Raw genomic sequence first — 46,007 nt, 5'->3', positions numbered from 1 at the left:
CCGCCTCACACCCCTCGAATTTGAGACAATCGAAACCGGCCTTCAAGCCGCTTAGAAACCATCAACCCCGAGAGTCAACGAAACCCGGGGCAGTCCCGATGCCGAAGCGGGCCATTCCATAGGTTGCGGCGATCAACAGTATCCCGGACACCGCCACCCCGAGGCCAGGCCGGGTTGTGCGACCGATGGTTTCCCTGCTCATCCCGCCTCCGACTGCATAACGACCGTTACGGTGTAACGAGCGTTATACTAGACCGGTGGCCGACCTCTTGAACACCCGGGACCGCATCCTGAACGCAGCCGAGGAGCTTTTCTTCCAGCAAGGCATCGCCGTGACCGGCGTGGACCGGGTTGCGGCAACGGCCGGAGTGGCGATCGTGACGCTCTACAAACACTTCGGCTCCAAGGACAATCTGCTACGCGATGTGCTCGCGCGACGGCTGGAGAGCTGGACCCAGCACTGGGATGAAGCGATCGCGCAGGCCACCACCCCGGAGGAGCGGCTGCTGGCCGTCTTCGACGCCATCGAGACTTTCCGGGCTTCGGCCAATCCGACCCAGTGGTGCAGCTTTCTGGCCACTGCCTCGGAGCGCCCCGCGCCGACCGAGGGCCAGGAAGACCCGGTGTTCGAGCTGATCCGCCAGGACACGGAGATGGTCACCGAGCGGCTGACGAGGCTGGCGAAGGAGGCAGGCTGCCCGGATCCGGCCACGGTTTCCGCGGTCCTACTGCTCCTCTACAACGGAGTGCTCAGCAGCCTGCTCCGCGGCGAACCCAGCAACCCGGTGGCGCACGCGCGCACTGCGGCGCGCTCCATCATCCGAGCAGGCGTCGGGCAGCCCCACGCGGTCCGGTCCTAGCCCGACGCTCGAAAATCAGCGCAGAAGGCCCCAAACGCCAGGACGCTCCTCCTTTTCAAGTCCGCCTGAGTATAGGGTCGGGCGGTATGGCGCTGCGACTTGTTCAGGTGAATTTCACAGCCCGTGACGACTCGGCTCTCGGCCGGTTCTCGGCGGAGGCACTGGGCTGGGGCGTTTCCAGCGAGGGGCCCGGCGTGACCAACGTTGAACCAGTGGGCTTCGACTGGCCGGACGCCGCCGCCGTCTGCGTCGACGTGGTCAGCGTCCCCGACCCGGAGACGGTGCGGTATCGCGCACATCTCGATCTCGCCACCACGTCTGCGGCCCATCAGGCGGAGCTGTTCGCGCGCCTGCAGGAGCTCGGCGCGGCGCCCGCCGACATCGGCCAAGGTGATGCGCCGTGGACCGTGATGGCAGACCCGGAGGGCAACCTGTTCTGCGTGCTGGAGCCGCGACCGATCTACAGGGACACCGGGCCGATAGCCGCGGTGATGGTCAGCTGCTCGGATCCGCGCGCCATGGCCCGGTTTTGGGGCGAGGCGACGGATTGGACCCTGCACAAGGTGACCGACAATCATGCGCGGCTTCGCTCGGCCGAGGGGGTCGGGCCGTACCTAGAGTTCCTCCGCACTCCGGACACGGAGTACGTGTGCGGCCGGGTCCATCTCGACCTGAAGCCGTACCCCGGGGGCGACCAGGCGGCCGAGGTGGCCCGGCTGCGCGCTCCGGGCGCCACGGACGCCGACGTCGGACAGGGCGACGTGCCGTGGGTTTGCCTCGCCGACGCCGAGGGCAACGAGTTCTGCGTCCTCACCCCCGGCTGAGCCAGGGTGAGGCTGCCCGCTACTTCCGGGACTTCGCCAGCGCGCGCAGCGTCACCGCGACGGCGCCTCCGGCGAGCGCCCATGGCGCCGCGACAATCACAGGGTCCAGCCACTGGTGCTTCACGTCGGCGCGGTTGCGGCCGAAGCGCGAGCTGAAGCCCTTGTTCCCGACTTCGCCCAGGACGCCGGTCTCCGTGACCGGGTTGTCCGGACGCAAGGTGGCTAGGGAACGGAGATGGCTCTCCCAAGCATCAACCCGGTCGGCCGCGATCAACATCAGCCAGTGGGCGGCGCGGGCTTCGCTGTACCGGCGGTAGGCGTACTTGCGCATGGCCCCGGAGAGCAGCTTCGGGGGAGCGGAGGTGCCGAACACCGGCGTCAACTGCTGGTGTTCGATGGACCGCTCGCGCGGGAACTTCTCCGGCTGCCGGTCCGGGAAATCCCAGTGGGCGCCGGACGCGCCGGGGTTGAATTGTTCCCGCGGCACGGCCGGCCGGTCCTTGGGGTCCAGGTCGGCACCCCAGCCGGGAATGCGGGCCTGAAGCTCTTCGCGGCTGGGCCGGGTACCGGGTTTTTCGGCGCGGTAGGGCATCGCGTCTTCCTTTCCTCAGTTCCCGTTCGGGACGATGACGGGTTTGATGCAGTTATCCAGCTTCGCGGAGAAGATGTGGTACCCCTCGGCGATGTGTTCCAGCGGGATGCGGTGGGTGATGATGTCACTGGGCTTCAGGTAGCCGTTCCTGATGTGTTCGAACAGCCGTGGCCACTGGCGTTTGACCGGCGCCTGGTTCATCCGCAGCGTCAGGCCCTTGTTGAAGGCGTCGCCGAATTTCACTGCGCTGAACATGGGGCCGTAGACGCCCATGACGGAAACAGTGCCGCCCTTCCGCACCGAGTCGATCGCCCAGTTCAAAGCGATGGGCGAGCCGCCCTGGAGCTTCAGCTTGGCCGACGTGACGTGCTGGAGGAAGTTGCCGTCAGCCTCCGCGCCGACGGCGTCGATCACCACATCGGCGCCGAGGTAATCGGTGATCTTCTTCAGGTGTACGACGACGTCATCGTGTTCGGCAAAGTTGACCGTTTCGGCCTGGGCAAAAGTTTTCGCTTTCTCCAGCCGGTAGTCCAGATGGTCGATCACGATGACCCGCCCGGCGCCCATCAGCCAGGCCGACTTGGCTGCAAAGAGCCCCACCGGTCCGGCGCCGAAGACCGCCACGGTGTCGCCCTCGGCGATGTCGCCGAGCTGCGCCCCGAAGTACCCGGTGGCCAGGGCATCGGTCATCATCAGGGCGTCTTCCTCGTCAATCCCTTCGGGGATGATGGAGGGTCCGACGTCGGCGAAGGGGACGCGCACAAACTCGGCCTGACCGCCGTCGTATCCGCCGCAGGTGTGGGAGTAGCCGTAGATTCCGCCCGCTGCCGTGGCATTCGGATTGACGTTGTGGCAGTTGGAGTACAGGCCCCTGGCGCAGAAAAAGCAGGAGCCGCAGTACACGTTGAAGGGCACCATCACCCGGTCCCCGACCTTGAGGTTCTGCACCGACGGGCCAACCTGCTCCACCACGCCAATGAACTCGTGCCCGAAGGTTGTCCCCACCCGCGTGTCCGGCACCATCCCGTGATAAAGATGCAGGTCCGATCCGCAGATGGCCGCCGTCTGCACCTTCACGATCGCATCATTCGGATGCTCGATCGGCGGCATATCCTTCTCTTCGACGCGGACCTTGTACGGACCGCGGTACACCATTGCTTTCACTATCGCCGCCTCAGAAGTCGGTTGCCGGTGATGGCCGTGAGCTGCGGCAGATTCCCGCGTCCGGCAAGCATGCTCCTAAATACTAAGCATGCTTTCCTCTCGTCGTCGAGGCTTGCAGGTCCGGGGGAGGCGGGTGCAGCCGCAATCGAGTGAGGGGCTGGCCAGGCGGCGACCCCGCGAGGACGGGCCGGCAGCCGTCAGCCGGCGGCAGACCCGGCGAGGGCGGGGGCTGGGTTGGCCAGGCGGCGCAGCTTGGGGATGGGGATGCGGTAGTTGAGCGCGACGGCGGTGCCGGAACCGCCGGGGTGTGTCCAGCGCATGAGCGCGGGGTCGCCGTCCGGACCGCCTTCGAGGAATTCGGGAGGGCCCTCAAGCGGGAGGAAGCCGCTGGCCTTGAGGCTCAGGCCGAACTGCTCGGTCCAGAAGTAGGGGGTGAAGTCGAGTTCCGGGGCGTCGTCGCCGTGCAGCAGGGCGAGGGCGGCGGCCTTGCTTTGCTCGATGGCGCTGGTCCAGAGCGGGATCCGGGTGATGCCGCGGGCAGTGGGGAAGGCGGCCACGTCGCCGGCGGCAACGATGTCCGGGCGAATGCGGCCGCGGCTGTCCACTTCCAATCGGCCAGTGGACAGGAGTCCGCTGTCGGCCAACCACTCGGTGTTCGGGATGTCGCCGATGGCGCTGACCACCAGATCGGCGGCAAGGGTGGAACCGTCCGCCAGCTCCACCAAGGGATGTCCGTCCGCTTCGCGCAGGCCAACAGCTCGGGAGGGGGCGAACCTGAGGCCGCGGCTCAGGCCTGCGGCGAGGAAGACCTCGGATAGATGCGGGCCCAGCTGCTGGGCCATCGGCCGGTGGTGCGAGGCGAGCGTGACGTCGCAGCCCGCGGCCAGGCAGCCGGAGGCGATCTCCATGCCGAGCGCGCCGCCGCCCACCACCACTACGGAGGGCTTGTCTGCGATCCGGCGCCGCAGTTCCAGTGCGTCCGCCAGAGTGCGCAGGGTCAGCTCATGCCTGCGGGCGGTCGGGTCGGCGCTGGCCAAGCGGCGTGCCCTTGAGCCACTCGCGATGACCAGGCCGTCGTACGGAAGGATGCTGCCGTCGTCGAGCACTACCGTCTTGACGTCCGGGTCCAGTTGCAGTGCCCGGAGGCCCAGGAGCTCGCGGGCCTCGTGGGTGGAAGGCGGCAGCTGGTGGGAGGTCATCTCCTCCGCGTCCAGCAGCGCTGCCTTGGAGAGCGCGGGCCGACTGTAGGGCGAATGGTGCTCGTCGCCGACAATGGTCAGCTCGCCGTCGAACCCCGCAGCGCGCAGGGAGTCACTGGCCGTCAGGCCGGCAATACCGTTGCCGACGACGACGATGCGTTCCAGCCGCACGGTCAGGCCAGGCGGAGCGCGGCGACGGGGCAGACCCGGGCGGCTTGCTTCGCCGCATCGAGCTGGTCCTCGTTGACGTGCACCACGTCCAGCACCAGTTCGCCTTCATCGTCCAGGTGCATCAGCTGCGGTGCGACTTCTTCGCACAGGCCGTGCCCTTCGCAGCGCGGCCGGTCCAGGATGATTTCCATTGTGTCCTCCACTCGAATCTGTGTGTGGCTTGCTTCACAAACCGGGTTATTGAAAGCTTGGCAGGGCCGCTGGTGTTCGGCAAATGAATAGTTTTCATCCGTGGTGTGCATCCGGTGCATAGATGGCTAGACTGGTGCGACCAGCGCCGGATGTGCCCGTGCTCACCCCAAACGGAGGTTGCCATGTCGTCACTTGATCCGCTGGCGGATGCCCGGCCGGAGACCGCGATGGATGCGGATCTGGCGCGGCTGGCCTCCATCGACCTGAACCTGCTGGTGCCGCTGCTGGCGTTGCTGGAGGAGCGGTCCGTGACCAAGGCTGCCGGCAAGGTAGGGCTGTCCCAGCCAGCGATGAGCCACGGGTTGAACCGGACCCGGCGCTTGCTGAACGACGAGCTCCTGGTGCGCCAAGGCCGGGGGATGGTGCTCACGCCGCGCGCCGCGGAACTGATCGCACCGCTGCGGCAGGCGCTGCACCAGGCCGCGCGAATTGTCAGCGCCTCGTCCTTCGACCCCGCCGTGGACACCCGGCTGATCACGGTGGCGATGACCAACAGCACCGCGTTCGTGATCGGCAGCGAGCTCAGCCGGCTCTTGGCGGAGCGGGCGCCGAACACGGTGCTGCAGCTGCGCACCACCAGCGTTGCCACCAGTGCGCCGTTCGTGGAGGACGCGGCGGACGTGGTGCTGTTGCCCGAGGCGTTTCCCACGCCTCATCCCCGCGAGCGGCTGTATGACGACCGCTGGGTGGTGGTGGCGTCGTGGAACGAGCCTCGGGACGCCGACGCCCTGCAGCTGCTCGAACAGGTGCCGCACGTGTTTCCCGACCAGCCGTCCGAGCGGCTGCGCCCGTACGAAATCCTGGACGAGAAGAGCATCCCGTACCGGGTGCGCCAGCGGGTGTCCGACCACCTGTTCGTGCCGCACCTGATTGCACAGTCCGGCAGGGGCGTGGCGATCCACCGGTACCAGGTGGGGCTGGAGTTCGAGGGCCGGTTCGACCTGCGGGTGGAGGAGTTCCCGTTCCCGGTGGAGCCGCTGGGCATCGACATGGTCTGGAATCCGTGGCTTGCCGACGGTGCCTTCAAGACCTGGCTGCGGGAAATCCTGCTCGAGGCGGCCGAGCCGCTGCAGGCCCGGTACAAGTTACCTAGCTAGAGCCTTCCTTCCCCCGGGCGCACTGACAACGACGACGGCGGTGCTCACCCAGGTGCGCAGAAATGTCGACGGCGATGCTCGCCAAGGCGAGCACCGCCGTCGTTGTCCCTACGGGTTTAGCGCGTGGTGAAGGGCAGCACCAGCCGGGACTGGTGCTCGGCGTCGCGATAGATCTTGTGCGTGACCGGGCGGCCCACCGGCAGGTGGAAGGCATCCGGCGGGAGCAGCGCGTTGTGCTCGTCGGCCAGCGGCTCCGCGTTGGACAGCTCCACGGTCAGCTTGTGGCCCGGCTTGAACGTGTTGGCGAACGGGTAGAGGCGCACCACGTACTCCTCGATCTTGCCCGGTTCCACCGGCACGGAGCGAGTGTGCGGGTGGTACGGGTTGCCCTCGGTGGTGCGCTCGTCGAGCTCGCGGTGCGAGGCCTTGAGGTAGCCGCTGGTGATCAGCTGGCGCTTGCCGTTGGGTGCGTAGTCCCAGAGGCGCAGGATGAAGTTGGTGTCCGGCTGGTCGATCTCGGCGAAGATGTGCGCGGCACCGGTGCCGATCATCTCCGTGGCCTCTTCGAAGGTGTCCGTGCTCCAGTTGATGATCTGGACCTTGTCCGTCACAGTCAGCGGGGCCTGGTAGAAACCGTCCGGGGCCGCGTACTCGGCGCCCATCAGCTCCGGCTCGGTGGAGAGCTTGTGGCGCGGACGCAGGTAGAGGGACTTGTATTCGATCTCCTTCGGCGGCCACGCCTCGGCGGTCACCACCTCGCGGGAGCCCTCGACGAACACGCTGACGGCGGGCTCGTCCATCACGCCGTTGTCGATGCCCTTGATCCAGTAGTCGTACCAGCGGAACATCTTGTCGTGTTCCTCGATGAAGGGGCGCGACTGCATGGGCGGGTAGGGGCCGATGTCCAGCTTCTTGGGGCCCTTGAGCGCGTTGTAGAGCTCGATGGTGCCGTCCAGCGTCCAGCCGCGGCCCTGGTCCAGCTGCAGCCAGACCGGAATGTCGATATTCGGGGCCAGCGTGATCGGGTTGCGCTCCTCGTACCACTCGCCGTCGAGGTCGTTCATCACGATGTCGAACCAGGCCTCGTGGTTCTTGGGGTAGTTCAGCACGTGCACCAGGTTGGGCCAGGCGGCGACGTCGGGATCGGCCAGGCGCTCGGCGACGAGCTTTTTCAGCTCCTCCGGGGAGTACTTCTCGATCATGCGCGACTTGACGCCGTCGGTGAAGGCCCAGCCGGAGTCGCCGCCGCGGCCTTCGCGGGCGGCCCGCGGCATGAACCACATAACGCCGCCGTGGTAGGTGGTCTCGTAGAAGTCGTAGTGGCCGCCGGAGACGAAGATGGCCCTCAGGTGCGGCGGGCGTTCGGCCGCGGCCAGGACCTGCATGGAGCCGAAGTAGGAGATGCCGACCATGCCGACGTTACCGTCGCACCAGGGCTGCGCGGCGACCCATTCGATGAAGTCGTAGGCGTCCTGGCCGAGGGAGACGCCGCCGGCGTTGTAGTTGCCGATGTGCTCGCCGCCCGAGTCGCCGGAACCGCGCAGGTCGCCGATGACGTGGACGTAGTCTTCCTGCACGATGCGGGCGATGTCGCCGGCCTCGATGCAGCCGTCCCACATCGGGCTGGGGCGGCGCTGCGGCGGCATGGTCAGCGCGAGTGCCTGCAGTTCCTTGCCGTAGGGGCTCAGGGCCACCAGCGCCGGCCGCGGCTTCTCGTCGATGCCCTGGTAGGCGTCCGCGGCGAGCTCAACGCCGTCGCGCATCGGGACCCGGAGGTCTTTGCGGATGGCGATCTTTTCCCCACCGGCATTCCACGTCGTGAAATCAGTCATGTGTGCAACTCCTTGTCAACGGCCGAACGCCCAAGCCGCTCCGGGCGGGCATTCGCTCCCATCATATTATTATAATAAAGTGGCTGTGGGTAAGGCCACAGGTTCACGGGCCCACAATGGTTGTGGACCACGCAGCCCGGTTTCGGAGTTGAGGAGATCAAGTTGACGCACGAAGTGAAAGTCCATCCGCTGGTGTCGCCGTGGGGCCGGTTTGGCCTCTACAGTTTCTTCATCGACGCCCCCGAACCGGCCATCGTGGATACCGGGATCGCCTCGTCGCCGGTGGAGGGCATGATCCCCGAACTGGAGAAGCTGGGCCGCCGCATCGAAGACGTGCGCTGGATCCTGCTGACCCACGGCCACATTGACCACCTGGGCGGGGCCCAGGCCCTGTGGGAGCTCACCGGCCGCAAGGCGCAGGTGGTGATCCACGAGGGCGACGCTCCGCTGTTGCGCTCCCGGCGCGCACACGTGGACAACTATGTCCAGGTGCGCCAGCAGTACCTGGACAATCCGAACGCCATCGAGGAGCAGATCCAGGCGGCCGAAAAGGTGATCTCCGGTGAGATGGAGCCCACCCTGCTGGTCAAGGGCGGCGAGAAGCTGGACCTCGGCGGCGGCGTGACCGTCTCCGTGCACCATATTCCCGGCCACACCGCCGGCTCCGTGGCCTACGTCATCGACGGGCAGAACGACGTCTTCGTGGGCGACGCGGTGCAGGCCCACGGTGCCGCCAACGGCTTCCCCGGCTACGAGGATCCGGCCGCCTACCGGAAGAGCCTGGAGTACCTGCGCGACGAGGTCCGGCCCAACCGCCTGTTCCTGGGCCATCCGTACCGCGACGCGAACGGGGTTTCCTTCGAGATTGGCCTCGACGCCGAGCGCGCCCGGGAGGCCCTGCAGTTCAGCCTTGACCTCGAGTCCCGCATCGCCGGCGCCGCCCGGGAATGCCTGCGGCACGGGCTGCAGGCCACCGACTCCGCGTACTCCCCGTTCGAGCCGGTCGCCGAAGCGATCGGCTATACCGGGAACCCGGCGCTGGAGCCCTCCCCGTTCTTCACCACGCTGCACGGCTACCGCCAGGAGTTTGAGGCGGCCCGCTGACGGCTGAGGTGGGGGCATCAGCGCTCCCACCTCCCGCAGCCCCATTTCCTCAAGCACTGTACGGATATGGCCCCTTTCCGCGCCGGAGAGGGGCCATATCCGTACAGTCGTCGAGGGGAGCGGGGCAAAACAAAAGAACGACGGCGGCGCGCACCCTTCGCGGGGTGGGCGCCGCCGCGGCGGGCTGGGAAATCCGCGCCCCGCTTACCGGGGCCACCCCGAGAAGGCGGGCACCGCCGTCGTGCTCTGTGGGATCAGGAAGCGGAGGCCTTGCTTTCCTCCGGCGCGGCTTCGGTGCTACCCGCTTCGGAGCGCTTCTTGGCGGCCAGCGGGACGAACAGGAAGGCCAGCGCCGCGATGACGCCCGGGATGGCGAAGAACAGGAAGTTCATCTGCACCGGCAGGCTGAGCGTGAGCAGGATGCCGCCGAACGTCGGGCCGACGATGGCGCCCATCCGGCCGACGCCCGAGGCCAGGCCGATGGCCGTGGAGCGCATGAACGACGGGTAGTACTGGGACACGAAAGCGTAGGAGATGTTCTGCGCTCCCATGGTGGTGGCGCCGGTGATGGCGACCAGCACCAGCAGGATGGCCATGTTGTTGCCGAAGCCCAGCAGGGTTAGCGAGACAGCGGAGACCACGAACATGGGAACCAGTACCCGCTTCACGCCCCACTTGTCGGACAGCTTGCCCAAAACCAGCGTGCCGATGATGGCGCCCACGTTGAGCACGATCATGAAGGTCAGGCTGGAGCCCAGCGGGTAGCCGGCCTCCACCATGAGTTTGGGGAGCCAGATGGTCAGGCCGTTGATCATCAGCAGGCACATGAAGAAGGCCACCCAGATCATCAGCGTGCCGAGCGCCCGGCGGTTCGTGAACAGGGCGCCGACAGGGCTGCCCGCTGCCTGCTCCTGAATCCCGGTGAATTGGGTGCCGGCGGGAATGTCCGCGGTGCCGTTCACCTTGGCCAGTACCGAGCGCAGGGCGTCGAACCGCTCCTTTTCCAGCAGCGAGTCCGGAGAGTCCACGAAGTACTTCACCATCAACGGCAGGAACAGCAGCGGCAGCACGGCCACCACGTAGACGCTTTGCCAGCCGAACGCCGGCAGCAGGATCATGGCGACGAAGGCGGCCAGGATGCCGCCGACCGAATAGAAGCACATCACCACGGCCACCAGGGTGTTGGCCCGGTTCTTCGGTGCGTAGTCGGTCAGCATGGCGATGACGCTGGGCAGGATGCCGCCGATGCCCAGGCCGGCCAGTCCGCGGAGGACGGAGAAGACCACCGGCCCGGGGTCGACGGCGCAGAGCGCAGTGGCCGCGCTGAAAAGGACGATGCTGATGATGAGCATCCGCTTGCGGCCGAACCGGTCGGCGAGGATGCCGAACAGGACGGCGCCGACCATCATGCCGACCAGGCCGTAGCTGCCGATGGCTCCGGCCTCGACGGGCCCCAGCGACCATTCCTGCATGAGGACCGGGAGGACGGAGCCGTAGACCACGAGGTCGTACATGTCGAAGGTGATGATGAAGCAAGCCCAGAACAACATCCCGGCGTGGAAGCGGCTAAAGCCGGACTCGCTGATGAAGTCCCTGATGTTGATGGTTGGCATAGCGATCGTTCCTGTATGGCCCATGGGGCATGTGCAGATAAAGTGCCCGGACACAAAGCGGCGGCATCGCGTCCGAAGTCGCGTGCCGCCGCTTGGTGTGCCGGAGGAATCCTGAGTAGGGGTCAGCCCTTGTTCAGGAACTCCGCCGTCTCCTGGAAGGCCCGGTAGAACTCCGGGATCCAGAAGAAGTTCTGGACGAAGCCGTGGTTGGCCCCCGCGTAGCGGCTGACCGTCACGTCCACGCCGGCGTCCTTCAGGCGCTGGCCGTAGAGTTCGCCCTCGTCGCGCAGCGGGTCGTACTCGGCGGTGATGACCAGGGCCTTCGGCAGGCCGGAGAGGTCCGCGCGCTTGATCGGGGAGACCAGTGGATCGGCAGGATCCGCCCCGCTCTCGATGTAGAACGAGTTCCACGGCTTCAGGGCCGGCGTCTCCAGGCCATAGCCGGTGGCGTTCTCCCGCAGCGAGGCGTAGCGGTCCTCGTCGAAGTCCAAATCCACGGACGGGTAGTACAGGACCTGGTGCGTGATCCGGTCGAAGCTTTCGTCATGCGCCATCGCGGTCACCGCTGCCACGAAGTTGGCGCCGGAGCTGTCGCCCGCGAGGGCCAGGTTCTTGCCGTCCCAGGCCAGCCTTTCGCCCTGTTCGGTGGCCCAGCGGACCACGCCGTAGCACTCCTGCAGGCTGGTGGGGAAGAGCGCCTCCGGTGCCAGCTGGTAGCCGACGGAGATGACCTTGTGGCCGGTCTCCTTGGCCAGCGCGCGCGCCACGTGGTCGTGTGTCTCCAGGCTTCCGGAGAAGAACGCGCCGCCATGGAAGTACACCAGCAGGCCGTAGGACTCGGCCTCGGCCGGGGTGTAGATCCGCACCGGGACCGCGCCCACGGAGGTGGCAGCAACGCCGTCCTCAACCGAGTGCAGCGGCAGCCGGTCCTCCAGCGGGGCGACGAACTGCAGGTCTCCCGCACGCTTGCCCTCGGGATCCGGCCGGGTGCCGTGGTCGAACGGCGGCAGCGTGGCGAGGAGCTTGGCGATCTCGGGGTGGATGGTCACTCGACACCAGCTCCCTTCTCGAAGGACGTGGTCTCCGGGAAGGAGTCACCGATGTCGAACGGCTTGCGGGAGATGTCCTGCAGCACGTCGGTGATCGGCTTGCGCTTGGCCTGGTAGGTGCGCAGGGCATCCTGCAGGTCGGCGCCGTCCTTGATGGCGTCGGCCAGCCAGGCGGCGTCCTGCATGGCGGAGTTGGCGCCCTGGCCCTGGTGGTGCAGCATGGCGTGCGCGGCATCGCCCACGAGGGCCACGCTGTTGGTGTGCCAGTTGGGCTGCTTCTCTATGTCGTAGACGCCGCGGTTGGTCATCGAGGCGATGTCCAGCTCCTGGCCGATCTTCTGCAGGCGCTCGTCGAAGCCCTCCAGCAGCTGGCCGATGTACTCGTGCGTGACCTCCGGCGCCCAGGCGGTGTCGTCGCTCGGGGCGGTGATGTCGAAGGACACCTGGTTCCGGTGGCGCAGCGGCAGGAAGTACACGGTGGTGCCGTTCTGGCCCACGTACACGCGGAAATTGTCGTTCTCCACCAACCCGTAGGCATCGTCGGCGGAGATCACGGCGCGCATGGCGATGGTGTGGGAGAACACCGGCTGGACCTCGCCGAAGATCTGGTTGCGGACGCTGGAGCGGATGCCGTCGGCACCCAGGACCAGGTCGGCAGTGACCTCCACACCGTTCTCGAACTTCACGGTGGCGGAGGCGCCGTTGTCGGTGACGGTGATCATCTTGTGGCCGATGTGCACGCGCTCGGCCGGCAGCAGGCGCAGCAGGGTCTCGATGACGTCGCCGCGGTGGACCATCCGGCAGTGGTTGGTCTCGGCGTATTCGTTAATGCCGGGCCACGGGTCGCGGGCGATCAGCTCGCCGTTGGCCTGGTAGACCTCGATGGCATCGGACGGGGCGGAGACCTTGGCGAACTCTTCGAACACGCCCCACTTGCGCAGCACCTCGACTGTCGGCGGGCGCAGGCCGATGCCCGCTCCAACTTCGCCCAGTTCGGGGGCCTGCTCGTAGACGTGGACGTCGGCGCCGAGCTGGAGCAGGGCCAGGGCGGCGGATGCGCCGGCGTAGCCGCCGCCAACGACGGCAACCTTGAGGTTCTGGATGTCGGAAGTCTTCATGATTCTGTGTTCCTTCACTGGACGCCGCGGGGGCGACCTCGGGGGTGAAATTGATGGGGTGTGCCCCGCCGTCGTCGTCTATGGCGAGGCGGGCTGCGGAGGGATGGTGGCGGTTTAGGCCTTGATGGACAGGAAGTCGGCCGGGTTGTCTTCCAGCAGGAGCTTGATGGTGGCCTCGTCGATGCCGGCGGCGCGCATGTCGGGCAGCATGTCCTCAAAGATGTAGTTGATGGTGTGGCCCTTCACGCCCGGCCAGCCCAGCGGGCTGCAGTTGGCGTCGGCCGAGACCAGCAGTTTGTCCGCGTAGCCCTTGTTCACCAGATTGACGAAGTGCTCCATCCGCTCGGCGCGCTTGCGGCCCCAGAACGGCGGGTCCGGCAGCTCGAGGTCGTAGCCGAAGGTGTCGAAGCCGATGCGGCCGCCCTGCTCGTAGATCCAGTCGTGCGGGGTGATCGGCGCGTTCAGGCCGTCGTCGGCGTGGCCGAAGAGCACGCGGTCCAGCGGCAGGCCCTCTTCGTTGAAGATGTTCACGGCCGGCTCCGGGTCGATCGCCAGGTGGGTGAGGATCGGCACCCCGGTGATGACGGCGGCCCGCGCCGCGGCCCGGTAGATGCGCTTGTCCAGCTCGGTCATCTTGCCGCCGCGGCTGACGCCGACCTTGATGACGCCGGCCATGGCGCCGGTGTCGCCGATGCCCACGGTGATCTCGTGGATGAACACCTTCGCCAGGTAGTCCACCGACGCGCGCGAGAAGTGCGGCAGGGCGGTGTCGCCGCCAACGAAGCCGGTGCAGGCCACAATGTGGACGCCGGTCTTCTTGGACAGCGACCGGTAGTAGTCGATGTCGCGTCCGTTGCAGATGCCGGTGGCGTCCACGAAGGTGCCGCCGCCGTACTCGCGGAACTTTCGCAGCTTCGGCACGGTTTCCTCGTAGGCCTGCTCCGGCGACTTCCACCACTTGGTGTCCAGCTCGGAGCCGGGCATGCCGTAGCCGATGTGTTCGTGGACCGCCACGATTTCCAGTTCTTCAGCCGGGATGGTTCCCAGCACGGTGTTTACTTTGGTCAAGACCTTCACCTCGTGATTAGAAAAGCTTTGTTGATGTACGACGGCGGTGCTCGCCTCGGGCGGTCAGCGCACCGTCAGCAGGCGGCGCGGGTTGTCCACCAGGATGCGCTGCGCGTCGTCGTCGCTCAGGCCTTGGTCCTTGAGGAAAGGAACGAAGATGGCTAGCACGTGGCTGTACGGCAGGTTGTACTCCGGCAGCCCCTTGGCCACGCCGATCGAATTGCCGGAGAGGATGATCTTGTCCGCATGGCCGGCCTTGACGAGTTCAAGCACCAGGTCGGCGCGCTCGCGGTCGGTGAGGTAGTCCCCGTCGTCGTCCAGGCCTACGTGGTCGATGCCGACGAAGGCACCGCGGCCGGCGACCTCAAGAGCGAACTTGGCGGCGTCCTTGCGGTCCACATCGCCCACGAGCACGCGGTCGGCGTCGATCTGCTCGTCGAGGACCACGTCCAGATCGTGCAGGACGTCGGCGCCGAAGCGGATGGAGACCGGCACGCCGGTGTTCTTGGCGGCGCGCGCGGAGCCGCGGAAAAGGCTCTCCTCGGTGGGAGTCATGCCGGAACGGTCGGCCGTGGTGGTGACGATCCCGGCGGCGGCGCGGCGTTCAACGCGAGGGACCACCATGCCTTCGGTGACCTCCTTGCCGAAGAGGTCCTCGAATTTCTCGGCCGGCCACGGCGTGGGCGGATTGGTCTGCGGCGTCAGGAAGTAGCCGCCCAGTTCCTCCTCGGGGCCCAGGCCGGTGGAGGCAATGATGTGCACCCCGGTGGAGCGGGAGAGCGCCTCGTAGAGCTTGAGGTCGCGGCCGTGGAACATCCCCGTGCTGTCCACGATGGTCTTGCCGCCCTTGTCGCGGAAGTCGGCGAGTTTGGCGGCCAGGGCCTCGAAGATCTCGGCCCGGTCCATCGAGATGTCCGGGGCGTACTGCGCGCCCGGCAGGACGGAGAGCAGGGATTCGTGGACCGCAACCACGCCCAACTCGTGAGCGGGAACGGGTCCAAGGACCGTGTTGACGGTTGCGGTGGGGGAGGGCGTTGTATCCGTCATCGGCACAACCTTTCGTTCTACGTCACGCCGGGGCGCCACGCGTTGGGAAGGATCATGCACCGCGACCTCTGGATTGATTCCTCGCCGAACTCGGTGCAGGCGTCGGTAAGCGAAGGAAGCACGCGCCGAGCGGTTGGCTGCCGACCGGCTGTGGTGTGACCCCGATTACCTGTAAACTAGGTTTACACGATGTCAGGTGAAAGTCAATGCCATTACCGACCGGTTGTTCTGGGCACGTCGGCGATATTTGTAGGAGGCGATCTATGAGTGCAGCTGTCGTATGATCGGCGTGCATCATCGCTCAAGATGCGACCGTCGCCTCCACATGACGTCGCGAAAGGGAGACCACCATGACTGCCAGTTCGATCACGGAGTACATCGACCAATACGACGGTGATGTACGGGATCGGCTGCTGTCCGTGTATGAACTGATCCGGTCGGCTGTGCCCGATGAAGCGGAAGAATCGATCAGTTGGCGTATGCCGACCTTCAAACTCGGCACCGAGCCGTTGTTTTTCTTCACCGGGACAAAGCGCCACATCGGGTTCTATCCGACTCCAGAGGCGATCGCGCATTTCTCCACAGAGCTGGCCGCATATGGAACCACCGAGCACCTTATACAGTTGCGCCATGATGCCCCGCTCCCGACTGAGCTCATCCGCGAGATCATTGCGTGGCGGCTACAGCAACTGCCTTCAGACAAGGTTTGAGTCAGTCTCCTCGGCGCGGGAACGCCTGAGCGCTACTGCGTGAAGCGGTATTTGAAGTTCTCGGCGTGGTGCAGGGCAGAGCGCCAGCCGATGGGGCGGCCGCCGGCGGTGCGGAAGATGGTGTCGATGACCAGCAGCGGACTTCCCACGCTGACGCCCAAAGTTGCGGCGTGCTCGGCGGTCGCCGCCGTCGCCCAGGCCTCGTGTTCCGATCGGCCCAGCGTGATGCCGTAGCCCTGCTCCAGCAGCTCGAAGGCCGAGCCGCTCTCTTCCAATTCCTGCACCGTGGGGTTGAAGTCGCGCGGCGCCCGGATGTACACGTTCGCTTCGGCCAGCGGGGCGCCCTCGACCGAAATCAACCGGGTGAAATGCAAGAGCCGCTCGTGCTCGTCCGTGCCCAGCAGCTGGCCGACTTCGGCGGGCGGTTCCACCCACTCAGGGGAGGAGACTTTCGACGACGGGTGCATCCCGCTGTCTACTAGGAACTGATAGAAACGTCCGGACTGGACATCGGCCGGCCGGTGCACCCGGAGTCCCCTGGCCGGAAAGGTGCCTTTGCCCTGTTTTCGGTAGACGTACCCGTCACTGGTTAGCTCCATCAGCGCCTGCCGGATGGGCGCGCGGCTGACCTCGAACCGGCTGAGCAGTTGCGCCTCCGTCATGGGCTTCTGCGGATCGGCCACTCCGTCTGCGATCTCCCGGCGCAGGATCTCCTTGATCTGCCGGTACAGCGGGACCCCGGACGAGAAGTCGAGTTCGCCAGAAGCCATCGGTGGTCGGTCCTCCAGTTCATGTGGTTGTCAATCAACCCTATGTGCTGGATCAGGTAAACGGCGCAACTTTGCTGGCCAAGGCAGGCGGAAGGTGACAGCGTCTATTTGGTCAACGAACGGTCGGCTTCGGGCAACTGGATTTTCTTCTCGCCCTTGAGCGCGCCGTCCATGGTTTCCTTCCAAACCGGTGCAGCCACTTCGGAGCCGGTTAGGTCTGTGTAGGTCTTGCCGTAGGCCGTGAGTTTGGTGAGCGGGTACTGGGCCCCGCCGCGGGGATCGCCGAGCCACACGGCGGCCGTGAGCTGCGGCGTGCCGCCGACAATCCAGTTGGCTGTGAAGTCGTTGGTGGTCCCGGTCTTGGCGCCGGCCTCCCGGTTGCCGTCCAGTTCGATCCGCGGTCCCAGGGTGCCTCTGGGGTTGAAGGGTTCTTTGAGCACAGCCGCGACGGTGTCCGCAACAGCGGGTTTGATGGCGCGGTGGCAATCGGGATCCGGAACGGGCAGCTTCTTTTGTGTGTCGGCAGTGACTGCCTTGATGACCATGACCGGTTTGCACACCGTGCCGTTGCTCATGAACGCGGCGTAGGCGTTGGCCATTTGCAGCGGGGTGACCTCGTAGGCGCCGAGGGCGAGCGAACCTTCCCGGCCGCTCAGCTTGTCGGGGTCGATGGAGGTGATGCCCAGCTTGTTGGCCATTTTGGCCGCGTTGATGACACCGACGCGCTCCACAAGTTTGATGAAATAGATATTCACCGAGGCGCGGACGGCCTGCTTCGCGTTGATGACCCCGTAGTCGACGTTGTCATAGTTGATGTAGCCGCCCTTTGGATTGTCCAGTTTGGGTGAGCGGTAGGGGCCGTCGGCGCGGAACTTTGTGGAGGTATGAATGCCCTGCGTGAGCGCGGTGGCGAGCACGATCGGCTTCATGGCCGATCCCACTTGGAAGGCGTGGCGGACGTAGACCACCTGGGTCTTGCCTTTGCCCTTGCCCCAGGCGCGGTTCTGCGCGATGGCGGCTACGTGTCCGGTTCCCGGCACCACCACGGCGGTGCCGAGCGCTGCGCGGTTGTTGTTGCCGAGCGCTTTCTCAACCGCTTTTTGCGCCGCGTCCGCAGCCTTCCGGTCCAAGGCGGTGGTCAAGGTCAGCCCGCCCATGTTGAAGCGCTGCTCTCGAATTTTCGCGGTCTTGCCGAAGGCGGGGTTGGAGAGCATCTCTTCCCTGACAGCCTCGCAGTAGAACGGATAACGTGACCCGCCGCAGCCGGACTCTACGCCGCCGCGCTTGACCCCAAGCGGTGCCTCACGGGCGGCCTGCGCCTTGTCGGCCGGCAATACATTTTGTCTTTCCAACACATCCAGAACGGTGTTGCGCCGTTCAGTGGCGGCGTCGGGGTGGCTGAAGGGGTCATAAGCGGTCGGTGCCTTGAGCAGCCCCACCAAAAGGGCGGACTGTTCATAGTCGAGTTTTGCCGCCGAAGTGCTGAAGTAGAAGCGGGCCGCGGCCTCCACCCCGTAGGCGCGGTTCCCGAAATAGACGGCGTTCATGTAGCGCAGCAGGATTTCATCCTTGGACAACTGCTTTTCCAGGGCGACGGCGTACTTCATTTCGCGGATCTTGGCGTTGTAGGTGTCCCCGGCGGCCACCTTGTCTTCCTCTTCGTTCCGCGCATTGTTGACCAGGATGTTCTGGACCAGTTGCTGGGTCAGGGTGGAAGCGCCTTGGACATCACTGCTGGTGACGTTGTGCATCAGCGCCCGGGCGACACCCAGCGGATCGACGCCGCCGTGTTCGTAGAAGCGGGCGTCCTCGGTGCTGACCAGGGTCTTCTTGAAGGCCTCGGACACCTGGTCCAGCTCAACATCAACCCGGTTCTCGCTGTAGAACCGGGCGAATTCCTTGCCGTCCTTGTCCAACAGGACGGTGTGCTGCGCCAGCGGGTGGTTCACTGGCAGGTCGGTGGGCAGGGTTTGCCACATGTCCAGGAAGGAATTTCCGACGACGGAAACCCCTACCGCCGCCGGCGCTACGAGTGCACCCGCGGCGAAGGCCGCGACTGCCACGCTCACCAGCCACAAGTCGAGGCGGCGGCGGCGCCGGCGCTCCTTCTTCGGGCGGGGGGCGTTGTCCATCAGCTCATCGAACTCGACCTCTACAGGCCGGTTGCGTCGAAAGGGCCACATGATCCGTTGTGCGGAAACCGGCCGACGGATTCGGGTGAAATCCCTCCGGCGGGGCGTCGGGCAGGCATACCCCGACGCCGGCGGTTTCCACACCCCTCCTTCCCCACAGACGGAGCAGTATAGAAAAGCGTAGAAGCTCCGGGGGCCCTGCGGTAGAGGTTCCGGGCACTGGATTTGCCGCCTCGGCCCAACTCGCCGAAGGCCAGGCAATTGTCGACAAAAGCCGACCGAAAACGGGTCGCAAGCACCGCCGTCGTACTGCCCGCAGAACGCACGAAAGGCGGGGAATCGTCATCCGACGACGCCCCGCCTTCCGGCCGACAGCCTGCTGGCTGACAGCTTGCTGGCCGACAGTGGCTAGGCGCGCACCGAGCCTGCCGCCGCCGTCGTTGGTTCACTGGCTCGGCGGCCGCGGATCAGGTCGGCGCAGCGCTCGCCGATCATCATGACGGTGAGGTTGGGGTTGACGGTCACGTGCTCGGGCATGACCGAGGCGTCCGCAACGCGCAATCCGGTGACGCCCTTGACCCGCAGCTCGGGGTCCAGCGGCGACATGGCGTCCTCCACCGGGCCCATCCGGACTGTGCCCACGGGGTGGTAGACGGTGTTGTGCGTCTTGCGGATGTAGTCCTGCAACTCCTCGTCGGTCTGCGCCTCGATGCCCGGGGACAGCTCCCGTCCGGCCCACTCGGCCATGGCCGGCTGGGCGGCGATTTCGCGGGCCTTGCGGATGCCGGCCACCATGACGCGCATGTCGTGGCCCTCGGGGTCGGTGAAGTACCGGGGGTCCACCATCGGCTTATCGCGGAAGTCGCGGCTGCGCAGCCGGACGGTGCCGCGGGAGCGGGCGTGCGTGACGTTGGGCGTGAGGCTGAAGCCGTTCTCCGTGGTGGGGTAGCCGTGCCGCAGCGTGTTCATGTCGAACGGCACGGAGCCGTAGTGCATCATCAGGTCAGGACGGTCCAGGCCCTCCTCGGTGGGGGTGAAGATGCCGATCTCCCACCACTGGGTGGATTCGGTGACCATCGGTTGCTTCGCCTCGAACTGGACCAGGCCCTCGGGGTGGTCCTGCAGGTGTTCGCCGACGCCGGGGGAGTCCACCACCACGTCGATGCCGTGCTCGGCGAGGTGCGCGGCGGGGCCGACGCCGGAGAGCATCAGCAGTTTCGGCGAGTCGATGGCGCCGGTGGAGAGCACCACCTCCTGCCGGGCGGACAGCGTGTGCGTCCGGCCGAAGGCGTTGTCCACGATCTCGACGCCGGTGCAGCGCTTGTCCGCGTCGAATACCAGCCGGCGGGCGCGCAAGCCGGTCAGCAGGGTGAAGTTTTCCCGCTCGATGATCGGGTGGATGTAGGACACAGAACTGGAGGAACGCGTGCCGTCCGCGCGCCGGTTGATCTGGAAGAAGTTGGCGCCGTTGACCACGGTGCTGCCGTCGTTGAACCGCACCCGCGGGATGCCCACCTGCTCGCAGGCGTCCAGCAGCGCGACGCCGGTCGGATCCACAGGGGGAACGTTCATCACGTGCACGGGCCCGGCGTCGCCGTGGTGCGGGGCATCGGGCCCGGCGTCCTCGTTGGTCTCCAGCCGCTGGTACAGCGGATAGGCATTCTCCGCGTTCCATCCGGTGGCGCCGTGCTTGGACTCCCATTCGTCCAGGTCCTCGCGCGGGGCCCAGAAGGCGATGCAGGAGTTGTGGCTGGAGCAGCCGCCCATCACCTTGGCACGGGAATGGCGCATGAAGGAGTTGCCGTTTTCCTGCGGCTCGATCGGGTAGTCCCAGTCGTAGCCGGATTCCAAAAGCTCCATCCAGCGGTCCAGCTGCAGCACCTCGGGCACGCCGCGGTCGTCCGGGCCGGCCTCCACCAGCGCCACGGACACGGCGGGGTCTTCGCTCAGCCGGGCGGCGACGGCGGCCCCGGCGGACCCGCCGCCGACCACGATGTAGTCAAACTCCCGGTCGGTCAGGGTCTCGATGTTGTCGGTGTGCATTCAGTTCTCCTTGACGCGGTCAGCGAACCAGCCGGTCACCTGCGGGCTGGTGTTCTGGTAGATGTGCTTGGCCTCTTGGTACTCGGCCAGTCCCGTCGGGCCGAGTTCGCGGCCGACGCCGGACTGGCCGAAGCCGCCCCATTCGGCCTGCGGGAGGTAGGGGTGGAAGTCGTTGATCCAGACGGTGCCGTGCCGCAGCCGGCCGGCAACCCGCTGGGCCTTGCCGGCGTCCTGCGTCCAGACCGCTCCGGCCAGGCCGTAGACCGTGTCGTTGGCGGTGGCCACCGCCTCGTCCTCGGTGCGGAAGGTTTCCACCGTCACCACCGGGCCGAAGGCTTCGTCGACGACCACTGACATGCCGCGTTCGACGCGGTCCAGCACGGTCGGCAGGTAGTAGAAGCCGTCGTCGTAGCCGGGACCCTCCGGGGCGGCGCCGCCGCAGCGCAGCCGCGCGCCCTCCTGCACGCCGCGCTGGACATAGGCGTCCACCTTCTCCCGGTGCGCCGCCGAGATCAGCGGCCCGGTTTCGGCGGCCTCGTCGAAGGGGCCGCCCAGGCGGATGCCTTCGGCCCGGCGGACCAGCTCGTCCACGAAGCGCTCGGCGATTGACTCCTCAACCACCAGCCGCGCGCCGGCGGAGCAGACCTGGCCCGAGTGCACGAAGGCCCCGTTCAGCGCATTGTCGACGGCGGCGTCAAAGTCGGCGTCGGCGAACACCACGTTGGGGTTCTTGCCGCCCAGTTCCAAGGCCACCTTCTTCACGGTTCCGGCCGCGGCGGCCGCCACCACCCGGCCGGTCGCCAGTCCGCCGGTGAAGGAGACCAAGTCCACGTCGGGGTGCTCCGAGAGAGGCGCGCCCACCTCAGCGCCGGGTCCGGTGACCAGATTCGCGACGCCGTCGGGCAGGCCCAGGTCCTGGAGCAGTTTCATGGTCAGGATGGCCGTGGAGGGGGTGAGCTCGGCGGGCTTGAGCACAAAGGTGCAGCCGGCCGCCAGCGCGGGCGCGATCTTCCATGCGGCCTGCAGCAGCGGGTAGTTCCAGGGCGTGATCATGCCGCAAACGCCTACCGGCTCGTGGACAATCCGGCTGACGACGGCGGGGTCCCCGGCGTCGACCATGCGGCCGGCCTGCTGCCCGGCGAGCTTGCCGAAGTAGTCGAAGCAGGCGGCGATGTCGTCCATGTCGAGGCGGCTTTCAAGAATCCGCTTGCCGGTGTCCAGCGACTCGGCGCGGGCGAACTCCTCGCGGCGCTCGCGCAGCCCGGCGGCCACCTTGAGCAGTAAGTCTCCGCGCTCGGGTGCCGGGACGGCGGCCCAGACGCCGGAGTCAAAAGCGGCGCGGGCCGCGGCGATGGCGCGTTCGGCGTCCTCCCGCCCGGCCTCGGACACGGTGGCGACCAGCTCGCCGTCGGCGGGGTTGCGGATCTCGCGCACCGCGGAGGAGGCGGCCGGCTCCCACGAGCCGTTGATGAACAAGGTGGAGGCTGTGTTGGTCATGGTGTCTCCTTCGTAAGTGCGGCGACGGGTTCGTCGACGGTGTCGTAGTCGGTGTCCCAGTCCGCCTTGGGCGGGACGTTTTCCGCGGCGGTGCTGTACGGCAGGGTGGCGCGGTGCTGGTGCAGGAACTCCAGGTGAACCTCGTAGTGGTCCAGCACGTCGGCGATGACCTCGTCCTTGCTGTACCCCATCAGGTCGTAGCCGTGGCTGCCCTCCAGCGAGAACACCTCGATCCGGTAGTACTTCCCGCCCGCGCCGGAGGAACGTGCGTAGGACGGGACGTCGTTCTGCACCGGGAAGACCTGGTACTTGAAGGTGCGTTCGCCGTCAAGCTCCACGCAGAGGTCCACGGAATCGATGCCAAAGGCTTCGACCGTGCTGGTCTTGATCGTGGCCTCGAGGCCGCGGTTTGCGAGGTCGCCGCGCACATCGGACAGCGCCGGAACCGCCACCTCGGACACGAAGCGCTGAGCCTGGCGGCGGCCCGGGTAGTTCATCGCCCGGGCCAGGCGTTGGCGCCAGCCGCGGCGGCCGTCCGCGCCGGTGGGCACGTTGGTGCGGGAGTTGAGCACGGCGTGCAGGCCGGCCTGGTAGCTGTCGGCCAGGGCGGTCTCCAGCCGCAGTGCCTTGTAGAGGCCCAGCATGATGAACACCAGCACCACCGAGAACGGCAAGCCCATGATGACGGTGGCGCTCTGCAACGTGGGCACCCCGCCCACCAGCAGCATGGCCAGGGTCAGCAGGCCGGTGGCCACGGACCAGAAGACGCGCAGCCACTTGGGCCCGTCGGAGTCCGCGTCCTTGAGGTAGGAGGTGAAGTTGCTCATCACCAGCGCACCCGAATCGGCGCTGGTGACGTAGAAGAGCAAACCGGTGAAGGTGGCGATGGCAGCGCTGAGCGGGGCCATCGGGTACTGCTCCAGCAAGCCGTAGAAGGCTCGCTCGGGCTGGCTCATGGCCACCTCGCCGAAGGCAGTGTTGCCGCCCATCACGATCTCGAGCGCGCTGTTGCCGAAGATCGAGATCCACAGCAGGATGAACGCGAACGGCACCACTAGCACGCCGACGACGAACTCGCGCAGCGTGCGTCCCCTCGAGATGCGCGCAAGGAACAGGCCCACGAAGGGTGCCCAGGCGATCCACCAGGCCCAGAAGAACAGCGTCCAGCCGTTGAGCCAGTCATCGGGCCGGTCGTAGGCGAAGGTGTCCAGCGCCATCGACGGGAACCGGGAGAGCGTGTCGCCGATGTTGGTCACGATCCCGTCCAGCAGGAAACGGGTGGATCCGGTGATCAGGACAAAGACCATCAGGGAGATGGCGAGGATGACGTTGAGTTCTGACAGGCGGCGGATGCCCTTTTCAATCCCGGTGAGCACCGAGATGGTCGCCATCACCACCGCTACGGCGATGAGCGCGATCTGAACCACCGTGTTTTCCGGGATGCCGAACTGGAAGCTCAGGCCAAAGTTCAGCTGGGCGACGCCGATGCCCAGGCTGGTCGCAATGCCGAAGATGGTGCCGAGCATGGCGGCAATATCGACGGCGTGCCCCACCGGACCGTGTATCCGCTTGCCGAGGATCGGGTAGAGCGCCGAACGGATGCTCAGCGGCAGGTTGTGCCGGAAGGCGAAGTAGCCCAGTGCCATCCCCATCAGGGCGTAGAGGCCCCAGCCGAGAATGCCGTAGTGGAACAGTGTCCAGACCAAGGCCTGCCGGGCCGCCTCGACCGTGGATCCGTCGCCCGTGGGCGGTGCCAGATACTGTGTCACCGGCTCCGCCACCGAAAAGAACATCAGGTCAATCCCGATGCCCGCGGCGAAGAGCATCGCCGTCCAGGTGAAGAGGTTGAAGGTCGGGCGGGAGTGGTCCGGCCCCAGCCGGGTCTTGCCCACCCTGGAGACCGCCACGAAGAGCACGAAGGCAAGGACCGAAACGACAATCAGCGAGTACCACCAGCCGAAGGTGGAGCCCACCCATGTCACGGCGGAACCGATGACGGCGTCCGCCGATTCCCGGTCGATGATGGCCCACAGTGCGATGCCCAGCACGCCGACTGCTGAGCCGATGAAGACGGTCTTGTTGACTCTGGTGCGCTGCTCGGGTTCGGACGGAACGTCGCCGCCGGGCAGGTCGGGGTCCTGCGCTGTGGGTCGAACGTCCCGGGCGTCCCGGGCGTCGGGCCCGGGCGTGACGGGCTTGGGCGGCGTGCTCATATCGGTCTCGTACCTCACATGGATGTTTATGCTGGTCGCGGTCTCGCTGGTTGCCACGGCCTCTCGGGGCCAACCTTCGACGCTAGCAACGGCAGGAATTAACTCAACTTCGCGCGAGTAGCACACCCAAAAAGTGGGCAACATCACGCGTTTCCTTGAGGAGTATCACCCTCGTGCCCCTTGATGCGTTCCTCGGTGGCTAGTTCAGCCGCCGGGTGCGAAAGGGGAAATTGGTGCAAATGCGGGCCTCCACAGCCGGATTTTGCGTTACCGTGAGGGCATGCCGGAGATGCCTGAAGTGCAGGGACTGGTCGATTTCCTGCGGTCGAAGCTGCTTCCGCCGGAGGCGGCTGCGGCCCGGATAGCGGACGTCGAGGTGCTGTCCTTCTCGGTGCTGAAGACCGCAGACCTCCCGCTCGAGGTTCTGGGAGCCGCCCCCGTGTCCGGAGTGGCCCGCCACGGCAAGTTCATCGCCATCACCGCCGGCGACGCGCACCTGGTGATGCACCTGGCCAAGGCCGGCTGGCTCCGCTGGTCTGATGCACTGAAACCGGGTCGACTGCGGCCGGGCAAGGGGCCCATGGCGTTGCGCGTCCGGTTCGCGGCCGACGGCGAAGCGGCGCCGGGCTTCGATCTGACCGAGGCGGGAACCAAGAAGTCGCTGGCCGTCTACGTGGTCAAGGATCTTCAGGACGTCCCGGGCATCGCCCGGCTGGGCCCTGACGCGCTCGACGTCGATGCCCCGGCTTTCACGCGGATGCTCGCCTCCCACAACGGGCAGCTTAAGGGACTGCTGCGCGATCAATCGGTCATCGCCGGCATCGGCAACGCCTACAGCGATGAAATCCTGCACGCCGCCAAGCTCTCCCCGTTCGCCAATGCCTCAAAGCTGGACCCCGAGGATGTGGAGCGGCTGTATTGGGCGATGCATCAAGTGCTCGAAGCCGCAATCGACCAGGCCTCGGGTCGTCCCGCCGCCGAGCTGAAGGACTCCAAACGCAAAGCCATGCACGTGCATGGCCGCACCGGCGAGCCCTGTCCCGTCTGTGGGGACACCGTCCGCGAAGTCTCCTTCGCCGACTCCTCGCTCCAGTACTGCCCCACCTGCCAGACCGGCGGAAAACTGCTGGCCGACCGCCGAATGTCCAAGTTCCTCAAGTAGCCGACTCGGCTCCGCGGCCTCCTCCTGCCGGACGGTAGTTTGAGGCAGACACGGACGGCTCGTGCCTGGCTCAGGCGCCGTCGTCGTAGTACTGGCTGTTCTTGCCGTACTCGGGGTCCTGTTCGGAGCGGACCATGCGGTGGTCATCGGGGTGGTCCAGGCAGGGGCTGCTGAAGGTGAGGACCACGGTGCCGGTGCCGCCGGCCACGTGGTGGGCGGCGGTGGCGCCGAGGTCGCCGTGCCGGAAGTAGAGTTTGCGCACGTCACCGGTCTGGGCGGTCGTTTCGTTTTTCTGCTCCCAGCCCTGCCCGGCGAAGTAGCCGGCCACGGCGTCCAGCGCGGCATCCGCCTGCGCGGGGTCCGGTGCTTCGCCGGTAGCGCGGCCAATCCAGGAGGTCTGCGTCTGGGGCTGTTCGTTTTCGGGACGCAGGCAGGTCTCTTCGCGCAACACGTCCACCTGCAGCGGCACGGCCGACGTCTCCGCGATGGCCTGGGGCAGCAGTTGCTCAATCTGGGCGCCGAAATCCTGCGACGCGGTCTGGTTGTCCTGCGGCACGGCGCAGCCTCCTAGGGTGGTGATGGCCAAAGCGGCGGCGAGGGGGAGCGGGGCCCGCATGGTCAGTTCTCCAGACTTTCAACCGTCACGGTCTCAAGATTGCCATAGGCGTAGTCCTCGGGATTCTGCTCCAGTGGGCTGACGATCAGCGGGCCGTGGGGGGAGAAGGTTTGGTGGATCTGGTCCTCGACGTACGGGCTGACCTCGGTGCCCTCGATAACGCCCTGGATATTGGTGGCTGACGTGGAATCCTGGCGGAAGTAGTCGGTGTGCCCGCCCATCAGGGATTCAGGATCTTCGGGCCTCAGGAAGCCGGTCTCCAGTCGGACCGGATTCATGGCGGTGGGGCTGCCGCCGCGCCAGAACGAGGGTCCGTGGTAGCCGCCGCCCAAAATCTGCGCGGCCGAGATCGGGTCGTCGCGGGTCTGCAGCCAGTAGCGGTGGGCGTCGGGGTTGGCCGTGTCCTCGGGACTGCCCACGTTGTGTCCGGTGCCGGCGGGAGCCAAGTAGACGATGCTGGTGGAGTCGAGGCCTTCGCGCTCGCCGGTGCCCAGCAGCGAGCCGCCGGCGCTGTAGCCGATGTACGTGGTGCGGGCATCGGGCCGGGTTTCCAGGTCCAGCGCATGGTCGAAGGCCGCGAGCAGGGGACCGCCGTCCTCGTTGAACGAGGTGGTGATGTTGTCGCTGATCTCATCCGGCAGGTCGGTGCCCTGCCAGTAGAAGGAGACGGTTTCCGTCGAGGGCTCGCCGTTCACTGCGTCCAGCCGGCGTGTATAGGCTTCCAGTTGGCCCAGATCCGCGCCGGTGCCCGGAACCAGGGTGGCGATGGTCCGGGTGCCCGGGCCCAGTGCGCCGTCCATGGTGACAATGCGGCCGTCGCCTTCCAAACTGAGCGTCACCACCTGCAGGTGATGTTCGACGGCGAAGTCCAGTCCCGTGCGCAGCGTCGCCAAGCGGTCGTGCGCGGCCTGCCATGCCTCCAGGTCCTCGGTGTACTGCAGGTAGGCCCGCTGATAATCCGCGCGGTGCCGGTTCCGGCCGGAGGCGAGGTAGTCATTGAGTTCTGGCTTGGCGCCGAGCTGCTCCTGCTGGCTGGCCACTGTTTCGCGGTAGCCGGCAGCGGTGATGGTGTTGGCGCGGATCCGGCCGGCGAACGGGACGCCGTTCAGGGCGCCGAACACCGCGGGGTAGAGCAGCAGCAGGCGTTCCTGGTCTCCCGGCGCCAGCCCCTTCCACGCGTCTCGGATGTTGCTGATCCCGGTTTCGGTCAGCGCGGCGTCGTTGGCCATAGCCTGAGCCATCACTGCCTCGGCGGAACCGGGCATCCGCCAGGCCGGCAGTTTGTTGTCGGCCAGCAAGGCGGCGCCTTCGGGGTTGGCCGCCGCCCAGTCGCGCAGTTCCTGGTCGGTGAGCCCGGTCAGTGAGGCCAGGTACGACTCCGGGGTCAGCGGGCCGAACCGCTCGTTCAGGCCGCTGGTGAAGCTGGCCCACGGCGGCGCGGCCGGGAGCGCGGCAGACACGGCCAGCAGCGGGGTGGCCGGCAGCGAGTCGAGGGTGCCGCCGCTGATGGCCTTGAGCGCAGCAGCGGTTTCGGCGCTCAGCGCTTGCCAGTCCGCCCGCAGCGCGGCCACCCGGCCGTTGAAGGCTTCCGCCCGGCGGAGGATGCGCGCCGCGTGGTTGTCGCCCTGCGGATCGTCGCCGCCGAGCGCGGCTGCCAGATCCGCGGCGAGTGCGGGCCGTGCCCCAGCGAGTTCTTCCGCCTCCGCCTGCAGCGGCCGGCCGGCGGCGACAAAGGCAGCCAAGGCATCGCGGGCGGCGCCCAGCGCTGCGGTCCATTCCAGCATCGGGCCGTCCAGCTCGGCCAGCGCGGCATGGACCTCCAGTTCGGTGTCCGGCTGCCGGTAGGCGTCCTTCAGCCCCGCCCACGCCGCTTGAGCATCAATCAGATAGCTGCCGGCGGAGGCGGCGCGCTGCGACATTTCCTCCACCGCATCCGACAGTTGGTCCCACGGCACCTCGAGCTCCGGGACACTGCCCAGCCTGACGGTCACGGCTGCGGCACCGGGCCGAAACCGCGGGCCGCGAGCACCGGGGCGTCGCCGGCGTTCAGGGTCTCGGCGAAGTCGGCGGCGGCAGCGGACATCTCCCCATCCGCAGCAATGAACAACTCGGCCGTCTCGGCGACCACCCGGGACTTGCCGTAAACCAGTCCGGCGATCCGCTGGCCGACGTCGCTCCGCGGCGACCAGAACCCGGCGAACGCGTCGGCCACGTCCGTGGCGCTGCCAAACAACGACGCCGCTTCCTCGCCGGCCGCTGCTGCGTCACCTGCCGCCTTGTCCAGCGACTGGCCGTCGGCGGCCACATTTACCAGAACCAGATGGAGCTGCCTGGGATTGATCCGCCAGCTGCCCATGCCGCCCCGCCTCTCGTGGTTAACCGTTCCTCGGCCACTGTTTCACGGGCCGATGCGGAACTGAATGGGGAGCACTCCCCATCGGCGAGAGAGCGCAGCTAGGTGGCAGGCGGCGACACCGCAGCCAAGACCCGGTGCAGCACGTCGCTGCGAGACCCGGCCGCGTCGACGACCTGCCAGCCCGAGGATGTTGCCATTCGCAGGTAGGCGTCGCGTGCCGCCCGGAGATAGTCCGCCGACTCGGAATCCTCACCCCGCGCGGTGATCCGGGCGTGCGCCGCCTCGGCGGGCAGATCCAGCAGCACCACGGCGTCCGCCCGGGGCAGCGCCCGGACCAGCCGGGGCAGGACGCGTCCCGGGGGCAGGCCGCGCACGTCGCGAAGCACCTGCTGGCAGTGCAGGTGCCGGTCCATCACCGTGGTGCCGCGGAACGCGGCGGCCCGGAGGTGGGCCGTCAGCACGTTGACGAGGCGCACCGTCGATTCGAACCGGTCGGCCCAGCGCGGTGCAATGTCCATGCCAAGGCGCGCGGCGGCCCGGGACAGCCAACGCCGTCCGGCCGGATTGCGCACCAACTGCGCGGCCTTGCCCGCCGCGCGCTCGGCTGCGACCAGCGAGGCCGCCGCCGTCGTTTTCCCGGCCCCGTCGATGCCAAGGACCACGACGGTTCTCCGCGCGCGCCGCCGTGGGGCGCGTCCGCTTTTGGTGGGCAAGGTTTCCTGCTCTCGTCTGATGGTCTCCTCTGGGGACAACGAACGCCGGGCCGGGATCAATACCCGGTCGGGCTGTGACTTAGCTAAAGAAATGCCGAGGGGCTACCGGTCCCGACGCATGATTGACTGGAAAGATCAGCACCCAGCCACTGAAAAGGACCATTCCATGCCCGACGCCGGCCAGCAGCCCTTCCGCCTCGGCTTCCTCGCCTTCGTTGAGCATGCGGGAATCGGCGGCGGCCGGTCCCGCGGCTTGGACGAGGGGCTGGAGTTGTTCGAGCTGGCCGAAGAGCTGGGGTACGACGTCGGCTATGTCCGGCACCGCCACCTGGAACACTATCTCTCGGCCCCGCTGCCGTTCCTGGCGGCGGCCGCGCAGCGGACCAGCAGCATCCGGGTGGGCACATCGGTGACGCCGATCCGTTTTGAGGATCCGGTCCGGCTGGCCGAGGAGGCCGGCACGGTGGATCTGTTGACCGGCGGCCGGCTGGAACTGGGGTTGAGCTCCGGATACTCCAACAACGAGGCGACGTTTGCGCAGGCCTACGGCTCAATCGAGGGAAGCCTCCGCGCCGTGGTCGACGAGCGCGTCCAGCGGTTCCTTCACGCGGTGGAAGGCCGGACGGTGGCGGTCGCCGACGAGCAGGTTCCGTTCGCCAAGGCCGGCACCGACCTGCCGGTTCAGCCGGTCAGCCCCGGGCTGCGCGGCCGGATCGCCTACGGTGCCGGATCGCTGGCCAGCGCCGAACGCACCGGGCGGCAGGGGCTGGGCCTGCAGCTCTCGACCCTCAACACCGAGGCCAGCGCGCTCAGCTTTGAGGAAGCCCAGTTGGCGTGCATCGAGGCCTACCGGGCGGAACATGACAAGGTGGCCGGCTGGCCGTCGCATGCGTCGGTGAGCCGGCAGATCGCGCCCTACACCAACGCGCAGGAACAGGCGGAACTGCAGTGGTTGCTGGACCGCGACGCGCAGCGCCAGGGCGGCAACCCGGACCTGCCGTTCCAGTTCGGCCGGGTGGCCGCCGGTTCCGCAGAGCAGATTGCCGCCGCGCTCGCCGGCGACGTGGCGCTGAAGGCCGCGGATGAACTGGTGATCGCGCTGCCCTTCGATTATCCGGCCAGCGTGGTGCGGCGCATCCTGACCGCCGCAGCCCGGGACATCGCGCCGGCGCTCGGCTGGCGGCCCGCGGTCCGGGAAGCACTGGGTCAGAAATCACTGGGCCAGGAAGCATAGGAGCACGACGACGACGGGTGAGCACCGCCGTCGTCGTCCTCTTTAACAGCCAAGGGGGACCCATATGCTGGATCCCAGACGTGAAGGACCGGGAGGGTGAGATGTCAGAGACGGCGGTGGCCGAGGTAATGGCCGAACTGGCCACGCTAGAGGATTCGAAGGTGCGCGAGGCGAACGAGAAGCGCGGCGACGACCACGGCGTGAACCTGTCCAAGCTGCGCGCGGTCGCGAAGCGGCTGAAGACCCAGCAGGATCTGGCGCGCGAACTGTGGGCAACGGGCGATACGGCGGCGCGGCTGCTGGCGCTGTTGATCTGCCGGCCGAAGGCCTTCGAGCGCGAGGATCTGGATGCCATGCTGCGCGAGTCGCGTGCTCCCAAGGTGCATGACTGGCTGGTGAACTACGTGGTCAAGAAGAGCCCGCACGCCGAAGACCTGCGCGTGGCCTGGTCCGCTGATCCGGATCCGGTGGTTGCCAGTGCCGGCTGGGCGCTGACCACCGAACGTGTGGCGAAGAAGCCCGAGGGGCTGGATTTGCCGGGGCTGTTGGACACCGTGGAAGCGGAGATGAAGGACGCTCCGGACCGGCTGCAGTGGGCGATGAACCACACCCTCGCCCAGATCGGGATCGAGCACGCCGAGTACCGCGCCCGCGCACTCGACATCGGCGAACGCCTGGAGGTGCTGAAGGACTATCCGACGCCGCCGAACTGCACCTCCCCGTTCGCACCCATCTGGATCAACGAAATGGTGAGCCGGCAGGCGAAGGTCTGAGCCCGGCAGCGACGCCGTTGCGGAAGCCCGCACCGGAATCGCTGCCGCACTAGCGAGTCCCTAGATGGCTAGGTGGGGGTATTCCGGCGATCGGTGCTGGAACGCGAGGACTGCAGGGTTCGCAATGACGCCGTCGCGGATTTCGATGGCCCGGCTGATGGTGGCATCGGCGTCCCAGCTGGCGGTTCCACTCATGACCGTGCGCAGGAACGGGATCAGCGCGTTGCTGATTTCCCAGGTTGCTGAATTCCATAGGTACGAGGGCGTGTGGTCCACGGCGTAGTAGCTCACATGGTTACCAACCTCGAACGTGGGTTCCGCGAAGGTCGTCATTTTGGCCCAGCTGAAGCCCATCCCTTCATCGCAGGACACGTCCACAATCAGGCTGCCCGGCCGGAATCCGTCCAAGTCCGCTTCGTTCAGGTAGATCAGCGGGTTGTTCGGGTCCTGCAGCGTGCAATTGACCACGATGTCGCGTTCAGCGAGGAACGGGGCCAGCGGCACTCGTCCCTGATCGGTGATGACGTGGCTGAGATGCGGGGCAGTATCGTCGTGGTCGAACTGAGTGATCCGCACGGAGTGGATCGGTGACCCCACGGCGGCCACTGCGCGGTTTGTCAGGACCTGGACGTCGTGGACGCCGTGCGCGTTCAGGGCCGTTACCGCTCCCCGAGCCGTGGCACCGAAGCCGATGACGACGGCGCTGAGCGGCCGACCGTAGTCTCCGGTGGATCCTGCCAGTTCCAGCGCATGCAACACCGAGCAGTAACCGGCCATCTCGTTGTTTTTGTGGAAAACGTGGAGCGCGAATCCGCCGTCCGAAGCCCAATGGTTCATGGCTTCGAAGGCGATCAGGGTCAGCCGCTTGTCGATGGCCAGTTGGGTGATGGCACGGTCCTGGACACAATGCGGCCAGCCCCAAAGAGTCTGGCCGTCACGGAACTCGGCAAGGTCTTCCGGCTGCGGTTTCGGCAGCAGCACCACGTCCGATGCTTCGATGAGCTCCTGGCGCGGTGCGATCCGTCCCACGTGCTGTTCAAGTTGTGCATCGGAAACGCCGAAACGTTCACCGTAGCCTTGTTCAAGAATCATCCGCTCTCGAAGGTCGGCGTCGAGGCGCTCGATGTGCGCAGGATGGAGGGCCAACCTGCGCTCATCGGTTTTGCGCGTCGTCGACAAGGCTCCGAGCGATAGCAGGGTCAAGAGCCTCAGCGCTTCTTAATGGAGGCCAGAGGCTCGGAGGCTGCGGCGCCGGCGGCCTTCGCCTTCTTGTCGCTGCGTTTTTCCTTGATGGACTTACCCGATTTTTTGGATGCGGTCTGTCGGGGAGATTTGTCGGCCATGAGTGCCTCCTCAGCGTCAGCAAAGAATGCCGCGCTTTAACGGGAGCACAGATTTGCTCCGTACCCCTGACCATACGGCATAGCGCAGCCGCCAGTGCCCTCCTGGCGCCGGGGTGGTGCGCGGGAAAGCGGGGGAGGGGAACTCCATTGCGGGGGTCTGCTGTTGGTGCCAGTGTTGGGTGCATGGCGGTGGAAGTCAGGGCAGCTGAGGTCTTCGAAGACGTGAAGGCAGTCCTCGGGCCGAAACGTGCCGACGCGAATGTCTGTTGGTGCCTGAGCTATCGCCTCCCGTCGAAGGACAATGTGGCCCTGCGCGGCACGGATCGCGGCGACCTGGTGCAGCGCTTGTGCCGGCAGGATCCGCCGCCCGGAGTGCTCGCCTACGAAGGTGACGAGGTGGTCGGCTGGGCCGCGGTGCACCCTCGGGCCGACACCACCTTTGCCACCAGCCGGAAAATTCCGCAGGTGGACGACGCCGACGTATGGTCGGTGTGGTGCATCCGGGTGCGGCCCGGGCACCGCGGCCAGGGCATCTCGCACCAACTGCTGGCCGGCGCGGTCGAGTTCGCGCGCGGCTACGGCGCCCCGGCCATCGAGGGCTACCCGGTGGACAACCACGGCGAAAAGGTCGATCTCACCATGGCTTACGTGGGCACGCGGAGACTTTTCGAACGGGCCGGCTTCAGCAAAGCGGCGGACACGGACTCGGTGCTGAACGGGTTCCCCCGCGTCCTCATGCGGCTGGACCTGCGCTGACCGCCGGACTCTCACGGCCCCAACTTTCGGTGCTCTTGCCCAAGGTTCGAAAGGCATCCGGGCCTCGCGCCGACGTCGTTAGGTCAGCTGCAGATCCGTGATGCAGGTGGCTCCGTCGTCGTTCGTGGAAAAGTCCGCGGTGCCGGTGCGTCCGTCGTAGCTGATCTGGATGGTGCCCTGGATATCGTCGGGTACCCAGAAGCCGGCGAACCCGTTGCTAAAGGTTTCCGTCTGCTCGTCAACCAGGGTCTCGCCGGTGGCGTCGTCGGTGATCTTGACGCTGACGGTCTCATCGCCCAGTTCGCCGAGGCAGGTGGTCAGGCTGTGGTAAAAGCACTCATGAGTCTGCTTGAGATACGGGGCGACCGACAGGTAGGAACGGCCCTCGGGCAGTTCAAGCGAGAGCTCGCTAGCTCCGTCGCCGAGCAGCAGCTCGTCTTGGCGGACCGAAGCCATCAGGTCGGCGGGCCGTTCAGCCACGTCCAGCCGGTCGAGGCGGTCGATGATGCCGGGCGCGTCCAAGCCGTCGAGCTGGTGTTCGGCAAGCAATCCGGGGTCGGTGGCTGTGGCCTCCGTGCCTGCCGGGGCACAGGCGGTGAGCAAGAAGGACAGGGATACGGCGGCAAGGGCGGGTCGTTTCATGATGACTTCAGTCGATCGCATTCGGTGGCTACACGCAAAAGAGGGCGACGACGGTGCGTGCGCACCGCCGTCGTCCTCCTGATCTGCCGATTAGTGCTGCGGCTGGCGGGCCGGCAGCAGCGGGGCGAAGAACTGCGCCAGTTCGGCCGTGGCCGTCAGCGGCAGGACGTTCGCCACGTACTGGTCGGGGCGGACCACCACGATGGCGCCGTCGCGGGAGATGCTCCGGGCCTCAAAGATGTCCTCGTCCTTGGCCGTACCGAAGACCTTCTCCAGGTTGGTGAGCTGGAACGGGCCAACCTGCGGCTTGAACACGGCGGGCACGGCGTTGATGTCGACGTCCTCGTGGTTCTGCTGGTAGATCACCTTCGCATCGAACCAAGCGTCCAGGTCAGCGCCCTCCGGGGTGGCCGCCAGCGGCGAATCCTGCGCTGTGGCCAGCCACTCGCCCAGTTCCGCAACGGCCGCGGACTCGCCGGCCTTGGCCTGGTCGGCGAAAACGTAGATGCGCCAGCGGCCGTCGGCCTCGGCGAGGTGGCCCAGGTGCAGCGGGTTGGTGTCGCAGACGCGGGAGACCTTGGCGGACTTGAAGCGCTTGCCGACCGGGAAGCCGGCGGCCAGGTTCTGATGCTTGGCCTCGGCCGTAAGCAGCGAGGAGGTGTACTCGGTCATGAAGCCGGCCGGGAACTCCGCGGTGCGCACGTAGAAGTCCTCCAGCTCCGACGGATCGGCGAACTCCTCGGGCTTCTTCGCCATCATCGTCGACCATTCCTTGTCGAAGTCGATGAGGTCCTTCGCCACCACCTGGCGCTCGGCGGAGTAGGTGGAGAGCAGGCTCTCCGGGCTGCGGCCCTCCAGCACGTGCCCCAGCTTCCAGGCGATGTTGAAGCCGTCCTGCATGGAGACGTTCATGCCCTGGCCGGCCTTGGCGCTGTGCGTGTGGCAGGCGTCGCCGGTGATGAAGACGCGCGGCGTGCGGGTGCCGACGTCCTCGGGCAGCAGGTCGTCGAACCGGTCGGTGAGGCGGTGGCCCACCTCGTACACGCTGTGCCAGGCGACGCTGCGCACGTCCACGGTGTACGGGGTCATGATCTCGTTGGCCTTGGCGATGATCTGCTCGATGCTGGTCTGGCGGATCTTGCCGTTGTCGTCGTCGGGGACCACGCCGAGGTCCACGTACATGCGGAACAGGTAGCCGCCTTCGCGCGGGATCAGCAGGATGGAGCCGCCGTCGTGCGACTGGATGGCGCACTTCGTGCGGATATCCGGGAAATCGGTGTTGGCCAGCACATCCATGACGCCCCAGGCGTGGTTGGCGCTGTCGCCGGCCAGGGTGCTGCCGATCGAAGCGCGGACCTTGCTCCGGGCGCCGTCGCAGCCCACCACGTACTTGGCGTGGACGACGCGTTCGGTGCCTTCATCCGGTCCGGCGCTGCGGACCAGCGTTACTTTCACCGGGTAGTCGCCCTCGTCGGCGACCTCAAGGGCCTTGAATTCCCAGCCGTAGTCGGGCGTCAGGCGGGTGGGGGAGTTGGCTGCGACCTCGGCGAAGTAGTCCAGCACGCGGGCCTGGTTGACAATCAGGTGCGGGAACTCGCTGATGCCCATCTCGTCGTCGACGGCACGGCCGCCGCGGACGATGTTCCGGGGGTTCTCCGTGTCCGGGCGCCAGAAGTTCATCTCGGTGAGCCAGAAGGCCTCGGCAGTGATCTGCTCGGCGAAGCCAAAGGCCTGGAAGGTCTCCACGCTGCGGGCCTGGATGCCGTCGGCCTGGCCGAGCACCAGGCGGCCGTCGCGGCGTTCCACCAGACGGGTCGTGATGTTCGGGAACTGCGCGAGTTGGGCCGCCGCGAGCATGCCGGCAGGTCCGGAGCCCACGATGAGCACGTCGACCTCGTCGGGAAGCTCCTCGGGGCGGTCGATGCCGACGCCGGCTGCGGGCTTGACGCGCGGGTCGCCTGATACGTAACCGTGGTGGTGGAACTGCACGGGATGTCCTCACTTCGTTGGGCCGTTTGCGGCCGGCCTGTGTTCTATATTTGAACACCGGGTTCGATAACTGAATAACCGGTCGGTTTAGTCACTGTACAAGAAACATGATGCAGCTAACAAGTAATGCGGGTAACAGGGCGTGATCCAATGAGGGCCCACGAGAGCCCTCAGGGGCCCGCTCCTGAGTGATGCCGATGGCGTGGCTCCGGTCACGAAAGCTGAAACCGCGCGCGGTTGAACGTAGACTCCGGCCAATTGGGACTTCGGGCCGCCCAACGTCTGTGCGCCTTCGGAGTCCGCTACCCGCCGCTGAAAGGAACCGTATCCCTTGACCATTCCCTATTTCGACGCCGGTGCCGTGCGGTCCGCTGTTCCGTTCAGCCGGGCGGTGCGCGCCATGGAAGAGGGCCTGCTGTCCGGCGTTGACCCGGAACTCGACAGCCCGCGGCTGTTCAGCCCCGCGCCGGACGGGGAATTCCTGATCATGCCCACCGAGGGCGGCGGCCGCTATAGCGGCGTGAAGGTGGCGACGATCGCGCCGAAGAACCCGGCCCGCGGGCTGGAGAAAATTCAGGGCGTCTACGTCTTGTTCGACGCCGAGACACTGGCCCCGTTGGCCACGATGGACGGCGCGGAACTCACGGCCATCCGCACGCCGGCCACCACCTTGGCCGCGGTGAAGAACATCGCCGCCGCGGCGCCGGCCGACGAAGGTTTCGGGGATGCTCCGCAGTTGCTGGTCTTTGGCGCCGGCGTGCAGGCGCTGAACCACATCCGCGCCGCCCGGTCCGTGTTCGCGAACGCCAGCTTTGCCGTCGTCGGCCAGCGTCCGCAACGGGTGGCGGAACTGATGGCCACGCTGGCCGCGGAAGGGATCGAGGTGGCCGACGCAACCGGTGAGCCGGACGCGGCGGTGGCGGGCGCCGACGTCGTACTCTGCGTGACGTCCTCGCCGGAGCCGCTGTTCGACGGGGCGCTGCCCCAGGACGGGGCGATCATCGCGTCCGTGGGGCAGCACGGCCTGGACGCGCGCGAGGTGGACGCGGCGCTGGTGCTGCGCAGCGACGTTGTGGTGGAAGGCCGCGCGTCCTCGTGGCGGGAGAGCGGGGACCTGATCCCGGCCCGCAGCGTGGAGGAGTGGCGGCGGATCCAGCCGCCCAACCTGCGCGACCTGATGGAAGGCAAGCTGGTCCGGCGGCCGCGCACCTGCTGCCTCTACACCGGCGTGGGCATGGCCTGGGAAGATCTGGTCACGGCCGCCGTGGTGTACGAAGAGGGCCGGCCGGGGCAGTAGGGCTCGTCGCCTGGGCGTGCGGTGCGGGCGGCCCCGCCGGCGTTGCTACACGGCCACTTTCTTGGCCGCCCGGCCGTGCACCAGGTAATACAGCGGGATGCAGGCGACCATCAGCCCGCCCAGCCAGGCGTACATGCCGTTGAAGCCGGTCAGTGGCACCAGCAGGCCCAGCAGCACGGGGCCCAGGCCGGTGCCGATGTCCAGCATCAGGTAGTACGTGGCCAGCGCCGTGCCGAACCTGCGCTCCGGAACCAACCCGACGGTGATGGCCTGGGTCCCGGGAAGCAGGGTGCCGAAGCCCAGCCCGCTCAGCACCGCGGAGGCAAGGACCACCCAGACGGCCGGCCCGAGCCCCAGCAGCGCCAGCCCGGCGGCGAACAGCGCCATGGCCGGGTAGATCACCACGTTCTCGCCCCGGCGGTCCTGGATCCTTCCGGCGGTCAGGCGCGACACCAGCACGGCGGCGGCAAACACCCCGAAGAACAGGGCGGCCGCATCCGTGGCGCCGGCCGCGTCCGCATACGAGGCCAGGAAGGAGAGCACGCCGGAGTAGGCCAGTCCGGCTACAAGCAGCACCGTGGTGATCGGCAGGACCGCCGGCTCGAAGACCTTGGCCAGCAGGCTGCCGGGCCTCCGTTGCAGCTTCGCTGGGCGGCTGCTTAGGTCCCGTTGATGGACGACGGCGGTGGGCACCGACGGCGCCTCGGGCAGCCGCAGGATGAGGCTCACCAGCATCGCGGCCACGGAACAGGCCGCACAGAAGAGGAAGACGCGGTAGTAATTCCCGTCGACCACCAGCAGCACCGCCATCAGCGGGCCGATGGCGGTGGCCAGCGTGGTGGAGACCGCGAAATAGCCGGTGCCTTCACTGCGCCGGATCGGCGGGATCAGTGCCTGCGCACCCGCCGTCACCGCCGTGTTGGCCAACCCGAACGCCACACCGTGGACCAGTCGCAGTGCCAGCAGCAACGGCAGCGAACCTGCCGGAATGTACAAGAGGGAAGCCGCCACGAACGCGGCCAGGCTGATCAGCAGGATCCGCCGCCGGCCCACGTTGTCAATCAGCGGCCCGGCGAAAAACCGCGAGACCAGCGCCCCGACGATGAAGGCGCTGGAGGCGAAACCGGCCCCGGCTTCGGACGCCAGGAACCGCTGCGCCGCATAGAGCGCCATGGACGTCATCAGCAGGTAGAACACCAAGTAGATGAACAGGTTGGTGCCGATCGCCAGCACAAAGTTCCTGCTCCACAGCTTTTCCTGCACGCGGTCGGCCTCCATGCCTGCTGATCCCGGACAACGTTGCCGTGGCGGACGCCGCGGTTGGACCGGCCCATCCGATTATGCCGTTGGATGGCCACCGGTGGTGAGGCATGAAGCGCAGGTGGGCGCCGTCGTCGTCCTCAGCGAAGTGGATGTCGCCGTTCGGAGGCCTGTACAGCGGTCAGGCTGGCCACGGTGAACGCCGCCGCCAAGGCGAGGACCAAGAGCAGGGGAGCCGTCCAGCCGCCGGTCACGGTGTGCAACCACCCGGCCACCGGCGGGGCGCAGGTTGCGGCCAGATAGCCGCCCGTCTGGATGCGGGCGGAAGCGGTTGCAGCCTCCTGGTCGGTGCGTGAAACGCGGGGTATGACGGAGAAGATCGCCGTGAATCCGCCGCCCTGGGCGACGCCGCCCGTGATGGACCACAGGAGGTAAGCGTCGGGAGCAAGGAGGAGGCCGATGGGCAGCGATATCCACAACACGGCAACACCCGTGGTCGGCACCCAGAGCCGGGTGCGCGCCGCCAGGAGCGGCACTCCGAGCGCGCCGACAATCGCGGCGACCTGGAACAGGGAAGCGCTGGCTCCGGAAGCCGTGGGGGACAGGCCCCGAACGTCGGAGAGCAGCAGCGGCAACCAGGTGGTGGTCGCGTAGTAGGCCGCGGACTGCCCGCAGAACGCGACCGTCAGCACGGCCACGATCCACTGGTTGCTGCGGCCCCGGAAAGCCTTCGATGGGTCGGCAGTTGTGTTGTGCGGTCCGTCGGTGCCGCGGCCGCCGGCCGCGGTTGTGCGGGCGGACGGCTTGCCGGACGCGGCCCTACGGTCGGGCAGCAGTGCATGGCGCCGCCGTCGCGCCGTCGGCAGCCAATAGGCCAAGCCAATGATCACTACCACTGCCCAGGCCGCCAGCGCCCACCGCCACCCGACCAGCGCGGCGAGCGGCGCGGTGCCCAACAGGGCTGCCATGGACCCGACGTTCATCACGGCCGAGTACACACCGGTGACTGCGGACACCCGGTTCCACGCCACATCGCGGCGGATCAGCACCGGCACCACGATGTTGCCCAGGGTCAGCGCGACGCCGATGATCGCCGTGCCGGCGAACATCGCGGAAACCGGGCCCAGGGAACGGATCACCGTTCCGGCCAGGACACCGCCCAGGCACAGCAGCACGGTGGCTTCGGGACCCCAACGCCGGATGGTGCGGGTGGCCAACGGGGTGGTCAACGCAAAGAGCAACACCGGAAGACCGGTGAGCAAGCCCGCTCCGGCTGCCGTCAGACCGAGGTCTGCCTGGATCTCGCCCAAAACGACGGTCGGCGCGATGATCGGGGCACGCAGGCTCACGGCGAGCATGGCAATGCCCAGGACCACCCACGGCAACGACGGCCGGGCGGCGAATACGCGGTCCGTCGCCGTCTCCTTTTACTAGGTCTCAGGTGGGCCGGAATCCGGCAGCCACCCCAGCCACCCTAACCGAATCGGTCTCCGCTCAGCCTGCGCCGGTCATCAGGTGGGCGCCGGCTCTAGCCCAGATAGTTCTGCCTCAGGTCCGCGCCCACGGCCTGCGCCGCGGGCGCGAGGACCTTGAGGACCGGGGCGGCGCGGAACCCTTCGGTAGGGACGACGACGGCGATGGACGCCACGGCGTGTCCGTAGGGCCCCATGATCGGGACGGCGACGACGGTGGCGTCCGGGTGGATGTAGCCGCGGGTCACGGCGTGGCCTTCGCGGCGGACCTTGGCCAGGACCGGCCGGAGGTCGGCGCTGCTGGGGTGCGGCTCGACCGAGTACCGCGGGCGCGGCAGTCCGAGGACCTCTTCCTGCCGTTCGGGCGGGGCACCGGCAACGAGGACCAGGCCGCTGGACGTGGCGTACCACGGGAGGCGGCCGCCCACCTTGGTGAAATTGACGACCGACTCGGGGGCGGACAGCCGCTCTAGGTAAAGGATCTCGCCGCCTTGGAGGATGCCGAGCTGGGCGTGCTGCTTCAACCGATCGCGGACTCGCTCAAGGTGCGGCAGCGCGATTTCACGAACGCCAACGACGCCCGGGGCGCGGACCGCCAGCTCCCAGAGCCGGACACCGAGGATGACTTCCCGGCCGCGGCGCTCCAAGAGCCCGAGGCCGATCAGTTCGGTGACGATGCCATGGGCGGTGGCCATCGGCAGGCCGGTTCGGGCGGCAATCTGGGTCAGCGTCAGCTCATTGCTGTAGGGATCGAAGGCTTCCAGGACCTCGACTGCACGGGAAATGGCGGACCTGCCGCCGGAAGACCTGGCCACGTCACCAACCACTGCTTATTCGCATGATACGAATTCTAGGCATGTTCTGTTGTGATCCGCACCATACTTTCGGGAGACCCGGGCGATGGCCGGGCCGACTGACCGAAAGGCGGATCATGACGATCGCACCGACTGCCTCCGCGCAGACCTTGCCGGAGGCCGACTGGCTGGACCCGGCCGAACTGGCTTGCGACCCGTACCCCAGCTATGCCCGGCTGCGGGAGGAGTCGCCGGTGGCGTGGTCTCCGGCCGTGAAGAAGGTCCTGATCTCCAGCTATGAGGGCTGCAGCTTCGGCGAGCGGCATCCGGAGATTTTTTCCTCCAACGTCTCCGGCGGCACCATGGTCCGGGCGATGGGCGGGCAGCCGATGATCCGCAAGGACGACCCGGAGCATGCAGCGGAGCGGGCACCGATGAACCGCACGCTGCGACCCAAGCAGATCATGGAGATCTGGGCCGGGAAGTTTGAGGCGAACGCCCGCCACTACCTGGACCGACTGCTGGACGCCGGCACACGTAAAGCCGACTTGAACCTCGACTTCGCCAAGCCGCTTGCCGCCAAGAACCTGTGCGACATGCTCGGCATGACCAGCGTCGAGCCGCTGGACCTGGCCCGCTGGTCCCGTGACTTCATCGCTGGCACCGGCAACGTGCTGGACAAACAGGAGATCTGGGACCGCTGCGAGGTCTCCCGGTTGGAGTGCGACGCTGCGCTGGACGAGACGATCGCCCGGCTGCGCCGTAAGCCGGACGCGTCCATCACCTCGATGCTGCTGGAATCCGGAATGGACGAGGACAAGGTCCGCAACAACGTGAAGCTGGCAATCTCCGGCGGCGTGAACGAACCGCAGCACATGATCACCAACCTGGTCTGGCTGCTGGACCGCTCGCCCCGGGCAAAAGGCCGAACTGCTGGCCGACCCCGGATTGTGGAAGCAGGCCTTCACCGAGGGCACGCGTTATTTCTCGCCGATCGGCATGATCACCCGGGAGACGGTTTCCGACGTCGTTGTTTGCGGTGTTGCCATTCCCGCCGGGACGCAGGTGGGGATGATCCTGGCCTCCGCGAACCGCGACGCGCAGCAGTTCGCCGATCCGGACGCGTTTGATATCCACCGTAGCGGCGGACCCAACCTGGCTTTCGGCAGCGGCGTGCACCAGTGCGCCGGCAAATGGGCCGCTCAGAAGGCGGTCGGCGAGATCGCCGTCCCGATGCTCTACCGGGAACTGCCGGAGCTCCGCCAGGAACCGGACCGAAGCGAGACCTGGGACGGTTGGGTCTTCCGCGGCATGACCGGTCTTCCGGTCGCCTGGTAGTCCAGCGGCCGCACCATCTCCATCCACTAATCAGAAAGACGATGATGTCTACGAACACACAGCCAACCTTGGCCCCCGGCTCCGCCATCGTGCGCGAACGGCGCCGCGTGATCTTCTCCAGCTATCTGGGCACCACCATCGAGTTCTACGACTTCCTGCTCTACGCCACCGCCTCCGCCGTCGTCTTCGGACCGGTGTTCTTCGCCGGGTTGGACCCGTGGGCCGGCGTGGTCGCCGCCTACGGAACATTCGCGGCCGGTTACGTGGCGCGGCCGCTGGGCGGCATCATTTTCGGCCACTTCGGGGACCGGGTGGGCCGAAAGAAACTGCTGGTCATCTCCATGATGCTGATGGGCCTGGCCTCGACCGCGATCGGTCTGGTTCCCACGCCAGAACTGATCGGGCCTTGGGCCGCCGTGATGTTGGTGGCCCTGCGCGTGCTGCAGGGCATTGCCGTGGGCGGGGAGTGGGGCGGCGCGGCACTGATGGCGCTCGAACATGCGGATCCCAGGGCACGCGGGTTCGCGGCATCGTTCACCAACGCCGGAGCGCCGACCGGATCGGTGCTGGGCCTGCTGATGATGAGCGCATTCTCGGCTCTGCCGCAAGAGCAGTTCCTGAGCTGGGGCTGGCGCGTGCCGTTCCTGCTGTCCTTCGTGCTGCTGCTGCTCGGGCTGTATGTGCGCTCGCGGGTGTCGGAGAGCCCGGTCTTCCAGCAGGCGCTGGAGCGTGACGCTGCCGAACGCGCTGCCGCTCCGAAGACCAGGCGCACCATTCCGTTGCTGCAGGTGCTGCGCCGGCCAGGTTTGCTGGTGACGGTGATCCTCGCCGCGACGTCCGCCTTTGCCCTGCAGACGTTGCTGTCCACGTTCTCCATCACCTACACCGTCTCGCTCGGAGTGCCGCGCTCCGACGTCATGCTCGCTTTCGCCGGCGCCGGCGTGATCAGTATCGGCACCACGCTGCTGATGGGCCGGATTTCCGATCGGGTGGGCCGCAAGCCGCTGATGATCGCCGGCAACATCTTGTTCATCGCGGTCACCCCGGCGGTCTTCGCGCTGCTCTCCACCGGAAACATGGGCTCGATTTTCCTGGCGTTCACGCTCGGTATAGTGACGCAGACGGTGCTGTACGGTCCGATGGCGGCATTCATCGCCGAACGTTTCGGCACGTCCTCGCGGTACACCGGCGCTTCCGTCGGCTACCAGGTCGCCACGCTGCTGGGTGCCGGCTTCACCCCACTGGTACTGGCCAACCTCTATGGCGGCAGCGGTGCGTCGCTGACGCCGGTGATCGTCTACCTGTCGATCGTTGCCGCCGTCAGCCTCGTCACCGTGATCTTCATGCCCGAATCCAAAGACCGCAGCCTGGGCGACGAACGCGGCCGGGAATCCGGGAAGGGAACGACGGCGGTGGGTGCCATGTCCGGTACGGGCGGGTTTGGCGGGGACGCGGCCGGCAAAACCGGGGAGGAGGTGCGCTGAGATGGCCAAGGTCAGTTTCCACCACGGCGACGGCGCCGTGGACATCGTCGACGTCGACGCCGGCACATCGGTGATGCGGGCGGCGGTCACCAACGGCGTGGCGGGGATAGTCGGCGAATGCGGCGGCCAGGCGATGTGCGCCACCTGCCACGTCTACGTCCGCGAGGAGTATCTGGACGGGCTGCCTCAGATCGGCGAGGACGAGGAAGAGATGCTGGACTGTACAGCCGCCCCGCGGGACGATTCCCGCAGCCGCCTGGGCTGCCAGTTGAAGGCCGTCGACGACTTCACTGAAATCGAGGTGGACCTACCGGCGGAGCAGAGCTGACCGGTTGGCCTCCGGCCGGTTCGGGGACGGCTTCGCGGCGGGTTTGGGGAGGGCGACGCATCGTCATTCCCGAATCCGCCGGCTGATCCTAGAGTTGCGGCACGCAGGCGCCGGTGCCCAGCAGCGCCAGGCCGGCGCGGTCGCCGTCGGCCAACCTGGTGACATTGTTGGAATCTCCATACATCAGTTGACTCGGATCATCGACGTGAGCCAAGCCGAGCACGTGTCCGAGTTCGTGGATGATGACGGCCCGCACGAGCTCCGGCCCTTCCGGATACTTGAGGGCGTCCGACATTCCCGGCGCGTCCAATGCAATCTGTCCGGCGACCAGTACGTACGGCGTGCCCGGTGCGTTTGCATATGAACTTCCGCCCAGCCCGCCGACGTCGCCGGCAAGTCCCGGCACTTCGCCCGGGTCCGCCCAAGTGACCAAGACAGGCGCCCACTTCTTGCCGTAGCGATCAGGCTGGAAACGCTCGCGCGCTTTCGGTGCGAAGGCCTCATCTGTTGGACCGTCGTAGATGAACTGGAGTCCGCTGGCGGCAGAGACTTCGGCGATGGCTTCCCGAACGAGCGCGTCCGAACCCGGCGGAGCGTTGTCCGGGCGCACCACGTAATGAATAGGGCGGCACGGATCATAGGCAACAAATGGCTGGTTGGACCCGGACGGCGTCGGATACAGCACGAAGGACTGTGAATTGGGCGCGGTCGGCGGCTCACCCAGCGGGCTGTCGGCAGCTTCTACTCCGCGAGGCGGAATCTCGGCGCCAGGAAGGTAGGGGGCAACGGCTGGCATTATGTGCCGATTGAATACCGGCGGCGCTGCGTAGAGGGCCACAACCAAGACCAGTGCCGCAGCGGCCGGTAGGTGGCGCCGGAACCGGCGCTCGCCGCGAGGCCGCGTGACCCCGCGGCGGAAGACCGCCCGCCGATGAGGTCTTGCTGCTGACAGGGAGCTCGGCGGCGGGCCCGGCTCTGTCGCTGCTTCGTCCAATGCCCATTGCGGTGTCCGTCCGCTTGGAGAACGCCGGACCCTTGCTCGTGCACCCCCGCCAGGCACAGGCGGCTTATCCGCACCGTTTCCGCCATCTAACTGCTGCATTTGTTCCCCAAGTGTTCCCTGTACCGCGATCCTTTCCAGGACATCAAGGGCGGTACAGAAGATCCTACGTAATGCGTCCGCGGACTCGTGCCATTGCCGGCACTAAGACATGAATGGCTCCATGCTTCATGGTGGTTAAGGGAAACCTCATGCGGGGCGCCTGCTTGCCATGGGGAAATGATCAGCGCGGTGCTGGCCCGGGGCAGAACACCCTCCGCCCGATGGTAAAGTCGGGGCAAGTATGCTTTCCGTCCGCAGTGCTGCGCGGAACGCCGTCGAAGCGCCTTGGGCGTGTCGGCCAACTAAGACTTTCAGTGCCGGCAACTCCGGCGTAGGGCGTCGTAGCCCGCAAATAAATAGCACCACAGAGATCGGAACACATGAACGCCAAGACACTGCAGACTCCTCCCAAACTCGCCAAGGGCGCCTTGCGCATTGTTCCGCTGGGCGGACTGGGCGAGATCGGCCGGAACATGACGGTGTTCGAGTTCGGCGGCAAACTGCTGATTCTGGACTGCGGCGTGCTGTTCCCGGAAGAGCACCACCCGGGCGTGGACCTGATCCTGCCCGACTTCTCCTACATCCGCAGCCGCATCAACGACGTGGTCGGCATTGTTTTGACCCACGGGCACGAGGACCACATTGGCGGAGTGCCCTACCTGCTGAAGGAACGGCCGGACATCCCCGTGATCTCCGCGAAGCTGACGCTGGCGTTCGTGAAGACGAAGCTGCAGGAACACCGGATCAGCGCCAAGATGGTGCAGGTCAAGGAGGGCGACCGGAAGAAGTTCGGCCCGTTCGACCTGGAGTTCCTGGCCGTGAACCACTCCATCCCGGACGGACTGGCCGTTGCCATCCGCACCGGGGCCGGCCTGGTGCTGGCCACCGGCGACTTTAAGATGGACCAGTTCCCGCTGGACCGCCGGATCACCGACCTGGCCGGGTTCGCGCGGCTGGGCGACGAGGGCGTGGACCTGTTCCTGCCGGATTCCA

Annotated in this window: 41 protein-coding genes; 14 read left to right on the top strand and 27 right to left on the bottom strand. The window is 67.0% G+C overall.

The features are described from left to right. The first annotated feature begins 257 nt into the window (after positions 1-257). Positions 258-860: a TetR/AcrR family transcriptional regulator gene (locus tag AC5RWT_RS17095; protein WP_494081188.1), complete on the top strand. Its 603-nt coding sequence runs from the start codon at positions 258-260 to the stop codon at positions 858-860. 86 nt (positions 861-946) lie between these two features. Continuing rightward, on the top strand, positions 947-1,684 hold the full coding sequence (locus AC5RWT_RS17090; protein ID WP_494081187.1) for a VOC family protein: 738 nt from the start codon (positions 947-949) through the stop codon (positions 1,682-1,684). A 19-nt stretch (positions 1,685-1,703) separates the two neighbouring features. Here AC5RWT_RS17090 and AC5RWT_RS17085 read toward each other — a convergent pair whose 3' ends face one another. From AC5RWT_RS17085 to AC5RWT_RS17070, 4 genes are all read right to left on the bottom strand, one after another. After that, positions 1,704-2,276 carry a hypothetical protein gene (locus AC5RWT_RS17085; RefSeq protein ID WP_494081186.1) on the bottom strand — a complete coding sequence of 191 codons (573 nt, stop codon included), beginning with the start codon at positions 2,274-2,276 and terminating at the stop codon, positions 1,704-1,706. A 15-nt stretch (positions 2,277-2,291) separates the two neighbouring features. Then, positions 2,292-3,440 (bottom strand): zinc-dependent alcohol dehydrogenase, encoded by a 1,149-nt coding sequence (locus AC5RWT_RS17080; RefSeq protein WP_494081185.1) that lies wholly within the window; start codon positions 3,438-3,440, stop codon positions 2,292-2,294. 197 nt (positions 3,441-3,637) lie between these two features. Beyond that, a complete protein-coding gene (locus AC5RWT_RS17075; RefSeq protein ID WP_494081184.1) occupies positions 3,638-4,810 on the bottom strand; it encodes an NAD(P)/FAD-dependent oxidoreductase in 1,173 nt (390 codons plus the stop codon). Between the two features lie 2 nt (positions 4,811-4,812). Then, positions 4,813-5,001, bottom strand: a complete 189-nt coding sequence (locus AC5RWT_RS17070; protein ID WP_127515140.1) for a ferredoxin — start codon at positions 4,999-5,001, stop codon at positions 4,813-4,815. A gap of 183 nt (positions 5,002-5,184) precedes the next feature. Between AC5RWT_RS17070 and AC5RWT_RS17065 the strand changes: the two genes are divergently transcribed. Beyond that, a complete protein-coding gene (locus tag AC5RWT_RS17065; RefSeq protein WP_494081183.1) occupies positions 5,185-6,159 on the top strand; it encodes a LysR family transcriptional regulator in 975 nt (324 codons plus the stop codon). Between the two features lie 116 nt (positions 6,160-6,275). On the opposite strand, the gene AC5RWT_RS17060 is transcribed toward AC5RWT_RS17065, so the two are convergent. Continuing rightward, positions 6,276-7,991, bottom strand: coding sequence for a CocE/NonD family hydrolase (locus AC5RWT_RS17060; RefSeq protein ID WP_494081182.1), 1,716 nt, complete (start codon positions 7,989-7,991; stop codon positions 6,276-6,278). A gap of 162 nt (positions 7,992-8,153) precedes the next feature. Here AC5RWT_RS17060 and AC5RWT_RS17055 point away from each other — a divergent pair, with 162 nt between their 5' ends. Then, on the top strand, positions 8,154-9,095 hold the full coding sequence (locus AC5RWT_RS17055) for an MBL fold metallo-hydrolase (protein WP_494081181.1): 942 nt from the start codon (positions 8,154-8,156) through the stop codon (positions 9,093-9,095). Positions 9,096-9,349: 254 nt separating this feature from the next. On the opposite strand, the gene AC5RWT_RS17050 is transcribed toward AC5RWT_RS17055, so the two are convergent. The 5 genes from AC5RWT_RS17050 to AC5RWT_RS17030 form a co-directional block, all read right to left on the bottom strand. Beyond that, positions 9,350-10,708, bottom strand: a complete 1,359-nt coding sequence (locus AC5RWT_RS17050) for an MFS transporter (RefSeq protein ID WP_494081180.1) — start codon at positions 10,706-10,708, stop codon at positions 9,350-9,352. A gap of 122 nt (positions 10,709-10,830) precedes the next feature. Next, entirely contained in the window at positions 10,831-11,757 is a 927-nt protein-coding gene (locus AC5RWT_RS17045; protein ID WP_494081179.1) for an alpha/beta hydrolase, read from the bottom strand. Further along, entirely contained in the window at positions 11,754-12,875 is a 1,122-nt protein-coding gene (locus AC5RWT_RS17040) for an FAD-dependent oxidoreductase (protein ID WP_494081178.1), read from the bottom strand. The genes AC5RWT_RS17045 and AC5RWT_RS17040 overlap by 4 nt, the downstream gene beginning before the upstream one ends. A gap of 114 nt (positions 12,876-12,989) precedes the next feature. Continuing rightward, complete coding sequence (locus tag AC5RWT_RS17035; protein ID WP_494081177.1) at positions 12,990-13,952, bottom strand: phosphotriesterase family protein; 963 nt, start codon at positions 13,950-13,952, stop codon at positions 12,990-12,992. Between the two features lie 54 nt (positions 13,953-14,006). Further along, positions 14,007-14,990, bottom strand: a complete 984-nt coding sequence (locus AC5RWT_RS17030) for a phosphotriesterase family protein (RefSeq protein ID WP_494081176.1) — start codon at positions 14,988-14,990, stop codon at positions 14,007-14,009. 350 nt (positions 14,991-15,340) lie between these two features. Here AC5RWT_RS17030 and AC5RWT_RS17025 point away from each other — a divergent pair, with 350 nt between their 5' ends. Beyond that, positions 15,341-15,700, top strand: coding sequence for an iron chaperone (locus AC5RWT_RS17025; RefSeq protein WP_494081175.1), 360 nt, complete (start codon positions 15,341-15,343; stop codon positions 15,698-15,700). Between the two features lie 32 nt (positions 15,701-15,732). Here AC5RWT_RS17025 and AC5RWT_RS17020 read toward each other — a convergent pair whose 3' ends face one another. The 5 genes from AC5RWT_RS17020 to betT all read right to left on the bottom strand — a co-directional run bounded on the left by AC5RWT_RS17020 (position 15,733) and on the right by betT (position 24,355). Further along, complete coding sequence (locus AC5RWT_RS17020; RefSeq protein WP_494081174.1) at positions 15,733-16,470, bottom strand: GntR family transcriptional regulator; 738 nt, start codon at positions 16,468-16,470, stop codon at positions 15,733-15,735. 104 nt (positions 16,471-16,574) lie between these two features. After that, positions 16,575-18,602, bottom strand: coding sequence for a transglycosylase domain-containing protein (locus AC5RWT_RS17015; RefSeq protein ID WP_494081173.1), 2,028 nt, complete (start codon positions 18,600-18,602; stop codon positions 16,575-16,577). Positions 18,603-19,010: 408 nt separating this feature from the next. Next, positions 19,011-20,645 (bottom strand): GMC family oxidoreductase, encoded by a 1,635-nt coding sequence (locus tag AC5RWT_RS17010; RefSeq protein WP_494081172.1) that lies wholly within the window; start codon positions 20,643-20,645, stop codon positions 19,011-19,013. Continuing rightward, positions 20,646-22,142: an aldehyde dehydrogenase family protein gene (locus AC5RWT_RS17005; RefSeq protein WP_494081171.1), complete on the bottom strand. Its 1,497-nt coding sequence runs from the start codon at positions 22,140-22,142 to the stop codon at positions 20,646-20,648. Then, on the bottom strand, positions 22,139-24,355 hold the full coding sequence (gene betT, locus AC5RWT_RS17000) for a choline BCCT transporter BetT (RefSeq protein WP_494081170.1): 2,217 nt from the start codon (positions 24,353-24,355) through the stop codon (positions 22,139-22,141). The genes AC5RWT_RS17005 and betT overlap by 4 nt, the downstream gene beginning before the upstream one ends. Before the next feature lie 280 nt (positions 24,356-24,635). Between betT and AC5RWT_RS16995 the strand changes: the two genes are divergently transcribed. Continuing rightward, positions 24,636-25,517: a DNA-formamidopyrimidine glycosylase family protein gene (locus tag AC5RWT_RS16995; RefSeq protein WP_494081169.1), complete on the top strand. Its 882-nt coding sequence runs from the start codon at positions 24,636-24,638 to the stop codon at positions 25,515-25,517. 70 nt (positions 25,518-25,587) lie between these two features. Here AC5RWT_RS16995 and AC5RWT_RS16990 read toward each other — a convergent pair whose 3' ends face one another. The 4 genes from AC5RWT_RS16990 to AC5RWT_RS16975 form a co-directional block, all read right to left on the bottom strand. After that, complete coding sequence (locus AC5RWT_RS16990; protein WP_494081168.1) at positions 25,588-26,133, bottom strand: hypothetical protein; 546 nt, start codon at positions 26,131-26,133, stop codon at positions 25,588-25,590. Positions 26,134-26,135: 2 nt separating this feature from the next. Then, the gene (locus AC5RWT_RS16985; RefSeq protein ID WP_494081167.1) at positions 26,136-28,124 is read right to left on the bottom strand and encodes an alpha/beta hydrolase; all 1,989 of its coding nucleotides are present in this window, start codon (positions 28,122-28,124) and stop codon (positions 26,136-26,138) included. Continuing rightward, positions 28,121-28,489, bottom strand: a complete 369-nt coding sequence (locus AC5RWT_RS16980) for a DUF6507 family protein (protein ID WP_494081166.1) — start codon at positions 28,487-28,489, stop codon at positions 28,121-28,123. The genes AC5RWT_RS16985 and AC5RWT_RS16980 overlap by 4 nt, the downstream gene beginning before the upstream one ends. 98 nt (positions 28,490-28,587) lie before the next feature. Then, positions 28,588-29,151 carry a dTMP kinase gene (locus AC5RWT_RS16975; protein WP_494081165.1) on the bottom strand — a complete coding sequence of 188 codons (564 nt, stop codon included), beginning with the start codon at positions 29,149-29,151 and terminating at the stop codon, positions 28,588-28,590. A gap of 217 nt (positions 29,152-29,368) precedes the next feature. Between AC5RWT_RS16975 and AC5RWT_RS16970 the strand changes: the two genes are divergently transcribed. Continuing rightward, the gene (locus AC5RWT_RS16970) at positions 29,369-30,436 is read left to right on the top strand and encodes an LLM class flavin-dependent oxidoreductase (RefSeq protein WP_494081164.1); all 1,068 of its coding nucleotides are present in this window, start codon (positions 29,369-29,371) and stop codon (positions 30,434-30,436) included. A 101-nt stretch (positions 30,437-30,537) separates the two neighbouring features. After that, positions 30,538-31,209, top strand: coding sequence for a DNA alkylation repair protein (locus AC5RWT_RS16965; protein WP_494081163.1), 672 nt, complete (start codon positions 30,538-30,540; stop codon positions 31,207-31,209). 60 nt (positions 31,210-31,269) lie between these two features. Here the strand turns inward: AC5RWT_RS16965 and AC5RWT_RS16960 are convergent, their stop codons facing one another. Both AC5RWT_RS16960 and AC5RWT_RS16955 read right to left on the bottom strand, forming a co-directional pair. Further along, positions 31,270-32,412, bottom strand: coding sequence for a N(5)-(carboxyethyl)ornithine synthase (locus tag AC5RWT_RS16960; protein WP_494081162.1), 1,143 nt, complete (start codon positions 32,410-32,412; stop codon positions 31,270-31,272). A gap of 5 nt (positions 32,413-32,417) precedes the next feature. After that, positions 32,418-32,552 carry a hypothetical protein gene (locus AC5RWT_RS16955; protein WP_494045184.1) on the bottom strand — a complete coding sequence of 45 codons (135 nt, stop codon included), beginning with the start codon at positions 32,550-32,552 and terminating at the stop codon, positions 32,418-32,420. 183 nt (positions 32,553-32,735) lie between these two features. On the opposite strand from AC5RWT_RS16955, the gene AC5RWT_RS16950 reads away from it, so the two are divergent. Continuing rightward, positions 32,736-33,308: a GNAT family N-acetyltransferase gene (locus AC5RWT_RS16950; RefSeq protein ID WP_494081161.1), complete on the top strand. Its 573-nt coding sequence runs from the start codon at positions 32,736-32,738 to the stop codon at positions 33,306-33,308. Positions 33,309-33,386: 78 nt separating this feature from the next. Here AC5RWT_RS16950 and AC5RWT_RS16945 read toward each other — a convergent pair whose 3' ends face one another. Next, the gene (locus AC5RWT_RS16945) at positions 33,387-33,950 is read right to left on the bottom strand and encodes a CueP family metal-binding protein (RefSeq protein WP_494081160.1); all 564 of its coding nucleotides are present in this window, start codon (positions 33,948-33,950) and stop codon (positions 33,387-33,389) included. 90 nt (positions 33,951-34,040) lie between these two features. After that, positions 34,041-35,939, bottom strand: coding sequence for an FAD-binding monooxygenase (locus tag AC5RWT_RS16940; protein ID WP_494081159.1), 1,899 nt, complete (start codon positions 35,937-35,939; stop codon positions 34,041-34,043). A gap of 331 nt (positions 35,940-36,270) precedes the next feature. Between AC5RWT_RS16940 and AC5RWT_RS16935 the strand changes: the two genes are divergently transcribed. Beyond that, positions 36,271-37,236, top strand: coding sequence for an ornithine cyclodeaminase family protein (locus AC5RWT_RS16935; protein WP_494045180.1), 966 nt, complete (start codon positions 36,271-36,273; stop codon positions 37,234-37,236). A 45-nt stretch (positions 37,237-37,281) separates the two neighbouring features. On the opposite strand, the gene AC5RWT_RS16930 is transcribed toward AC5RWT_RS16935, so the two are convergent. The 3 genes from AC5RWT_RS16930 to AC5RWT_RS16920 all read right to left on the bottom strand — a co-directional run bounded on the left by AC5RWT_RS16930 (position 37,282) and on the right by AC5RWT_RS16920 (position 40,783). Next, a complete protein-coding gene (locus AC5RWT_RS16930; protein ID WP_494081158.1) occupies positions 37,282-38,514 on the bottom strand; it encodes an MFS transporter in 1,233 nt (410 codons plus the stop codon). A gap of 122 nt (positions 38,515-38,636) precedes the next feature. After that, the gene (locus AC5RWT_RS16925; RefSeq protein WP_494081157.1) at positions 38,637-39,854 is read right to left on the bottom strand and encodes an MFS transporter; all 1,218 of its coding nucleotides are present in this window, start codon (positions 39,852-39,854) and stop codon (positions 38,637-38,639) included. Positions 39,855-40,024: 170 nt separating this feature from the next. After that, complete coding sequence (locus tag AC5RWT_RS16920; protein WP_494081156.1) at positions 40,025-40,783, bottom strand: IclR family transcriptional regulator; 759 nt, start codon at positions 40,781-40,783, stop codon at positions 40,025-40,027. A gap of 978 nt (positions 40,784-41,761) precedes the next feature. Here AC5RWT_RS16920 and AC5RWT_RS16915 point away from each other — a divergent pair. Genes AC5RWT_RS16915 through AC5RWT_RS16905 form a run of 3 tightly spaced genes read left to right on the top strand, consistent with a single transcriptional unit; the run spans position 41,762 to position 43,912 of the window. Further along, positions 41,762-42,100, top strand: coding sequence for a cytochrome P450 (locus AC5RWT_RS16915; protein WP_494081155.1), 339 nt, complete (start codon positions 41,762-41,764; stop codon positions 42,098-42,100). Between the two features lie 44 nt (positions 42,101-42,144). After that, complete coding sequence (locus AC5RWT_RS16910) at positions 42,145-43,584, top strand: MFS transporter (protein WP_494081154.1); 1,440 nt, start codon at positions 42,145-42,147, stop codon at positions 43,582-43,584. 1 nt (position 43,585) lies between these two features. After that, on the top strand, positions 43,586-43,912 hold the full coding sequence (locus AC5RWT_RS16905) for a 2Fe-2S iron-sulfur cluster-binding protein (protein ID WP_494081153.1): 327 nt from the start codon (positions 43,586-43,588) through the stop codon (positions 43,910-43,912). An 88-nt stretch (positions 43,913-44,000) separates the two neighbouring features. On the opposite strand, the gene AC5RWT_RS16900 is transcribed toward AC5RWT_RS16905, so the two are convergent. Next, positions 44,001-44,522 carry a matrixin family metalloprotease gene (locus AC5RWT_RS16900; protein WP_494081152.1) on the bottom strand — a complete coding sequence of 174 codons (522 nt, stop codon included), beginning with the start codon at positions 44,520-44,522 and terminating at the stop codon, positions 44,001-44,003. Between the two features lie 872 nt (positions 44,523-45,394). Here AC5RWT_RS16900 and AC5RWT_RS16895 point away from each other — a divergent pair. Further along, positions 45,395-46,007 (top strand): MBL fold metallo-hydrolase (locus AC5RWT_RS16895; protein WP_494081151.1); only part of this gene is annotated, 613 nt, incomplete at its 3' end.

The sequence above is a fragment of the Arthrobacter sp. Dra40 genome, from assembly GCF_059091905.1.
Note: the sequence above shows the minus strand (reverse complement) of the source record. Positions and strands in the feature narration are given on the sequence as shown.

Bases quoted from the DNA above. Each gene is read 5' to 3' on its own strand.
- AC5RWT_RS17090 (WP_494081187.1), top strand. From the start codon at position 947: ATGGCGCTGCGACTTGTTCAGGTGAATTTCACAGCCCGTGACGACTCG.
- AC5RWT_RS17085 (WP_494081186.1), bottom strand. From the start codon at position 2,276: ATGCCCTACCGCGCCGAAAAACCCGGTACCCGGCCCAGCCGCGAAGAG.
- AC5RWT_RS17070 (WP_127515140.1), bottom strand. From the start codon at position 5,001: ATGGAAATCATCCTGGACCGGCCGCGCTGCGAAGGGCACGGCCTGTGC.
- AC5RWT_RS17065 (WP_494081183.1), top strand. From the start codon at position 5,185: ATGTCGTCACTTGATCCGCTGGCGGATGCCCGGCCGGAGACCGCGATG.
- AC5RWT_RS17060 (WP_494081182.1), bottom strand. From the start codon at position 7,991: ATGACTGATTTCACGACGTGGAATGCCGGTGGGGAAAAGATCGCCATC.
- AC5RWT_RS17050 (WP_494081180.1), bottom strand. From the start codon at position 10,708: ATGCCAACCATCAACATCAGGGACTTCATCAGCGAGTCCGGCTTTAGC.
- AC5RWT_RS17040 (WP_494081178.1), bottom strand. From the start codon at position 12,875: ATGAAGACTTCCGACATCCAGAACCTCAAGGTTGCCGTCGTTGGCGGC.
- AC5RWT_RS17030 (WP_494081176.1), bottom strand. From the start codon at position 14,990: ATGACGGATACAACGCCCTCCCCCACCGCAACCGTCAACACGGTCCTT.
- AC5RWT_RS17025 (WP_494081175.1), top strand. From the start codon at position 15,341: ATGACTGCCAGTTCGATCACGGAGTACATCGACCAATACGACGGTGAT.
- AC5RWT_RS17020 (WP_494081174.1), bottom strand. From the start codon at position 16,470: ATGGCTTCTGGCGAACTCGACTTCTCGTCCGGGGTCCCGCTGTACCGG.
- AC5RWT_RS17015 (WP_494081173.1), bottom strand. From the start codon at position 18,602: ATGGACAACGCCCCCCGCCCGAAGAAGGAGCGCCGGCGCCGCCGCCGC.
- AC5RWT_RS17010 (WP_494081172.1), bottom strand. From the start codon at position 20,645: ATGCACACCGACAACATCGAGACCCTGACCGACCGGGAGTTTGACTAC.
- AC5RWT_RS17005 (WP_494081171.1), bottom strand. From the start codon at position 22,142: ATGACCAACACAGCCTCCACCTTGTTCATCAACGGCTCGTGGGAGCCG.
- betT (WP_494081170.1), bottom strand. From the start codon at position 24,355: ATGAGCACGCCGCCCAAGCCCGTCACGCCCGGGCCCGACGCCCGGGAC.
- AC5RWT_RS16995 (WP_494081169.1), top strand. From the start codon at position 24,636: ATGCCGGAGATGCCTGAAGTGCAGGGACTGGTCGATTTCCTGCGGTCG.
- AC5RWT_RS16990 (WP_494081168.1), bottom strand. From the start codon at position 26,133: ATGCGGGCCCCGCTCCCCCTCGCCGCCGCTTTGGCCATCACCACCCTA.
- AC5RWT_RS16980 (WP_494081166.1), bottom strand. From the start codon at position 28,489: ATGGGCAGCTGGCGGATCAATCCCAGGCAGCTCCATCTGGTTCTGGTA.
- AC5RWT_RS16970 (WP_494081164.1), top strand. From the start codon at position 29,369: ATGCCCGACGCCGGCCAGCAGCCCTTCCGCCTCGGCTTCCTCGCCTTC.
- AC5RWT_RS16965 (WP_494081163.1), top strand. From the start codon at position 30,538: ATGTCAGAGACGGCGGTGGCCGAGGTAATGGCCGAACTGGCCACGCTA.
- AC5RWT_RS16955 (WP_494045184.1), bottom strand. From the start codon at position 32,552: ATGGCCGACAAATCTCCCCGACAGACCGCATCCAAAAAATCGGGTAAG.
- AC5RWT_RS16950 (WP_494081161.1), top strand. From the start codon at position 32,736: ATGGCGGTGGAAGTCAGGGCAGCTGAGGTCTTCGAAGACGTGAAGGCA.
- AC5RWT_RS16945 (WP_494081160.1), bottom strand. From the start codon at position 33,950: ATGAAACGACCCGCCCTTGCCGCCGTATCCCTGTCCTTCTTGCTCACC.
- AC5RWT_RS16930 (WP_494081158.1), bottom strand. From the start codon at position 38,514: ATGGAGGCCGACCGCGTGCAGGAAAAGCTGTGGAGCAGGAACTTTGTG.
- AC5RWT_RS16925 (WP_494081157.1), bottom strand. From the start codon at position 39,854: ATGCTCGCCGTGAGCCTGCGTGCCCCGATCATCGCGCCGACCGTCGTT.
- AC5RWT_RS16915 (WP_494081155.1), top strand. From the start codon at position 41,762: ATGATCACCCGGGAGACGGTTTCCGACGTCGTTGTTTGCGGTGTTGCC.
- AC5RWT_RS16910 (WP_494081154.1), top strand. From the start codon at position 42,145: ATGTCTACGAACACACAGCCAACCTTGGCCCCCGGCTCCGCCATCGTG.
- AC5RWT_RS16905 (WP_494081153.1), top strand. From the start codon at position 43,586: ATGGCCAAGGTCAGTTTCCACCACGGCGACGGCGCCGTGGACATCGTC.